Annotated in this window: 56 protein-coding genes and 2 pseudogenes (1 of these 58 running past the window's edge); 40 read left to right on the top strand and 18 right to left on the bottom strand. The window is 47.1% G+C overall.

Annotation, left to right across the window (positions count from 1 at the left end; translation table 11 throughout):
- From KI655_RS20750 to maiA, 5 genes are all read left to right on the top strand, one after another.
- Positions 1-125, top strand: the end of a protein-coding gene (locus tag KI655_RS20750) for a response regulator (protein WP_285408352.1). 2,254 nt of this gene lie to the left of the window's left edge; 125 of the gene's 2,379 nt are visible here — the last part of the coding sequence; the start codon falls outside the window, past its left edge; it ends in the stop codon at positions 123-125.
- A 387-nt stretch (positions 126-512) separates the two neighbouring features.
- On the top strand, positions 513-1,586 hold the full coding sequence (gene hppD / locus KI655_RS20745) for a 4-hydroxyphenylpyruvate dioxygenase (protein ID WP_285408351.1): 1,074 nt from the start codon (positions 513-515) through the stop codon (positions 1,584-1,586).
- The gene (locus KI655_RS20740; RefSeq protein ID WP_285408350.1) at positions 1,579-2,709 is read left to right on the top strand and encodes a homogentisate 1,2-dioxygenase; all 1,131 of its coding nucleotides are present in this window, start codon (positions 1,579-1,581) and stop codon (positions 2,707-2,709) included. Before hppD ends, KI655_RS20740 begins: the two co-directional genes overlap by 8 nt.
- A gap of 12 nt (positions 2,710-2,721) precedes the next feature.
- Positions 2,722-3,759, top strand: a complete 1,038-nt coding sequence (locus tag KI655_RS20735) for a fumarylacetoacetate hydrolase family protein (RefSeq protein ID WP_285408349.1) — start codon at positions 2,722-2,724, stop codon at positions 3,757-3,759.
- Between the two features lie 39 nt (positions 3,760-3,798).
- The gene (maiA, locus tag KI655_RS20730; protein WP_285408348.1) at positions 3,799-4,482 is read left to right on the top strand and encodes a maleylacetoacetate isomerase; all 684 of its coding nucleotides are present in this window, start codon (positions 3,799-3,801) and stop codon (positions 4,480-4,482) included.
- A 116-nt stretch (positions 4,483-4,598) separates the two neighbouring features.
- Here maiA and KI655_RS20725 read toward each other — a convergent pair whose 3' ends face one another.
- Positions 4,599-6,584, bottom strand: coding sequence for an acetoacetate--CoA ligase (locus KI655_RS20725; protein ID WP_285408347.1), 1,986 nt, complete (start codon positions 6,582-6,584; stop codon positions 4,599-4,601).
- Positions 6,585-6,783: 199 nt separating this feature from the next.
- Between KI655_RS20725 and phhA the strand changes: the two genes are divergently transcribed.
- The 4 genes from phhA (at position 6,784) to KI655_RS20705 (ending at position 9,132) form a co-directional block, all read left to right on the top strand.
- Positions 6,784-7,578: a phenylalanine 4-monooxygenase gene (phhA, locus tag KI655_RS20720; protein WP_285408346.1), complete on the top strand. Its 795-nt coding sequence runs from the start codon at positions 6,784-6,786 to the stop codon at positions 7,576-7,578.
- Complete coding sequence (locus KI655_RS20715) at positions 7,568-7,906, top strand: 4a-hydroxytetrahydrobiopterin dehydratase (protein WP_285408345.1); 339 nt, start codon at positions 7,568-7,570, stop codon at positions 7,904-7,906. The genes phhA and KI655_RS20715 overlap by 11 nt, the downstream gene beginning before the upstream one ends.
- A gap of 202 nt (positions 7,907-8,108) precedes the next feature.
- Positions 8,109-8,318: a DUF3283 family protein gene (locus KI655_RS20710; RefSeq protein WP_285408344.1), complete on the top strand. Its 210-nt coding sequence runs from the start codon at positions 8,109-8,111 to the stop codon at positions 8,316-8,318.
- 97 nt (positions 8,319-8,415) lie between these two features.
- Positions 8,416-9,132, top strand: a complete 717-nt coding sequence (locus KI655_RS20705; protein ID WP_032553717.1) for a YebC/PmpR family DNA-binding transcriptional regulator — start codon at positions 8,416-8,418, stop codon at positions 9,130-9,132.
- A 164-nt stretch (positions 9,133-9,296) separates the two neighbouring features.
- Here KI655_RS20705 and KI655_RS20700 read toward each other — a convergent pair whose 3' ends face one another.
- Entirely contained in the window at positions 9,297-9,554 is a 258-nt protein-coding gene (locus KI655_RS20700) for a DUF2798 domain-containing protein (protein ID WP_285408343.1), read from the bottom strand.
- Between the two features lie 82 nt (positions 9,555-9,636).
- On the opposite strand from KI655_RS20700, the gene KI655_RS20695 reads away from it, so the two are divergent.
- Both KI655_RS20695 and KI655_RS20690 read left to right on the top strand, forming a co-directional pair.
- On the top strand, positions 9,637-10,539 hold the full coding sequence (locus tag KI655_RS20695; RefSeq protein WP_285408342.1) for a LysR family transcriptional regulator: 903 nt from the start codon (positions 9,637-9,639) through the stop codon (positions 10,537-10,539).
- A 13-nt stretch (positions 10,540-10,552) separates the two neighbouring features.
- Positions 10,553-11,428 carry an NAD(P)-dependent oxidoreductase gene (locus tag KI655_RS20690; protein ID WP_285408341.1) on the top strand — a complete coding sequence of 292 codons (876 nt, stop codon included), beginning with the start codon at positions 10,553-10,555 and terminating at the stop codon, positions 11,426-11,428.
- 113 nt (positions 11,429-11,541) lie between these two features.
- Here the strand turns inward: KI655_RS20690 and KI655_RS20685 are convergent, their stop codons facing one another.
- Positions 11,542-12,423 carry a LysR family transcriptional regulator gene (locus KI655_RS20685; protein WP_285408339.1) on the bottom strand — a complete coding sequence of 294 codons (882 nt, stop codon included), beginning with the start codon at positions 12,421-12,423 and terminating at the stop codon, positions 11,542-11,544.
- Positions 12,424-12,539: 116 nt separating this feature from the next.
- On the opposite strand from KI655_RS20685, the gene KI655_RS20680 reads away from it, so the two are divergent.
- The 13 genes from KI655_RS20680 to rlmJ all read left to right on the top strand — a co-directional run bounded on the left by KI655_RS20680 (position 12,540) and on the right by rlmJ (position 28,094).
- Entirely contained in the window at positions 12,540-13,517 is a 978-nt protein-coding gene (locus tag KI655_RS20680; protein WP_285408338.1) for a DUF1254 domain-containing protein, read from the top strand.
- Positions 13,518-13,744: 227 nt separating this feature from the next.
- Positions 13,745-14,428, top strand: coding sequence for a hypothetical protein (locus KI655_RS20675; protein WP_285408361.1), 684 nt, complete (start codon positions 13,745-13,747; stop codon positions 14,426-14,428).
- Between the two features lie 28 nt (positions 14,429-14,456).
- Entirely contained in the window at positions 14,457-15,155 is a 699-nt protein-coding gene (locus tag KI655_RS20670) for an ABC transporter ATP-binding protein (protein ID WP_285408336.1), read from the top strand.
- A complete protein-coding gene (locus KI655_RS20665) occupies positions 15,143-16,417 on the top strand; it encodes an FtsX-like permease family protein (protein WP_285408334.1) in 1,275 nt (424 codons plus the stop codon). The genes KI655_RS20670 and KI655_RS20665 overlap by 13 nt, the downstream gene beginning before the upstream one ends.
- 73 nt (positions 16,418-16,490) lie before the next feature.
- The gene (locus KI655_RS20660) at positions 16,491-17,231 is read left to right on the top strand and encodes an outer membrane lipoprotein-sorting protein (protein ID WP_306416420.1); all 741 of its coding nucleotides are present in this window, start codon (positions 16,491-16,493) and stop codon (positions 17,229-17,231) included.
- Between the two features lie 10 nt (positions 17,232-17,241).
- Positions 17,242-18,609, top strand: coding sequence for a hypothetical protein (locus KI655_RS20655; RefSeq protein ID WP_285408333.1), 1,368 nt, complete (start codon positions 17,242-17,244; stop codon positions 18,607-18,609).
- On the top strand, positions 18,609-19,637 hold the full coding sequence (locus tag KI655_RS20650) for a sensor histidine kinase (RefSeq protein WP_285408331.1): 1,029 nt from the start codon (positions 18,609-18,611) through the stop codon (positions 19,635-19,637). Before KI655_RS20655 ends, KI655_RS20650 begins: the two co-directional genes overlap by 1 nt.
- 37 nt (positions 19,638-19,674) lie before the next feature.
- The gene (locus tag KI655_RS20645) at positions 19,675-20,481 is read left to right on the top strand and encodes a LytTR family DNA-binding domain-containing protein (protein WP_285408329.1); all 807 of its coding nucleotides are present in this window, start codon (positions 19,675-19,677) and stop codon (positions 20,479-20,481) included.
- Between the two features lie 182 nt (positions 20,482-20,663).
- A complete protein-coding gene (locus KI655_RS20640; RefSeq protein ID WP_285408328.1) occupies positions 20,664-23,432 on the top strand; it encodes a pitrilysin family protein in 2,769 nt (922 codons plus the stop codon).
- 214 nt (positions 23,433-23,646) lie between these two features.
- A complete protein-coding gene (locus KI655_RS20635) occupies positions 23,647-24,105 on the top strand; it encodes a hypothetical protein (protein ID WP_285408359.1) in 459 nt (152 codons plus the stop codon).
- Between the two features lie 162 nt (positions 24,106-24,267).
- Positions 24,268-26,067 carry a protein translocase subunit SecD gene (gene secD / locus KI655_RS20630; RefSeq protein ID WP_285408326.1) on the top strand — a complete coding sequence of 600 codons (1,800 nt, stop codon included), beginning with the start codon at positions 24,268-24,270 and terminating at the stop codon, positions 26,065-26,067.
- 2 nt (positions 26,068-26,069) lie between these two features.
- Positions 26,070-27,011: a protein translocase subunit SecF gene (gene secF, locus KI655_RS20625; protein ID WP_285408324.1), complete on the top strand. Its 942-nt coding sequence runs from the start codon at positions 26,070-26,072 to the stop codon at positions 27,009-27,011.
- Positions 27,012-27,224: 213 nt separating this feature from the next.
- Complete coding sequence (gene rlmJ, locus KI655_RS20620) at positions 27,225-28,094, top strand: 23S rRNA (adenine(2030)-N(6))-methyltransferase RlmJ (protein WP_285408323.1); 870 nt, start codon at positions 27,225-27,227, stop codon at positions 28,092-28,094.
- Positions 28,095-28,363: 269 nt separating this feature from the next.
- Here the strand turns inward: rlmJ and KI655_RS20615 are convergent, their stop codons facing one another.
- Together KI655_RS20615 and KI655_RS20610 are read right to left on the bottom strand one after the other, a co-directional pair.
- Positions 28,364-29,185, bottom strand: coding sequence for an HNH endonuclease signature motif containing protein (locus tag KI655_RS20615; protein WP_285408322.1), 822 nt, complete (start codon positions 29,183-29,185; stop codon positions 28,364-28,366).
- A 208-nt stretch (positions 29,186-29,393) separates the two neighbouring features.
- Positions 29,394-30,482, bottom strand: coding sequence for an alkene reductase (locus tag KI655_RS20610; RefSeq protein WP_285408321.1), 1,089 nt, complete (start codon positions 30,480-30,482; stop codon positions 29,394-29,396).
- Positions 30,483-30,594: 112 nt separating this feature from the next.
- On the opposite strand from KI655_RS20610, the gene KI655_RS20605 reads away from it, so the two are divergent.
- The 4 genes from KI655_RS20605 (at position 30,595) to KI655_RS20590 (ending at position 32,851) form a co-directional block, all read left to right on the top strand.
- A complete protein-coding gene (locus tag KI655_RS20605) occupies positions 30,595-31,527 on the top strand; it encodes a LysR family transcriptional regulator (protein WP_285408320.1) in 933 nt (310 codons plus the stop codon).
- A gap of 100 nt (positions 31,528-31,627) precedes the next feature.
- Positions 31,628-32,020, top strand: a complete 393-nt coding sequence (locus KI655_RS20600; RefSeq protein WP_285408319.1) for a GFA family protein — start codon at positions 31,628-31,630, stop codon at positions 32,018-32,020.
- Between the two features lie 10 nt (positions 32,021-32,030).
- Positions 32,031-32,498 carry an OsmC family protein gene (locus tag KI655_RS20595; RefSeq protein WP_285408317.1) on the top strand — a complete coding sequence of 156 codons (468 nt, stop codon included), beginning with the start codon at positions 32,031-32,033 and terminating at the stop codon, positions 32,496-32,498.
- 8 nt (positions 32,499-32,506) lie between these two features.
- Complete coding sequence (locus KI655_RS20590; RefSeq protein WP_285408315.1) at positions 32,507-32,851, top strand: ribosome recycling factor family protein; 345 nt, start codon at positions 32,507-32,509, stop codon at positions 32,849-32,851.
- Between the two features lie 32 nt (positions 32,852-32,883).
- Here KI655_RS20590 and KI655_RS20585 read toward each other — a convergent pair whose 3' ends face one another.
- The 6 genes from KI655_RS20585 to KI655_RS20560 all read right to left on the bottom strand — a co-directional run bounded on the left by KI655_RS20585 (position 32,884) and on the right by KI655_RS20560 (position 38,625).
- Positions 32,884-34,086 (bottom strand): Gfo/Idh/MocA family protein, encoded by a 1,203-nt coding sequence (locus KI655_RS20585; protein WP_285408314.1) that lies wholly within the window; start codon positions 34,084-34,086, stop codon positions 32,884-32,886.
- A gap of 9 nt (positions 34,087-34,095) precedes the next feature.
- Entirely contained in the window at positions 34,096-34,770 is a 675-nt protein-coding gene (locus KI655_RS20580; RefSeq protein ID WP_285408312.1) for a hypothetical protein, read from the bottom strand.
- A gap of 13 nt (positions 34,771-34,783) precedes the next feature.
- Positions 34,784-36,004 (bottom strand): Gfo/Idh/MocA family protein, encoded by a 1,221-nt coding sequence (locus KI655_RS20575; protein WP_285408310.1) that lies wholly within the window; start codon positions 36,002-36,004, stop codon positions 34,784-34,786.
- A gap of 15 nt (positions 36,005-36,019) precedes the next feature.
- Positions 36,020-37,045 carry a DctP family TRAP transporter solute-binding subunit gene (locus KI655_RS20570; RefSeq protein WP_285408309.1) on the bottom strand — a complete coding sequence of 342 codons (1,026 nt, stop codon included), beginning with the start codon at positions 37,043-37,045 and terminating at the stop codon, positions 36,020-36,022.
- A 283-nt stretch (positions 37,046-37,328) separates the two neighbouring features.
- The gene (aroQ, locus tag KI655_RS20565) at positions 37,329-37,772 is read right to left on the bottom strand and encodes a type II 3-dehydroquinate dehydratase (protein ID WP_285408308.1); all 444 of its coding nucleotides are present in this window, start codon (positions 37,770-37,772) and stop codon (positions 37,329-37,331) included.
- Between the two features lie 13 nt (positions 37,773-37,785).
- Positions 37,786-38,625, bottom strand: a complete 840-nt coding sequence (locus KI655_RS20560; RefSeq protein WP_285408307.1) for a shikimate dehydrogenase — start codon at positions 38,623-38,625, stop codon at positions 37,786-37,788.
- A gap of 283 nt (positions 38,626-38,908) precedes the next feature.
- On the opposite strand from KI655_RS20560, the gene KI655_RS20555 reads away from it, so the two are divergent.
- From KI655_RS20555 to KI655_RS20530, 6 genes and pseudogenes are all read left to right on the top strand, one after another.
- Positions 38,909-39,586 carry a 4-carboxy-4-hydroxy-2-oxoadipate aldolase/oxaloacetate decarboxylase gene (locus KI655_RS20555; RefSeq protein ID WP_285408306.1) on the top strand — a complete coding sequence of 226 codons (678 nt, stop codon included), beginning with the start codon at positions 38,909-38,911 and terminating at the stop codon, positions 39,584-39,586.
- On the top strand, positions 39,579-40,643 hold the full coding sequence (locus tag KI655_RS20550; RefSeq protein ID WP_285408305.1) for a 4-oxalomesaconate tautomerase: 1,065 nt from the start codon (positions 39,579-39,581) through the stop codon (positions 40,641-40,643). Before KI655_RS20555 ends, KI655_RS20550 begins: the two co-directional genes overlap by 8 nt.
- Positions 40,644-40,670: 27 nt before the next feature.
- Positions 40,671-41,549: an amidohydrolase family protein gene (locus KI655_RS20545; RefSeq protein WP_105058663.1), complete on the top strand. Its 879-nt coding sequence runs from the start codon at positions 40,671-40,673 to the stop codon at positions 41,547-41,549.
- 1 nt (position 41,550) lies between these two features.
- Positions 41,551-41,901: a protocatechuate 4,5-dioxygenase subunit alpha gene (locus KI655_RS20540; RefSeq protein WP_105058664.1), complete on the top strand. Its 351-nt coding sequence runs from the start codon at positions 41,551-41,553 to the stop codon at positions 41,899-41,901.
- A gap of 2 nt (positions 41,902-41,903) precedes the next feature.
- Positions 41,904-42,743 (top strand): class III extradiol dioxygenase family protein, encoded by an 840-nt coding sequence (locus KI655_RS20535; RefSeq protein WP_285408300.1) that lies wholly within the window; start codon positions 41,904-41,906, stop codon positions 42,741-42,743.
- A gap of 200 nt (positions 42,744-42,943) precedes the next feature.
- Positions 42,944-43,243 (top strand): annotated as a pseudogene (locus KI655_RS20530) (helix-turn-helix transcriptional regulator); the annotation flags it as partial.
- A 111-nt stretch (positions 43,244-43,354) separates the two neighbouring features.
- On the opposite strand, the gene KI655_RS20525 reads toward KI655_RS20530, so the two are convergent.
- The 5 genes from KI655_RS20525 to KI655_RS20505 all read right to left on the bottom strand — a co-directional run bounded on the left by KI655_RS20525 (position 43,355) and on the right by KI655_RS20505 (position 48,412).
- Positions 43,355-44,089, bottom strand: a complete 735-nt coding sequence (locus KI655_RS20525) for a PIG-L deacetylase family protein (protein WP_285408298.1) — start codon at positions 44,087-44,089, stop codon at positions 43,355-43,357.
- Between the two features lie 65 nt (positions 44,090-44,154).
- Positions 44,155-45,159, bottom strand: a complete 1,005-nt coding sequence (locus KI655_RS20520) for an aldo/keto reductase (protein ID WP_285408297.1) — start codon at positions 45,157-45,159, stop codon at positions 44,155-44,157.
- Between the two features lie 11 nt (positions 45,160-45,170).
- Entirely contained in the window at positions 45,171-46,124 is a 954-nt protein-coding gene (locus tag KI655_RS20515; RefSeq protein ID WP_128163205.1) for a Gfo/Idh/MocA family oxidoreductase, read from the bottom strand.
- 30 nt (positions 46,125-46,154) lie between these two features.
- Entirely contained in the window at positions 46,155-47,075 is a 921-nt protein-coding gene (locus KI655_RS20510; protein ID WP_285408294.1) for a DUF1932 domain-containing protein, read from the bottom strand.
- A 119-nt stretch (positions 47,076-47,194) separates the two neighbouring features.
- The gene (locus KI655_RS20505) at positions 47,195-48,412 is read right to left on the bottom strand and encodes a LysR family transcriptional regulator (protein ID WP_285408293.1); all 1,218 of its coding nucleotides are present in this window, start codon (positions 48,410-48,412) and stop codon (positions 47,195-47,197) included.
- A gap of 424 nt (positions 48,413-48,836) precedes the next feature.
- On the opposite strand from KI655_RS20505, the gene KI655_RS20500 reads away from it, so the two are divergent.
- The 6 genes from KI655_RS20500 (at position 48,837) to KI655_RS20475 (ending at position 55,565) form a co-directional block, all read left to right on the top strand.
- Positions 48,837-49,841: a DctP family TRAP transporter solute-binding subunit gene (locus KI655_RS20500; RefSeq protein WP_032553664.1), complete on the top strand. Its 1,005-nt coding sequence runs from the start codon at positions 48,837-48,839 to the stop codon at positions 49,839-49,841.
- Positions 49,842-49,904: 63 nt separating this feature from the next.
- Positions 49,905-50,402, top strand: coding sequence for a TRAP transporter small permease (locus tag KI655_RS20495; RefSeq protein ID WP_235201779.1), 498 nt, complete (start codon positions 49,905-49,907; stop codon positions 50,400-50,402).
- A 9-nt stretch (positions 50,403-50,411) separates the two neighbouring features.
- On the top strand, positions 50,412-51,677 hold the full coding sequence (locus tag KI655_RS20490; RefSeq protein ID WP_032553661.1) for a TRAP transporter large permease: 1,266 nt from the start codon (positions 50,412-50,414) through the stop codon (positions 51,675-51,677).
- 9 nt (positions 51,678-51,686) lie between these two features.
- The gene (locus KI655_RS20485) at positions 51,687-52,616 is read left to right on the top strand and encodes an AEC family transporter (protein ID WP_285408282.1); all 930 of its coding nucleotides are present in this window, start codon (positions 51,687-51,689) and stop codon (positions 52,614-52,616) included.
- 43 nt (positions 52,617-52,659) lie between these two features.
- Positions 52,660-53,730, top strand: coding sequence for a Gfo/Idh/MocA family protein (locus KI655_RS20480; protein WP_152470065.1), 1,071 nt, complete (start codon positions 52,660-52,662; stop codon positions 53,728-53,730).
- Between the two features lie 11 nt (positions 53,731-53,741).
- Positions 53,742-55,565 (top strand): bifunctional sugar phosphate isomerase/epimerase/4-hydroxyphenylpyruvate dioxygenase family protein, encoded by a 1,824-nt coding sequence (locus tag KI655_RS20475; protein ID WP_285408281.1) that lies wholly within the window; start codon positions 53,742-53,744, stop codon positions 55,563-55,565.
- Between the two features lie 96 nt (positions 55,566-55,661).
- Here the strand turns inward: KI655_RS20475 and ahpF are convergent, their stop codons facing one another.
- Positions 55,662-57,260: an alkyl hydroperoxide reductase subunit F gene (gene ahpF / locus KI655_RS20470; protein ID WP_285408280.1), complete on the bottom strand. Its 1,599-nt coding sequence runs from the start codon at positions 57,258-57,260 to the stop codon at positions 55,662-55,664.
- A 282-nt stretch (positions 57,261-57,542) separates the two neighbouring features.
- Positions 57,543-57,671: pseudogene (locus KI655_RS20465) on the bottom strand (peroxiredoxin); the annotation flags it as partial.

The following is a 57,671-nucleotide window of genomic DNA, read 5'->3' as shown; positions in this document are numbered from 1 at the left end:
GGATGGATGAGTTTATCGCTAAACCCGTTAACCAACATAAGCTGCTAGCGGCTGCTGAGAAGTTCTTGAGTCAGCCAAAGAAGGTTGAAGATAAGGGTGGGGTTGAGCAGCAGATGTCTAGTTAACCCTAGTATTGCGAGTTGCAGTTGGCATTTTCTGATAGCACTTTTTGAGACAAACTAGTCGATAAACGGGCCATACAAGTTCTCTTGTGTGGCCTGTTTTTTTGTGTGCCTTTTATTGATTGGTAGTGGTGAGCATGAGTTGAAGTAATTGCGCGATGTAATATTTCATTAACGTTTATCGCGCCGTGTAAACCTCGCTTTTTGCTCTCAATCACTGGATTGGCGTGACTTTATATCTACCTAGTTAGGGGTGTAACATCTTGTTTACAATTTAACCGTGATTAGCAGTATTTGCTGATTTTGCTGAGGATTTTCATTCTTTCTCGTTCTGTTCCAAGTTTAAGTTAAGCGCGTTCTACGTGCTTCAATTTTCACAAGGAGAGAAACATGGTGGACAGCTACAACCCATTGGGTACGGATGGTTTTGAATTCGTTGAGTACACAGCAGCCGATAATGAAGGAATTGAACAGCTGAAAGGGCTGTTTGTGTCACTGGGTTTTGCCGAGATTGCTAAGCACCGCTCTAAAGAGGCGTGGTTATACCGACAAGGGGACATCAGTTTTATCGTCAATGCGCAGCCTCACAGCCAAGCTGAAGAGTTTGCGAGAGTACATGGACCATCGGTATGTGGTATGGCATTTCGCGTGCATGATGCGAATGCGGCGTTGCAACAAGCATTGAACAATGGGGGAGAGGAGTACATTACAGATATCGGCCCTATGGAGCTGAGTATTCCTGCGATCTACGGTATTGGAGAGAGCCTTCTATACTTTGTCGACCGCTACGGTAAGCAGAGCATCTATGACGTTGATTTTCGTTTTTACGATGATGCCGACCAGAAATTAGCGGGGGCCGATGTTGGACTGTATGAGATTGACCATCTGACGCATAACGTTAAGCAGGGCAACATGGATCTGTGGTCGGGCTTTTATGAGCGTATCGGGAATTTCAAAGAGATCCGCTACTTCGATATTGAAGGTAAGCTGACAGGTCTTGTGAGCCGCGCGATGACAGCACCTTGTGGCAAGATCCGCATCCCAATCAATGAATCTTCCGATGATAAATCCCAGATTGAAGAATTCATTCGCGAATACAACGGTGAAGGGATTCAGCACATTGCTCTGAGCACCGACGATATATATCAAACCGTCTCTACCTTGCGAGCCCGTGGCATGGACTTTATGCCAACGCCAGATACCTACTACGAGAAAGTCGATGAGCGCGTTAAAGGTCACGGCGAAGACACCAATCAGCTGCGTGATCTGCGAATATTGATCGATGGCGCACCCACTAAAGACGGCATCTTGCTGCAAATCTTCACTCAAACCGTTATTGGTCCAGTGTTTTTTGAGATTATCCAGCGCAAAGGCAATGAAGGCTTTGGCGAAGGTAACTTCAAGGCACTGTTTGAATCGATTGAAGAAGACCAGATTCGTCGAGGAGTATTAGACGATGCATAAATGGATCTCGTTTCCTCATCGGGAGGGGGTGTGCTCCAAACAAGCGCATGCCGACTTTCCCGAAGAGGCCATCTATGAGCGAGAGGCGGGCCGAAGTGGTTTCTTCGGCCCTGCCGCGCACTTCCATCACCAACATGCACCAACGGGTTGGTCAGAGTGGGAGGGCGACTTACGCCCTCGCGCTTTCGATTTTACGCTGGTGGACAAAGCCAGCCAGATAACCCCTTGGGCAGTGCCTCATCTTTTACACAACGCAGACTGCAAAATCCGTGTTTGGCGAATGGATGAGAAGATGGATTTCTTGGTACGTAACTCCGATGGTGATGAGCTGCTGTTCATTCACCAAGGCAGCGCGGATCTCTATTGCGACTATGGTCATTTGCAAGTGAGTGAAGGGGATTACGTGATGATTCCACGCTCGACTAATTGGCGCTTGGAGCCAAGTGAGCCGATGTTCATTCTGATGATTGAGAACACCGACGCGGCTTACTCATTGCCAGAGAAGGGCATGGTCGGCAATCACGCTGTATTTGATCCGGCGGTTCTTGAAATCCCATCGATCAACGATCAATTCCGCGCTCAATATTCAGAAGATCAAACCCAAGTTCAGGTGAAACGCCACGACAAAGTCAGCGTGATCACTTATCCGTTCAATCCTTTGGATGCGATTGGCTGGCATGGTGATTTGGCCGTGGTGAAAGTGAACTGGCGCGATATCAGACCGCTGATGTCACATCGCTACCACTTGCCACCGTCTGCACACACCACCTTTGTTGGCGCAGGTTTTGTGGTGTGTACCTTTGTGCCGCGCCCGATTGAGAGCGATCCGGGTGCGCTGAAAGTGCCGTTTTATCACAACAACGATGACTACGACGAAGTGCTTTTCTATCACGCGGGAGACTTCTTTAGCCGTGACAATATTGAAGCGGGCATGGTGACTTTCCACCCTGCGGGCTTCACTCATGGGCCTCACCCGAAAGCCTTTAAGGCTGGGCAAGCGCATAAGAAAAAGTTCACTGATGAAGTCGCTGTGATGATCGATACTCGCCACGCGCTGCAGTTCTCTGACGAACTCGATAGCGTTGAGAACAAAGAGTATGTCTACAGTTGGCAAGAGAAGTAAGGGGCAACAAGGATGAAATTAGCAACCAAGAAAAATGGTACTCGTGATGGCCTATTGATGGTCGTGAGTAGAGACCTCAAACAGTGTGTGCCAGCGACTGAGATTTTCCACGCAATGCATCTGGCGCCAACCATGCAAGTAGCATTGGATAACTGGGACAGTGTTGCACCTCAGTTAGAGGAGCTATACAACTCGCTCAACACTGGCCATGTGACGGGCAGTGAAGTGTTTGCGCCTCAATATTGTGAATCGCCTCTGCCACGCGCTTATCAATGGGCGGATGGCAGCGCCTATGTAAACCACGTTGAACTGGTGCGTAAGGCGCGTGGTGCTGAAATGCCAGAAAGCTTCTGGGTTGACCCGCTTATGTATCAAGGTGGTTCAGATGCGTTTATCGGCCCTCGTGACAACATTGAATTTGCAAGTGACGAATGGGGTATCGATTTCGAGGGAGAAGTCGCGGTTGTCACCGGAGATGTGCCAATGGGAGCCAGCGCCAAGCAAGCGCATGATTCGATTCGTCTATTGATGTTAGTGAATGATGTGTCGCTGCGTGGTTTGATTCCTGCAGAGCTCGCCAAGGGCTTTGGTTTCTTCCAGTCTAAGCCCTCTTCAGCGTTCTCTCCGGTTGCGGTCACGCCTGATGAGTTGGGGGAACATTGGAAAGGGAGCAAGGTGCACCTGCCACTGACTTCAACCTACAACGACACACCTTTTGGTTGCCCAAATGCCGGTGTCGACATGACCTTCAATTTCGCGGAGCTGATTGTCCATGCTGCGAAGACTCGTCCACTGTCGGCTGGTGCGATCATTGGCTCTGGCACGGTATCGAACAAGCAAGGTACTGACCACGGCACCTCGATTGCGGAAGGCGGTGTGGGCTATTCCTGTATTGCTGAAGTACGCATGATAGAGACGATTCGTGATGGTAAGCCGTCGACTCAATTTATGTCGTTTGGTGATTCGATTCGTCTAGAGATGTTCGATGCTGCGGGTGACTCGATCTTTGGCGCGATTGACCAGAAAGTGAGTCAATACCGACAGTCATAAATAAGCTATCGAGAGGCACGATATGAACGAGGGCTCTTTATGAACAATAAGATCACACTCTATGGTTATTGGCGCTCTTCGGCAGCCTATCGAGTGCGTATTGGATTGAACCTCAAGCAGCTTAGCTATGAGTCGAAATCGGTGCATTTGGTCCGTAATGGCGGCGAGCAGCATGATCCGCAATATCGTGAGCTCAATGCCAGTGAACTAGTGCCAGTGCTGGTGGATGGTGACTTTAAACTCAATCAGTCGCTGACGATCTTGCAATACTTGGACGAAAGCTATTTGTGTGAGAGCAGCCCAGACACCCTGTTGATTCCTGATCAAACACCGCTGCGCTATCAAGCGTTGGCGATGGCTCAGGATATTGCGATGGAAATTCACCCTCTGAACAATCTGCGTGTGCTGCAGTATTTGGAGCGAGAATTGTCGTGCGAGCAAGAGGCGAAAATGGAATGGCTTCACTATTGGATGAGCCAAGGTTTCCATGCTCTCGAAGAGAAGCTGGTAAAGCACAGAAAAGCACATGGCGATTCAGTGTATAGCCTCATGGATTCACCCTGTATTGTCGATATCTGCTTGGTGCCACAGGTATATAACGCACAGCGTTTTAGCGTTGATATGTCACCTTACCCGCTGATTAACTCGATTGTCGAGGCGTGTAACCAGTTGCCTGCGTTCATTGATGCTATGCCAGAGAATCAGGCGGATGCTAACGTATAATTCAGGTTAAGATCTAACGGTTGCTAAGATCAAAAAGCCCTCCACGAATGAATATCGTAGAGGGCTTTTCGTTGGAAGTTACCCTCTTCTAATTGAGAGCTTGTGAGATAAGAGTGCTACAGCGAAATCACACGCTTGATCTCATGGAGCACATCTGCATTGGCTATCGCACCGATGTTCTCAACGGATTTGCCATTTACCACCTGTTTCACCGCCAACTCCACCAGTTTTCCTGAGCGTGTTTTTGGCACGTCGCTGATAGCAAAAATTTGGCTTGGCACATGCCTTGGTGAGCAAGATGACTTGAGCTTATCCTTGATGGCTGCCAGTAACGTCTCATTTAGAACCGCACCTTGCTGCAACTGAACGAACAGCCAAATCTGCTCATTGCGGTCGACATCTTTACCGACTGCGATGGAATCAATGATGCCGTCAATGGTGTTTACTTGCTGGTAGATCTCGGCAGTACCAATCCGCACGCCGCCGGGGTTGAGTGTAGTGTCACCTCGCCCGTAGAACAGATAACCGCCATGCACGCTCTGCGCGACTTCATCACCGTGATGCCATACATTTTCGAACCTATCCCAATAAGTGCTGTGATAGCGCTCTCCGGTGTCATTCCAGAAACCCACAGGGAAATTTGGGAGGGAATTTGTACACACCAGTTCACCACGTTCGTGATTGACCTTGTGACCTGACGAATTGAACACCTTGATGTCGACGCCAAGCCCTGCCTGCTGACACTCTCCGCGATACACTGGCGAGATCGGGTTCCCTAACACAAAACAGCCACAGATATCGGTGCCGCCAGAAATAGACGCCAAATGTAGATCTTGTTTGATGTGTTTATAAACGTAATCAAACTGCTCTGGGTAAAGCACAGAGCCTGTTGAGCACAATGTTCTTAAATGGGAAAGAGAATGGCTGTCGATAGGCGAGAGGTCGGCCTTCTCAATCGCCTCTAGATACTTGGCTGAGGTACCAAACAGCGACACATCGGTGCGTTGTGCCAAGTCCCACAGTACATCAGTTTGCGGGTAAACAGGGCTACCATCAAAGATCACCAAACAAGCGCCGCTGGCAAGCGCAGAGACGTGCCAGTTCCACATCATCCAACCACAGGTGGTGTAGTAGAAAACGCGATCGTTCTGCTTAACATCGCTATGCAGTTGATGCTCTTTTAGGTGATTGATGATGGTGCCACCAACAGAATGCACTATGCACTTTGGCTTGCCTGTGGTTCCAGAAGAGTAGAGCACAAACAGCGGATCATTGAAGCCGATACGCACAAATCGAACTGGCTGTGGCTGGTAATGATTGATGATGTTGTGCCAGCTTTGCAGCGACACATCATGCTCAAAATCATTCTTTTTTAAATAGCCGATCTGACACACCTGTTTTAGCTCACTGAGGTGCTCAATGATGGCGCTGTTCTTGTTCGTCATATCGAATGTTTTGCCGTTGAAGGTGTAGCCATCGCAGGTGAATAGCACTTTGGGTTTCACTTGCCCAAATCGTTCGATCACACTCTCGACACCAAAATCAGGCGAGGTTGATGTCCAAATTGCTCCCAAGCTGGTGGCCGCTAACATGGCTATCACGGTTTGCGGCAGGTACGGAGTATACGCAGCAACCACATCACCTTGCCCCACACCGCTATCGACAAGCCATTGTTGAATGCTAGAGACAGTTTCACACAGGGCTTTCCATGTATAACTCTGCTGCTCGCCACGCTCATTCTCAAACCAGATTGCACGCTCTTCAGGCATGGTTTGCGCCAAGCGCAGTAAGTTCTCGGCGTAGTTAATCTGAGCTTTCGGGAACCACACCTCATCGCGATTCGATTTAGGCTGCTGCCAGCGGCTCTCACCTTGCGTTTTTATCTCGTCCCCTTGTGTCCCGACCACGCCACAAAACTGCCACACGTTTTGCCAAAAAAGTTCCGGCTGATCCACAGACCATTGATGGAGTTCGGCGTAGTTTTTTATGGCGGTATCTCGGTTTAATTGAGACAGATTAAGGCTGTCGATAAATCGGGTTAGGTTGGCACCGGCGATGCGTTGCTCTCCTGGCTGCCAAACGGACTTATTGCTATCTTGCATTCCTTTACCTTTAACAAAAAGTTAACGATTTCAGTCTGGTATTTAGGTTTTACAAAGTCAAAAGATCAGCAAAATAAAGGGTTGAAGGAATTGTGTAAAAAAAATGTTACACGAATGGCGATTCTGAAAAGTCACGCAAATTGGCGCTTATGAGGAGGAGAGATAGGCTTAAAATGAGACATGCAAAAGGAGGTGTGTAATGACTCAATATCATTCTAAGCCCGTGAGCCAAGAGGGATGGGTTGAGTGGAGCCTCGAAGAAGACGCAATTTGGCACGACTTAGTGAAAAGGCAACTGGACGTCATTAGTGACCGTGCCTGTGATGCGTATTTGCACGGATTGACTCTGCTTGATTTGCCATTAGACAGAGTTCCTCAACTCCCCGAGATAAACAGAGTCCTCATGGAAACAACGGGTTGGCAGGTTGAACCGGTTCCAGCGCTGATCGATTTTGATCGCTTCTTTGATCTGCTCGCCAACAAACGATTTCCAGTGGCGACTTTTTTAAGAACGCGAGACGAGTTCGACTATCTACAAGAGCCTGATTTTTTCCATGAAATTTTTGGACATTGTGCAATGCTGACTAATGCGGATTTTGCGGCATTTACAGAGCACTATGGAAAGTTAGGCCAAGCGGCAACATCGAAACAACGCGCCTATCTTGCCCGTCTATATTGGTTTACGGTTGAGTTCGGTTTAGTGCAAGAGGGGCAGAAACTGAAAATTTATGGCGGCGGTATTCTTTCTTCGCCAGCGGAGACCCTTTACGCATTGGAAGGAGATCTTGCCGTTCGTGAGCGTTTCTATCTCCAGACGGTGCTCAGAACGCCTTATCGCATCGACATCATGCAGCCCAAATATTTCGTGCTCGATGAGTTGTCTGAACTCTTCAAAATCAGTCAGGAAAATCTGTTACAACAAGCTGATCTCGCAATGGAAGCGGGATTACTTCCCCCACTTTTTGAACCCAAGGAAACCACACATGTTGAATGAATTAAAATGCGAAGCTTGTACCAGTGATGCGGTGGCATTGACACCTGAGCAACAACAAACCTTGTTGTTAGAACTGTCAGACTGGGAAATCATCGTGAGAGACGATATCCCTCAATTGGAAAAAACGTACCGTTTCAAGAATTTCAAAATGGCGTGGGCATTCAGCAATCAAGTCGCAGAATTGGCGGAAGAGGAGTTTCATCACCCCTCGATATTATTGGAGTGGGGCAAAGTAACCGTGACATGGTGGAGTCACTCCATTAAGGGGCTCCATAACAACGATTTTATCTGTGCGGCCAAATGCGATGAGTTCAGACCGGATGTCTAACAACGATATTGTTGACGAGTTGCGTCAAGCATTTAGGGGATTTGTGATTTATTTGTGATGAGAGTGCCATCATCGCTTAAATAGGCAAGCTAGGGGCTCTGTGTGAGCCTCTTTCTTACTGAATTATTCTTATAATATTGGTTTTACTAGAGCCCTATATGCTATATTTCTCGGCCAAGTTTACTACAGACTGAGGCTGAAAATGTCTATCAACCTTTCACTCCTTCCACCCGGTGAGAAAAATAAGATCGAGCTGGATAAGCAGGCTTCATTCCTCGTATGGCAATTGAAGCAGGCAAAATGTGGCCCTGAAGCCATTGTTGAAGAAGCAATGAAGCTCACCGACCCGCAAGAGAAAGCTTGGTTTGATCAGTCTGTAGAGAAATACAAACAGGTAATGGGTGTCGCATAATTGCAGACCACGCTTACCCCAGCAATGCCGCAGAATTGAAATGATGCGGTTTTTTGCTAGAATTTGCCCCGTTAATTGAATCAGAGAGAAGATCCCGATGGGAAGAAGTTTTGAAGTGCGTAAAGCCTCTATGGCGAAAACAGCAGGCGCAAAAATTAAAGTTTATTCCAAGTACGGTAAAGAAATTTACATGTGTGCGAAGAATGGCGGTTCAGATCCAGATATGAACCTATCGCTTAAGCACCTGATTGCTAAAGCGAAAAAAGACCAAGTACCTGCACACGTTATCGACAAAGCGATCGATAAAGCAAACGGCGGTGGTGGTGAAGACTACGTACCAGCTCGTTATGAAGGTTTCGGCCCTGGCGGCACAAGCGTAATCGTTGACTGTCTAACAGATAACGGTAACCGTACTTTCCAAGACGTTCGCCAATGTTTCGTTAAGACTGGTGCGAAAATCGGTGTTGAAGGTTCTGTTTCTCACATGTTCGCTCACCAAGCGGTATTCCAATTCAAAGGCGAAGATGACGAGATCATCCTAGAAACGCTAATGATGGAAGACGTAGACGTAACTGACGTTGAGCTAGAAGACGGCGTAATCACTGTATTCGCTCCAACAACAGAGTTCTTCAAGACTAAGACTGCACTAACAGCTGCTTTCCCAGATCTAACACTAGACGTTGAAGAGATCACGTTCGTACCTCAAACTCACACGCCTGTAGCGGGTGATGATGCAGTGAAATTCCAGAAGTTCCTAGATCTTCTAGATGACTGTGATGACGTACAACAGGTTTACCACAACGCTGAGCTGTAATTTTTACAGTTACAACAGTTAATAAAAAACCGAGCCCAGTGCTCGGTTTTTTTATGCCTGCTATTTACCTTGATCATTGTTCCGCCGGAACGATGAAAAAATCGCTGCTTTTGGACTTTAATCATGACAAAAACCCATTCATCACAAAATCTTCTATCGCCGCTCTAGTCATCGCAAAGCTCCATTTGAGATTGTTGCGAGCCTCTTGGTTTGCATATCCATTCTGCTAACTTTTTTACTTGCGGTAACAGCGTCAGGCTTAAGGTCAATGCACATGGCCACGCAACCAAAAAGCTGTTGAACCAAACTGGTGGCCAATCGTGGCTGAAGCCCATCTTGGTGCCTGAAATTATCCCCGACATCAGCAGTGCCATGATCAATGATGAAAGTACTGCAGTGACATAGTGAAGTTTCTTATTCATCTCTGCTCCTAATGATTTTTCCTGTTCGTTGAGTTAATGTTACTCATATCCACTAATGAGAAAAATAGGCATATAAAGAACCATGAATTCCATATATGGAAACATTGATGATCTGTTTTTATTTTGTGCTGTGGTGGAGAAGGGCTCTTTGCTATCAGCTTCACGTTCGCTACAACTTCCTGTTTCGACTATGTCTCGCCGTTTGTCCGCGCTAGAAGAGCGCCTTGGTATTCGCCTGCTTGAGAAAAAAGGACGTGAGTTGGTGGCGACGAAAGACGGCGAAGCCGCATTCCAGTCGCTCAGTAGTGGTATGGAATCGCTGCAGGCGGGCTTTTTGGATTTGGTCAAAGGCAAAGATGTTATTCAAGGCAAAATTAAGCTGACTGTCCCGCACAACTTTTATGGCAGCTTTCTGAGTAACACTATCGAGAGCTTTCTGATTCAGTACCCTAAGGTACAGCTCGATCTGGTGTTAAGTCAGCAGCATTTAGTCCCAGAAACCGATCGGGATCTGTTGGTGACGTTTAACATCTCAAACCTTGAAGGGATGATTGCGCGCCCTCTGTTTAAGGCTAAACATGGTTTCTTTACTAGTGATAAATACTTGCAACGAAGAGGCGCAATTACCACACCAGAGCAGTTAGCACAGCAGGACTGGGTTAGTGTCGATCATGTAACAGATATCCCACTTTATAAAGACGATAAGTTAGATCAGAACATTACCATTCAACCTAAGTTTGTGGTCAATGATATTCACCGAGTCGCTGAAGCGGTGGAAAACGGTTTAGGTGTGGCTTCACTGCCTTTTCGTCATATCTCACCCAATATGGATCTCATTCAGCTGCTACCTGAGTATCACCGAGGTGACCGTCAGGCGTATTTAGTGTACAAAGAGAGAAAATATCAGCCTAAGGCGTTGACGCTACTGATTGATGCATTGATTGAGAGCATTCGATCTTTCCATCACGACGAGGCCGTCTTATAAAAAGGAGCAACAAATGAAAGTAAGTTTTATCGGACTGGGTGTTATGGGTTTCCCAATGGCAGGCCACCTAGTTAAAGCCGGTTTCGAGGTGACGGTATTTAACCGTACTCACAGCAAAGCACTAGATTGGGCTGATAAATACCAAGGCAAAGCCGCTGAGAGTGTATCGGAGTGTGTGGCTGAGGCGGATGTTGTTCTTGTGTGTGTCGGCAACGATGATGACGTACGCAGTATGACGACCAGCGAAACAGGCGCACTGGCGGCAATGAAGCCAAATGCGATTCTTGTCGACCATACTACGACGTCTGCACTGCTATCGGAAGAGCTTGAAGTAGCTGCTAGCAAAGTTGGCGTTCGCTTTATGGATGCGCCAGTTTCAGGCGGTCAAGCGGGCGCAGAAAATGGCGTGCTAACCATCATGTGTGGTGGTGAGCAAGAGCTATTCAACGACCTTCAACCTGTGTTCGAGGCTTACGGTAAGTCGTCAGTTCTTATGGGTAAAGTAGGCCAAGGTCAACGTGCGAAAATGGTTAACCAGATCTGTATCGCAGGTGTATTGAACGGCTTGTCTGAGGGCTTGGTGCTGGCTGAGAAATCAGGTTTGGATATTCAGACTCTGGTTGATTGCCTTAAAAACGGCGCTGCTGGCTCATGGCAGATGGAGAACCGCGCGGTGACGATGTCGGAAAACAAATTTGATTTCGGCTTCGCAATCGATTGGATGATCAAAGACTTAGGTTTCTGCTTAGATGAAGCGGAGCGCCAAGGCGTGAAACTCCCTTTGACGGAAAAGACCAACAACGCGTACAAAGCACTGTCAGCACAAGGCGAAGGCCGCATGGATACCTCGGTATTAATGAAAGCCGTGGTTGAAGAATCGAAGAAATAGAAAATTCGTTTAGATAACTAAAAATAGCCGCTGATTAGCGGCTATTTTTGTTTGCATGAAGCGATAACGAGCCTTTTAACTCGTTTAGGGGCGCTAACTATCTAGATTAAAGCCTATCGAGATTGAAGCATAACTCTCTTAACCACGTCATGAACCGCAAGATTAAGAGGACTTTGACGATCAACAAGACGCATGCAGGAGACAAGGTTTAAATCAATCCTAAGCTCTTTGGGTGGCTCTATTGTATTAAGCGAAGCGTCCTTCCAACTGTCGCTTAACACGCAGGTGTGCTCTCCTTGCTCGAGAATTTGCCTCGCAACGGAAAAATTGTCCACTGTGATACTGATATTGGGGTTAATACCACGGCTTCTCAACATTTCTAAATATCGGTAGCGGTCTTCATTCCAACCTTGACTTCGAATCTTGATAAAAGGCAACTGCAACGCCTCTTCCCATGTTAGTGGCCCCAATGATTTTGACACGGCGACCACCAGTTGGTCGGCCATGATGCGTTTCTGGAAGATATTGGTACTGCGGTCTTCGTTTAGAAAGTGCACACCCAAGGTGATATCACCCTCTTCTAATTTTTGCTCTGTATCTGATGTCCAAGTCTTGAGCTCTATTTGTGCTTTGGGGAATGTTTTCGAAAGTTCCTTAAATAAACTAAGACCTGAAAATTCGAGTGTGGAAGCGAAGAAAGCGAGGGTGATTGGCCCTTCATAGGTAGCAGGATCGAATGTTACTGGTGAGGTAGCGGAGTGCATTAAGGATAAGGCTTGCTCAATCTTGGGCAAAATAGATTTGCTGTAGTGCGTTGGCCTCAACCCTTCCGTGGTGCGCTCGAAAAGTGGTTGTCCCAATTGCTCTCTTAGCTTGGTCATTTGCTTGCTGACAGCGCTCTCGGAGATCCCCAACTTTATCCCAGCCCTTTTTAGGCTATTCGACTGACACAGCAATACAAAGGTACGAAGTAAGTTCAAATCTATACTTTCCACTTTGGCAAGTCCTATTTTCCACGCTTTCCATTTTGGAAGTATAAAGTGATCACTGTCGGCGGAGCAAACAATACTCTTCCAAATGACATTCACTTTGAAATATAAAGGTCGCTACTATGAAAACACTATTTCCCCTTACTGCTGTCGCTTTATTCTCAACCAGCGTTATTGCAGCGCCAACTATTGTCACGGAAGATAATTTTGCTCAGGCATACACGAATATGCGCCTCGGCGCTGTGGTAGAAAAAGCGGGTGGTATCAACACATTTTTTGAGATGCCAGTACCGAGCAGTGTTCCTGAAGAGCAGTTCGTTGTACGAATGAATCGAGACACTTTCTATTCTGTTTCTGTCATCGATATGTCGAATGATGATGTCTACGTGACAGTTCCAGAAACCGACCAATATGTGTCACTACAAATTGTTGATGAAAACCACGAAACACAATCAATGATCTACGGTTCAGGTCGTCATAAAATCAGCGCAAAAACCGACCATGCATTTGTTATTGTTCGTGCTCTTGAAGATGATGCGCGTCGTAACCTGAAGATAGAGACCAGCAGCGATAAGCCGTTTGTTTTAAAAGAGTGGGATATGGCGTCTTTTAAGGCCATGGATAGAGCTGGCAACATCGATTTCAGTGACGGCTATGATCAATCAAAAGCATTTGGTAACAAAGAAAGTGGTCAAACTGATTACATGAATTATGTGGGTGCAGCTGGTGGTTGGGGCGGCGCGATGGTCGAAGATAACATCTATCAAACCAGTCAGTACTTCGATGCGAATGCATGTTACGAGACGACTTTCAAAGACCCGAAGGCAGGGGCATTCTGGTCAGCGACGGTTTACAATGCTGATGGGCGTATGTTTAACGATAAGGCTAACATTTCGAGTGAAATGGAACCCGTGATGAACAGCGATGGCACTTATACTCTCCGTTTTGGATGTGACGGTCAACCAAACAATATCCCAACGATGGAAGGTAACAGTACGGGCAAATTTAATGTGCTTATGCGTCATTACAACCCTAGCGAGCCAGTCAGCAAAGGCGAGAAGGGTTACAACCCGGTGACGATGATTAAGAAAGTAGGCTAATTTAAGTCGTCGAATCTAAGAAGTAGATTTCGCCTAAACTCAACATTAAGCCCAATAGCCGCTGACCAGCGGCTATTTCTATAGTCACAATAGCTGCGCCTATCGTTAGCCACTCACGCACGGTTTTGACCATTCACGCCTCAGATTGACCGTTTGTCGCATTCACAAAATCCTTTTCATCACTCGGTTTAACCTTTCATCATCAAAACAGGAAAGGGAATACCATGATGAAAGCAAGTCACACTCCATTCAATGCACTGCAGTCGATTAAAACGTCTCTCTTTGTCTCGACACTCGCTTTTGGTTTAGCGGTAAGTGTGCCAGTATTGGCAAATCCAACGCCGCAAGCACTCTCTATGTACAACCAAGCAGCTCAAGGCGATGAAGATATGGTTGAAGCGGCGCATGATGCCCTTCAATCGATTCTCGACAAGGAAGGTGCAACACCGCTGACTTTAGTCTATTTGGGCAGCACTGAAACTCTTCAAGGGCGCGATGCCTTTCTGCCTTGGAATAAGATGAAGTATGTCGAGAAAGGACTCGCAACCATCGATAAGTCTTTAACTCTACTAAATAGCATCGAACAACCTGTGGCTGAGCAGGCGAGAGTACAAGGCTTGCCAGAAGCCTACTTGACCCGTGCAATGGCCGCGACCACTTACACCTCACTCCCAGATATATTTAACCACTTTGATCGTGGCTATGACCTCTATTTAGACCTGCTATCTGAAGACGAATTTGCACATCAGAACTTCGCCGCGACCGCGTGGATCTATCGCTACGCGATCACAGCTTCGATTCGAGCAGAAGACCTCGTACAAGCACAATCATGGCTAGCGGTTATGGAAGAGAAAGACAGCAGCAACATTGAAACCATGACGGCGAAGGCACTCGTCAGTCAGGCTCAATAATGTCCGCTCGAACAAGGGAGAGAACAAGATGATAGTGTTCGAAGCCATCAACAAGCGATACAAAACGGGTGAGCAGGTCGTGCATGCCCTGAATGGAGTATCAGGGCAGATTGAGCAAGGTGAGATGGTGGCGTTATGCGGCCCGTCAGGCTCAGGTAAAAGTACCCTACTCAATATCCTAGGCATGCTCGATCGTGACTACCAGGGGATGATTTCAATAGAGGGGCAGCCCTATCCTGAACAAGCGATTGAGTCTGCACGTTTCCGCCGCCACGGTTTGGGATTTGTGTTTCAAAAATTTAACTTAGTACCCGTTATGACGGCACTGGAAAACGTTGCTTACCCTTTGATGCTCAATGGTTTGAGTATCGAACAGCAACATAAACAAGCCAAGCAGATGTTGGTGCGTGTTGGCTTGGAACAATACATTCACCACCGACCAGATAACCTCTCAGGTGGCCAACAACAACGTGTCGCGATTGCTCGAGCCTTGGTTCATAAACCTAAGTTGGTGATCGCCGATGAGCCGACAGCGAGCTTAGACAGCCACACCGCTAATAACGTGATCGATATTATGCGCGAGCTTGGCCACGAGTTTGGCACCACCTTTATTGTTGCCACCCATGATCCAAGAATGGCTAACCGTTGTGATCGAGTGATTGAGTTAGTGGACGGCAATTTGGTCTCTTCAGTGTCAAACAAGGAGGCAATCTCATGGGCAAGTTAATGCAGTTTGGCTTTTTGCAGTCGCTTCGCTTGGCGTGGCTGAATTTGCTGCGCAATGGTCGTCGTAGCTTATTGTCGGTTTTGATCGTGGCGATTGCGGTGTTTGCGCTGACTTCGGCGGGTGGTTATGGGCTCTATACTTATGAGTCTTTGCGAGAGTCGACCGCGCGAGATACAGGGCATTTAACACTCAGCACTCCGGGCTATTTTGAGCAGGACGAAGATACGCCGCTGAGCAATGGTTTAGATAACGCAGATGAACTGACAAAGTTGATTATCGGCGACAGCGATGTGCGTGGTGTTCAGCCACGTGTCTACTTCAGTGGCCTTGTCTCCAATGGTTCGAAGTCGACCATCTTTATGGGCACTGGCGTGAATGAGCGCGAGTTCGATATGAAGGGGCCATTCTTGGATGTTCGACAAGGGCAAACACTCACCAGTATTGATTCACCAAGGTACGATGACACAGAGCCGCAAGTGATGTTGGGGAAAGACCTAGCGCGCAATCTCAAGGTGAGCATTGGTGACTGGGTGACTCTACTCGCGACCACCAGTGATGGCGCATTGAATGCCTTTGATTTTAAGGTGCAGGGTATCTACTCGACCGGTGTTCCTGAACTCGATAAACGTCAGCTTTACGTCCATATCAGCCAAGCACAAGAGCTGCTTGCATCAGACAGAGTCAGCACGCTCTCTGTATTTCTCTTTGAAACTGAAAAAACATCAGCCGTCCAGCAACGTATTCAGACCGCATTGGATAAGGGGAGCGATCAAGGTCGCGATATTGAGATCACCCCTTGGCAGGATCGCGCGTTTTTCTACACCAAAGTTAAGGATCTTTACGATCGGATCTTCGGCATCATGGGCGCGGTGATGGCTCTGGTGGTATTTGTGTCGCTGTTCAACACCATGACCATGTCGGTCACAGAGCGTACTCGAGAAATGGGGACGCTATCGGCATTAGGTAGCTACCCGTCTGAAATCATTGCCGGATTCTTGAAAGAGGCTGGTTTGTTGGCAGTCGTTGGTGGCTTGCTTGGCGCCTTTGCAAGTGCAGCTATGACGGTTCTCTTGTTGATTGTGGATGTACAAATGCCACCGCCTCCAGGTCGTACTGATGGCTATCCGTTAAATATCTACTTCTCATTTGAGCTGGTGGGCTACGCCATGCTCGGTGTAACCACTATATGCCTTATTGCCGCTTACTTTGCTGCACGCAAAGGCGTAAACAAACCCATCACGGAGGCGCTGACTTATGTTTAATTATCGAAATACTGTTATTAATCGCTGCTCAAATCAGTCTCTTTTCGTTCGCAGAGGAATGGCGTTTTTGTTGATGTTGTCATTGGTTTTCAGTGGCGCGAGTTGGGCGGTCGATGCCGAGCAAGTAACTGAGATGATTGCCAAAGCCGATCGCTACCGACTCAACAGCCAGCAAGCGTCTAAGGTGGTGTCTGTGGTGCATCTGTTTGAGAATGACCAATTGGATAAGACCCGTCAGTACAACGTCTATACGCGTCCGAACCGAGAATCATTGGTGATATTTAAATCGGCAGTCGAAGCAGGACAAAAAATGCTGATGATTGAGGATAACTACTGGTTGCTCATGCCTAAGTCGCGCCGACCGATCCGAATCACACCAATGCAGAAACTCTTGGGTGAAGCCTCGGTGGGTGACATCTCAACACTGACTTGGAGCGAGGATTACCAAGGAGAGTGGGTGCAGCAAGAGAGTGTTGAGTTAGACAATGGTGAGCAGGTGGTGACACATAAATTAAAACTCACCGCCAAAACCAAAGGAGCCAGTTATCAGTCGATTGACTTGTGGTTAACCACCGACCGCGCGTTCCCAATCAAGGCTGACCTCTACTTGAGATCAGGGAAACTGGCGAAACAGGCGTGGTTTGATGAGGGAGAGCGTAATGGGCTGCCAAGTGTAGTGGCGATGAGTCTGCTTGATAAGATTCAACCAAGTAAGCGTACCCTGATTGAGTACCAAGAGATCACAGAGCAAGCCCTCGCTGACAAGTATTACAACCCTGCGTATCTGTCTCGCAACAGCGTGTCTGGGCTATAGGTGGGTGGTGATGAACACTTTGGCTTGTTTGAAAACGAGAGATAGGAGCCTCAAACGCTGGTGTGCGCGAGCTGTCGTAATAAGCACCGCTGCTGCTTCTGTAGTGAGCGCGAGCGTATTGGCAGATGATAGCCAACTGAGCCTAGCTTGGGACTGGCAGGTCAGCGCTGAAACGGTGCAATCACGGGAAACGCCATGGTTGAATGAGCCTGAATATCATCGCCAGTCGGTCAATGCATTACTCGATCTTGAAGTGAACTACGCGCATTGGCTAGGGCTGTTCTCGATTAAGGGCGATGATCTCTATCATGCGCAAAGCCGACATCAGGTACCCGACAGTCACAGCGATACGCAGTTGATCGTACGTGAGCTGTTTTGGCAGCACAGTGTCGAGTTCTCATCATCCATCACCGGAGAGCACTATCTGGATATTACCCTAGGCAAAATGCGTCTCGATTGGGGGGTCGGTTACGGCTACCGCCCATTGGATGTGATTAAACCTTACCGACAAAACCCCGTAGGGATTGTTGCCGAAGAAGGGGCCGGCGTGGCTTCGTTATCTCTATTTGATAGTAGTGGTGAATGGACTCTGCTCTACAGCGACTCTTCATGGGGCTCGCAAGAAGTAAACCAGCTAGAAGAGGCAAGTGAGCAGCAAGGTATAGGGATTAAACGCTACAACATGGTCGGTGACCACGAGTATCAATGGCTCGCCTACTACGATGATGTCAGACATGGATTGTTTGGCGCGAGTTTGGTGTCCGTGCTTAACCTAGCGTGGGAGTTTCATGGTTCGATGGTTTATCAACGCCACAGCCTTGGTTATAGCTTGCCTGATGATCCATATCAGCCAGTTCAGTTAGAGGAACAAGGTGATGCCTTCCAAGCTCTGGCAGGGCTGACATGGGCTAACGATACCGGGCACAACATTGTGCTTGAATATTGGTATGACAGCCGAGCATGGAGTAATTCTGAGTGGCAAACGGCGTTAGACCGAGCTCAAGATCTATCGCAAATGCCTGCAGCTCAACCTCTAGCAAGTGCTTATGCGCAGGGGTATCAGCATGCAAACATCGTTGAACACAATCTGATGTTTCATTGGTCATTGGACTCAAGTGGTTGGCGTCACCTGTTTGCTGATGGCATTTCAACATGGGCGTGGCTGGACGATGTTACGCCGACACTGGATGTGATGGTCGCGCCTCAAGATGGTGGCGTCATCGCTACTCAATGGATCAACTATCAAGCATTGGATAACGGTGATGCATCGGTTGAAGTGGAACTTGCTGCACGCTTTTTGGGCGGAAACAAGGAATCTGCTTACGCTAATTTGCCGGATAGTCATATGATTCTATTAAATATTAAAGGACGATTTTAATGAGTGAATCTGGATGTAAACAGTACTCTTGGTTTAAGAGTTGGTTAGTGACCACCCTGTTTTGTATCGTGATTAGCGTGACAACCCAAAGCATTTGGGGAGGGCCACTATTCACCAACGCCATGATCAGTTTTGGCTTTGGTTATAGCGCGGTATTTTCTTCTTTTGTCCTCATTAAGTTGTTTCCCGATACGTCACGCTTATTAGAGATCGCCATCTCAATGGTATTTGCTCTGACAGTCGGAACACTCAACGCGCACTATTGGCTAAATGGCTTTTTTGGTGAGGGGATATCCGAGCTTAAGTCGGTGATCTTTCTCGGTGTCATTTTCTGTTCGGTCAGTTACTACTATTTCTACACCAGAGAGCAAAAGCTGCGTGCAGACAATGAATTAGAAGTGGCTAAACGTCGCCAAGCCGACCAAGAGAAAGTGGTGGTACTCAGTCAGTTAAAGCAGCTGCAGAGCCAAATTGAGCCGCATTTCTTGTTCAACACGTTGGCAACGGTTAGTGCTTTGATTGAGACTGATAGTGATAAGGCAAAACTGATGCTGGATAAGCTTACTGAGCTTTTGCGAGTCACATTGCGTAATAGTCGAAGTGAGCAATCAACCATTGCCCAAGAGAGTGATCTGTTGGATGCGTATCTGAATATTCAGAAAATTCGTTTGGGTGAGCGCCTGACTTTCAACATAGATAAGAGCCAAGTCAATTCAACACAAGTGATCCCGCCATTTTTGATTCAGCCCTTGGTTGAGAATGCCCTCACTCATGGGATAGAACCTAAGGCTGCCGGTGGTGAGCTTATGATCCGATTCAGTGTCGAACAAGAGTGGTTGACGATCGACGTAGTTGATAATGGCTTAGGGTTGTCTAGCTCGTCCAATAGCGGAGGCCATGGTGTGGGGTTGAATAATATCCGCCAGCGCATCGCGATGTTATTTGATGAACAGGCGAGCTTATCCATCAAAGAACAAGCTGCGGGTGGTGTGGTGGCTCAATTAAGACTACCGCTCTCAGGCCAATAGAAATGGCGATTTACAGTGTGAATTTTAAGGAAGAATAATGGCGAATATGGCAAACAATAACGGCTTTACTGCCATCATAGCGGACGATGAGCCTTTGCTTCGCCATCACTTAGATAAGAGCTTGGCTGACGTTTGGCCAGAGCTCGACATCCTTGGTCGGGCACAAAATGGTACCGAGGCGAAACAGATGATTGAGGCGCACCAACCGGATGTGGTGTTCCTTGATATTCGAATGCCTGAGCTTGATGGTATGGCGCTCGCAAAACAGTTGCAGAAGCTGCCTGACGCGCCCCTCGTGGTCTTTATCACGGCTTACGATGAGTATGCCGTGCAAGCCTTTGAGCGCAACGCCGCAGACTATTTGCTTAAACCTATCAATGAAGACCGTTTATTAGCGTGTTGTGAAAAGCTAAAACAGCGCTTATTGGCACGTCAGCCCGAGCCCCCTGTTGATATGGGTTCTCTGATGCAACACATTCAACAACTTTCCCAAACCGTCGCCACACCACAATACCTTACTTGGCTTAAGGCACATTCGGGCGATGATATTCATCTTATCGCAGTAGATGAGGTGCTCTACTTCAAAGCAGAGGATAAATACGTCTCGCTGTTTAAGGTCGGAGAGGCAGACAATGTTGAAGAGTTCATTCTACGTACGTCTCTCAAAGAGCTGCTTGGTCAGTTAGAGCCAGATACATTCTGGCAGATACACCGATCGGTGGTGGTGCGTGTTGCAGCAATCGATAAGGTCAGTAAGAGCTTTTCAGGACAGATGTCCGCCTATGTATCAGGGGTAAAGTTACCGGTAAGTCGTTCATCACAAAGCCTTTTTAAAGGCATGTAAAGATAAAGAGCCAAGTGCTGGATTTACAACTTCTACTAATAGTTCTCAATATTGAAAGGCTAACGCACTGAAATTTATAAAATAAAGATCGCGATCACAAAGATATTCATGTGATTTAGTATTAAGCAGGAATTATTCACCCGATCTGTATATTGTCACGCAGTGGCATATAAGAGGTTGTTATGAAAAATTATTGTTTAGTGGTTGCGTTGGGCGCGACCTTAATGGGTTGTAGCTCGATACCCAACCAGAGCCCCATTCAATCCGATCCATCTTGGGCGACAGGTCAGCTTGATAATGGGCTGACCTACCATGTCTATCGTGACCGTGAAGCGCCTGTGTCGGTTAGGCTAGTGGTCCACGCGGGTTCTTTCCAAGAAACAGATCAGCAGAAAGGCTACGCACACTTCGTTGAGCATATGGCGTTTAACGGCAGTGAGAATTTTTCGCAAAATGATGTGATCCGCCTATTTGAAGACGCTGGCGTCAGTTTTGGTGCCGATTTAAATGCTTACACCTCTTACCAAGAGACGGTTTACCTACTCGACTTACCCGACAATAGCCAATTGACTCAAGCTCTAACTTGGATGCGTGATATTGGTGACGGCCTAGAGATCGCCAGCTCTGAAGTGGAAAAAGAGAAGGGTGTGATTCTTGGTGAATTTCGCTACGCACAGCTTGAAGATAAGCAGCTCGCCGATAATTTTTATGACTACTTTATCCAAGGTGGTCAGTATCAATCTAAGGATGCACTCGGCACCAAAGATTCGGTAATGGCCGCTGATCAACAAGGGCTGAGAGGCTTTTATCAAACCTGGTATCAACCTCAGTTGGTTGAGGTCGTGGTGGCCGGTGATATCAATAAAGAAGAGGCGGTTGCACTAATCGACGAGACGTTTGCAGACTGGGAGCGTGGCCAAACCGTTAGGCCTGAAAAGCAGAGAATCACCTCCTTTAATGAAGACGATTTTGTTGAGTATGTGAAAGGTGGCGAATCACCGAGTATCACCTTGATGTTTAATCGTGGTCTTGAAGTAGTAGAGACTCATGAGCAGCAGCATCAACGTTGGTTAGATGGCCTCTCTCAACGCATTATAGAGCAGCGTCTCAACTCAGTATTTAATGAGGCCGCACTGCCTACTCAGTGGATTATTTCTGAAAGATATTCGATGGAGTATCAGCGCTACTCGTTAACCAGCGTGGCGTTTCCTGTTGGGTCTCGTGAAGTTTCCCAACAACAACTTATCTCTACACTGGCGTCGCTGCGTGATTACGGTGTCTCTGAGAATGAGATCGCAAGTGAAGTACAGTATTACGTAGATTGGCTGCAAAATGTTGAGCGCGAATGGGACAACATGAATGGGCTTGATTTTGCGAACTACAAGGTGGGCAACTTGGTGGTTGAGAGCACAATGCAATCGCCTCGTGATGAGAAAGCAAGCCTAGAGGTGTTCGTTGAACAGCTTAACCTCGACACGATCAACACCAATATTCGTGACTTGCTCTCTAGCGACTACTTCTTAGTATTAGGCGTTGATAGAAGCGAAGATAAAGATGCGATCGAGCAGACGACGACAAACTTAAAGGCGGCGTATGCTGCGCCAGGTGTGCAAACCATTCAATCTACCAGTGATCAAAGTTTTGCTGTGCCGATTACACAAGGTGAAGTGGTGCTGGTTGAGCAGATGTATGCTGATCCTTACATTCAAAAGTGGACGCTGAGTAACGGCGTTGATATGTGGTACCTACGCGATACTTATGCTAATGATGAAGTCGGGATGTACTACACCAGCTTAGGTGGAAAAATGGCGTTGGACCCGAGTTTGTACCCTGCAGCGGAGGTGGCGATTGCAACCATAGCACGAAGCGGCGTGGGTAATTTCAATGGGTCTGAGCTGGAAGCGCACCTCGATCGTGAGAGTATTGAGCTTTACTCGTTTATTGACTCAACGCGTCATGGCATTGAATTCAAGTTCTATCAAGATGAAATTAAAGAGGCCTTTGGCGCACTTAACGCAATTGCGACCTCTCCCAATGTCTCGCCTAAGCAATTAGAAGCGGTGAAACAAGAGTTTAATCAGGGCAGAACGGCTTATCTTGACGGTTCTATGGGGCAGTTCGAACAAGCGATGAACCACAATACTTTTCAAGAAAATAGTAGTCACTATTTGATTGATGGAAGTGCTGTAGCGCAGGTCTCAGTCGAACAAGTGCGCCGCGTTCACCAAGCTCTGTTTGACCAAGATCGCCATACACAGTTGGTGATTGTTGGTGACATTGACCCAAGCATCTTGAAACCGTTAGTTAGTCAGTATGTGGCTTCTATTCCGCTGAAAGAGTCTGAGATTCCAGAGTTTTCTGTGGCTTATCGATTGAACAATCAAAAGCGTGTCGATCTCTCTGTGAATACTGAGCAGAGCTCAGAATACATCTTGCGCGTGGTTTCAGAGCTCCCTCCTTCATCTCAGGGTGACAGCGCCAAAGAGGTGTTTATGTCGGACTTGATGCAGCGCATCCTGACCACTCGCTTAGATGCGTATGTTCGTGAAGAGCTGAGCTTGGATTATTCACCTTACGCTTACGCGGTTTCACAAGATGGTGAGCGCAGCAGTGACTGGTTTATTGGGGCAAACATTACACCGACTAACGCTGAAAAAGTTGAGGCTGCCATCGATAAGGTGATGGCTGACCTGCTCAATGGCATCACCGAAGAAGAGGTGAGGGCGGTCGGTAAACAGTTGGAGAATGACTTTGCGCCACTCGATGCCAACCCTGTAGATCAGGCGTGGTTTGTCTCTCGTTATATTATTCATGATTTTGGTGTCGAGGCACTGTTTGATGTGAAGGGCATGGTAAATTCCATCTCCAGTAAAGATATGAACGAGCACGCTCAGCGCCTATTCGGTGAAAACAGTCGTTACTATAAGAACATTCTACGCCCAGCACAGTAGAGACCTGCTGGCGTTTCGCCATAAAGGATGTGTCACCAAAGCCAAGCCAATCGCGCTTGGCTTTTTTATTGGTTTGAGATTGTCAGCGTTGTGTCAAATATGAATAAGGCAGCTTTTAAATCAATTGTATCTTTCATTGCTGTTATATATTGTCGACGTTTCTATCATTTGAGATTGTTTTGAGTTGTTGAAGTTAGGCGCGCGTTTAGTGTTGATGTTGTTTGTACTGAGCTTTGGCTTAGTGAACAGTCACGGCTATTCGTTACCAGTCAAGCCATTTCAAACGGCAACGTCAACCAGCCAATTGTGTCAGCAACTAGCTGAATCTCATCAAAAAATATCTTCAGCAACGCTGCAAGCGTGTGAGCAAACCAAGCTCATTCCTCCTATGGAAGACAGCTCGCACTATCACGATTCCGAGTCTAGTCTACAAGCCAGCACGTTTCGTCGAATACTCAGCAATGAGCAGGATGGCTCGGCCGATATAGAGCCGGTTTATCACCTGCTGATTGACTTCTCTCCCCCTTCATTGCTTGCGTCTTTGTTGCTTAGCGATCCCCTTATGGATGTAAAACAGCACTGGACCAGCGTGATCGCCTCGCCCCCATCTAGGCTTGCCGGATGGAAAGAGGGCAATATTCAATATTCACACTTCCGAGAACTTCTTAGCTAATCGTTTGACCCTGATTGGTCGTATCGATGGTCCCTTACGTCCATTGATCTCGCCAATCCCCAAAACAATTCGCGAATGTGCTCTGCTGCCGTTCAATCAGTTTGCTCTGGTTGCGGTTAGCCATCGATCTCGTTCGCAAGATATTAGCCAAAATAAGAGATCTTGACTGTGAATAAACGCATTCCAAGAAAACAAATCAACCACTACGCAAAGTGGAAATACGTGGTGCTTATCACCACCATCATCATCATGATTCTGAGCGCTTTACCTTCTTGGTTTGGTGAAGATGCTTCGGTTCAAATCAACAACCGTTCTGAGCAGACAATCGACGCCACTCAGGTAACTCAATACCTCGCCAGTGAAGGCATCCAAGCCAAGTCGGCCTATCAAAAAGACAACCGCTTAGTGGTGATTCTAGAAGATGCCGAGCAGCAAGCGAAAGCCAAAGAAGTGCTTAATGAACGCCTTCTAGACAACGCGACGGTAGCGCTAGCAATGGAGCCAGCAGCACCAAAATGGTTGACTGACATGGGCTTTGCACCGATTCAGCTTGGCCTTGACCTACGTGGTGGTGTGCAGTTCTTACTCGAAGTAGACATGGAGCCGGTCTACAACGCGCAAGCTCAAGCGGTAGTCGACGATATTACCAGCCAAGTGCGCTACGCTCGCGGCAAAGTGGTCAACAACCAAGTGGAATTCAACTTCCGTACTGATGCCGATTTTGAAAAAGCGCAAAAGCTGATTCGTGAAGAGTTTCCGCAATGGTTGCGTGACAGCTCAGACAAAAAGCTGACTCTGACTCAATCTGAAGACGAACAAAGAACGCTACGCAACCTAACGGTTCAACAGAACCTGCAAATCATGCGCAGCCGTATTGAAGAACTGGGCATTACAGAAGCTTCCATTCAGCGCCAAGGCGAAAGTCGTATTCGTATCGAATTGCCGGGTGTCCAAGACCCTGCAGCTGCGAAAGACGTAATTGGTGCGACGGCTTCACTGGCGTTCTACTCTGTCTACGATAACCCAACACGTACCACTCAAACGCTAAAAGACACTGACGGCAATCGTGTTGTTGTCGCTCGCAAAGCCGTACTTAGTGGCGAACACATTATCGATGCACGCAGCGGCATTGGTGAGATGGGTAGCGCAGAAGTCAACATCACGCTGGATTCAGCCGGCGGTAAGAAAATGTCTGAGTTCTCTCGTCACAACATCGGTAAGCCAATGGCGACTGTGTACAGCGAATACAGCCGCGACCGAGCCGGTAACAGCGAACAGACCAGCGAAGTAATCAGCGTAGCGAATATCCAATCTCAATTGGGCAGCCGCTTTAGAATCACAGGTGCAGGCACCATGGCTGAAGCGCAAGAGCTGGCTCTGTTGCTTCGTGCTGGGTCATTGACTGCGCCTGTGACCATCATTGAAGAGCGTACCATTGGCCCATCTTTGGGTGCAGAAAACGTGACTAATGGTTTCGCTGCTCTAGCTCTTGGCCTTGGTCTTACTCTTACGTTTATGGCGTTATGGTACCGCCGTCTTGGTTGGGTTGCGAACGGTGCACTTATCTTAAACATGGTGACGCTGTTTGGTTTGATTGCGCTGCTACCGGGCGCGGTATTAACGCTGCCGGGTATTGCTGGCTTGGTATTAACCGTTGGTATGGCGGTAGACACCAACGTACTTATCTTCGAACGTATTCGAGACAAAATGAAAGAAGGACGCAGCTTTGCTAGCTCCATCGATCGTGGTTTCGATAGCGCATTCTCGTCAATCTTCGATGCTAACTTCACCACCATGATTGTTGCTATCGCCCTTTACACCATTGGTAACGGACCAATTCAAGGGTTTGCTTTGACTCTGGGCTTAGGTCTTCTAACCAGTATGTTTACGGGCATTTTTGCTTCACGAGCGATCATCAATTTGGTTTGGGGGCGTGACCAACGCCACGATGTAAGGATTTAAGCATGAGTACTTCAACGAAAATGACTATTTCAGACCGCTATCTTTCAGACAGCAACATGACTCGTCTTCGCAAGGTGATGTCGGTGATCTCTATTGTCCTGTTCATGAGCTCTGTGATGCTGGTGGCAGTGAAAGGGTTTAACTGGGGCTTGGACTTTACAGGTGGTGTGGTTGCTGAAGTTCAACTTTCTGACCAAGTGACCAAAGAGGCATTAAAAACAAAACTTGATACGGCTTTCCAACAAGATGTTCAAGTGGTTGGCATGGCCGAGCAAGACCGCTGGACCATTCGTTACAGCCAATTGACGGATGCACCACAAACTAGCCTAGTTGATGCCTTGGCATCGGTCAGCGATCAAGTGCAGGTGCTTAACAGCAGTGTGGTTGGCCCGCAAGTCGGTCAAGACATGGTTGACCAAGGTGGCTTGGCAGTATTGGTGTGTTTCATCATGATCATGCTCTACCTAAGCGTACGCTTTGAGTGGCGCCTAGCACTGGGCGCTCTGGCTGCAATCATCTACGACGTAACGATTATCCTAGGCTTGTTCGCTTTTACTCAGTTTGAGTTCAACCTAACGGTATTGGCGGCCGTGTTAGCGATTCTCGGTTACTCACTCAATGACTCGATCATCATTGCCGACCGTGTTCGTGAGATGCTGCGTGGTAATCCAAACGGTGAAACCGATAACCTGCTCAACGAATCGGTAAAAGCGACCTTCTCGCGTACTATGGTGACCTCAGGTACTACTTTGTTGACGGTATCTGCACTTTGGTTGCTTGGTGGTGCTGCACTGCAAGGCTTTGCGATTGCGTTGGTTGTCGGGATTCTCAGCGGTACTTGGTCTTCAATCTCGGTCGGTATCACGCTACCTAAGTTGCTTGGATTACTGCCTTGCCACTACCAAATCAAAGTTGTCGATGAGTTGGAAGACAGTCGCCCTTAGACGACTCCCATACTTGATCATGGCTGAGCTTCATTATTGAAAGTTCAACACAATAAATGGCCCCAAGACTGATTTCAGTTTTGGGGCCTTATTTTTAGTGTGGTCAATAAGTTAGAGAAAGTGACTCTATTTCAAAAATCTGCATATTGACGCAGCACCTCTATCCAATATGACTTATGTTTATAAGATGTTAGTTGGAAATGAGGCAAAGCAATGGAATATCGACACCAATGTCATGTGGGCGATCATGGGGATGCACTCAAGCACCCAGTATTGAGTGAGTTTGTTAAAATGCTCATGCAGCAACACTCAACTTTGACCGTGATTGACACGCACTCAGGGACCGCGCGATACGACCTCACTACAGCGCCGAGTAATCATGCTGGTGAGTTTGCCGAAGGGGTTGGGTATCTATGGCGCAATAAGGGGTATCTCCCACATGCCTTCTCATCGTTTATTTCGATCTTAGAGTATTACAATCCTAATCAACTGATCACTGACTATCCGGGTTCCGCCGCGATTGCGTATCAACATGGTCGCAGCCAAGACAGCTTCTATTTTTCGGATATTCAGCAATCTGAGGCGGATTTACTGCGCGCCAACATTGAAGAGATTCAGCAGCAGCGTGGCGTTTCAAGCGCGTTGCATGTGAGTGCCGGAGATGGACTCAAAGCACTTCCTGATGTGGTCGCAAAGAGCGACAGACATCAATTGGTGGTCATCGATCCTCCCTATGAGAGTGACGAAGAGTACCTCGCGGTGATAGATGCATTGGCTAAGGCTTATAAGCAATCTGACAAAGTGTCAGCACTTATTTGGTACCCACTCTATACCGAAGATAAGAGCTCGCTGATCCTCAGCCACTGTTTCGATGCGATGCAAGCGGAAGAGTTGCCAAACCCAATTAAGGCTGAACTGAGATTACGAGATCCAAAAGGAGATGACCGCCTTATCGGTAGCGGATTGTTGCTGTTTAACCCGCCACAAGGGCTTGCAGGCAAGGTCGCCGATATCTTGGAATTTCTGCACCGAGATCTGGCCACCCATGGCGAAGGGTATTGGCAAATGCGTGGCTTAGCATAACGAAGTTGGCATAGTTAAGCGAACAGCGTGTTAACAAGTCATTGTAAAGGATAGGGTTTTTAATTGACCTGACCCTAACTTATAAATGTTGATTAATTCTCGTCAATCATTTAAAACTGAGACTAACAAGCGGAGAGTCGCCCAAATTCAGCTTTGAATTGCGACACACTTAAACAAATAATCTCCATTTTAATCTATGCGGTTTACCCCCTAAACAGCATTAGGCTCGCACTAGTCACGCGAGCCTTTCTTTTGCCTGAAGAAAATTCTTATAGCAAGTTCTCTTCAATCTTCAGTGCTTTCTCGATGAGCTGTGAGTTGAATTCAGTGGCGTTTATAGAGTAGTGCGCTTTTCGGTGGCAATTAGGGCAGAGAGCAATCACGTTTTCAGGACAATCAGCACCACCATCCGCTAATCGTGTCAGGTGATGTACTTCTAGGTAGGGACCAGATTTTGCCTCAAAGGGCGATGCTATTTCACAGCCTTCACAATTTCCATCTGCTCGTTTCTTTGCATAAAGCTTGATAGCGTCACTACGATACTTCACGTGCGTGAGTTGCTCTTTAGGGCTAGCTTTAAGTGGCGTTGAAGCTAAAGCGATGTCTCGCAACTGCTTCAGTGATTTACTTTTAGTTGGCTTGGTAAGGTATGACATTTTTGGAGTTTGAATTGTATCTCCAATACTTTGCGGGACTATATCTAAATGGAAAATTATTGCGTCGCGCAGTTGGTCGTTCTTGTCGGGGCGTTGCTCGATGTGATGACAGATGTAGTTACAAACACCGACGAATCTAACAAGACCAGTTGAGACAGATTCAAATAAGAGAATCTCTTTGAGGTTGTTTTGGTGCTCAAAGATGGCCAAGTTACCTTTAACCATTTTCATGTCACCTTCTTGCCCTTCTCCTGTATATCGGAAAGTGCCGTCTGCACTAAAACCATCAGAGTAGCCAAACTCTTCGCCCGCATCGCTAGTGAAGATAAATACATACGGGTGAGCAGCCGGCGTAGCTATACCACCATATTGCTGACCTTTGTAGCGGCCGTGTATATCTGTGCGTCGATTGTAAACCTGTCCTACGTTGAACAATGGAGAGTCCTCGTTTATTCGTTTAAATTCTAAATATTATTGATATTTTTGTGATTTAAATTTCATATAAAGTTCAAATATAACAGTGGTTTAAATTAAAATATGCAAGTGGATTCTTGGGTATGAAAAGGTATCGGATCGGTCACGTTTCTAAAGAGGCAAGCCTGCTGGGCTCATGCAGGCTTGGTGTTTGTTTAATGCTTTATCATTACAAAGCTGGATAATCGATGTAGCCTTTTTCGTTGCCGCCGAATAGGGTCGTGCCATCGAGTTGTGCTAGCTCATTACCGTTTTGCAGGCGTGATACGAGATCTGGATTTGCTACAAATGGGCGACCAAATGCGACGAGATCGGCGTAGCCTTTGCTTAATACTTCTTCGGCGCGCTGTGGCGTGTAGCCGCCTGCGACGATAATGGTGTTAGAGAATAATTCTCTTAGCTCGACTCGGAAGCTTTCAGGGATAACCGGTGCATCATCCCAGTCGGCTTCTGACAAGTGGAGATAAGCGATATCACGAGCTTGCAGTGCTTTTGCAGCCTCTAAAATCGTTGGCACGATGTCTGGGCAGTTCATGTCTTTGAAGGTGATGAAAGGCGCCAAGCGTACGCCCACTTTGTCTGCACCAATTGCATTAACGACGGCATCCACTACTTCAATTAAAAAGCGAAGTCGCTTCTCGCGGCTGCCACCGTAGTTGTCGGTGCGCTTGTTTGAGTTGGTTCTTAGGAATTGATCAATGAGGTAACCATTACCACCGTGGATCTCGACACCATTAAACCCTGCCGCGATGGCTTTCTTTGCTGCGTTCGCAAAATCTTGAACCACGCGATCGATGTCAGCTTGGGTCATCTCTCTTGGCTGGATGCAATCCACCATATTGCCGTTGCCATTCTCATCTGCAATCCAAACCTGAGTTTCTGTCGGAGCCAAAGCTGACGGTGCAATCGGCAGCTCGCCCTTTTGAAAGGTAGGGTGAGACACGCGGCCGACATGCCAGAGCTGACAAAATATTGCTGCGCCTTGTGCTTTAGCCGCGGTGGTTACTGACTTCCAACCTTCGATTTGTGCATCGGTGTAAACACCGGGAGTGAATGAGTAACCTTGAGAGTCATCAGAGATCTGCGTCGCTTCAGTGATGATAAGCCCAGCGCTAGCACGTTGTCGGTAATAGGTCGCCATCATGTCGTTTGGTACATTGCCCGGTTGACTGGTACGAGCGCGAGTCATAGGTGCCATAACGACACGGTTTTGTAGGTCTAACTCTTTTAATTGCGTCTTGTTGAATAATTTAGTCATGTTGAGAATTCCTATTTTCTGTTGATAGGGACTATTTTATTTATTCGACTGAATTTGATAATTGGCTAAAATATGAATTCATTATTCGGTTTTAGTGAATTGTTGGGGCAGGGTGGATAAGTTTTCAGACATGGCGATGTTCGTTAGCATCGTGAAGCATCAAGGTTTAGCGGCGGCAGGGCGTGAGCTAGGCTTATCACCAGCGACCATGACGGCAAGGTTGCAAGCACTCGAAGAGCGGTATGGCGTGAAGCTGTTGAATCGAAGTACTCGACATGTGTCTTTGACCGACTCTGGCGAGCTATATCACAAGGCGTGCTTGGAGATATTGGATAACGTTAGCGAAGCCGAAAACTTGATTCAAAATGGCGTCAAAGAGGTTAAAGGCCCTTTAAAGATCGCCGCACCGAAAGACATCGGCAAGCAGTACATTCTTCCTATTCTCTCTGAGTTCTGTCAGCAATACCCCGACGTGATCCCTTACCTGTATTTGAACGATAACCTGTCTAATATTGCAGAGTCGGGCATGGATGTGGTGATTCGCTACGGAGAGTTAGTCGACAGCAGTTTGATATCAAGGCGCTTATCCCCGAGCCGACGTGTGCTGTGTGCCTCTCCTGAATACCTTGCCAAGCATGGAACGCCGTTAACGCCTCAAGACTTAACAGACCATGACTGCTTGGCAATGCTGCGTAGTAATGAAGAACTCAAGACTTGGCACTTTCAAGATCACGATATGAAGAAGTCGATTACCGTTGTGCCAAAGCGATTCTCAGACGATGGCGAAGTGATTCGCTACTGGGCATTAAAAGGCGAGGGTATTGCGCTTAAATCAGTGTTGGATGTGCAAGATGACATCAATAACCAACGCCTTGTCACTCTGCTCAACGGCTATATGAAAAACTTCAATACCTCGACCTCTGTGTCGAGTGCTGACTTGAATGTGGTGTACATCAGCAAGAAGTATCAACCTAAGCGAATTCGACTGTTTTTGGATTTCCTAATCGATAATTTTGGTCGTTTGACCGATAAATCAATTAATTAACTCGATATGACAAAACTCTCGAACTGAAAACGGGACTGCGGACAGAACTGACTGAACTGGTTATGATGTGAGCAATACATGGATGTTACTGGAGAGAACAATGAAAATAGTTGGCAATACGGTGATCAAACCATTTCATAAAGCGACCTGTCACTGCGGTGCGGTGGAGTTAGAGCTCAGCCTGCCTAACGGAATCGAAAAGCCACGCCGTTGTGATTGCTCTATCTGTCGTCGCAAAGGGGCGATTGTTGGCTCTGTTGCCTTGGATGGCATCAAGATCATTAAGGGCGCAGAATATCTGAAGTTATATCAATTCAATACCAACACCGCGAAGCACTACTTCTGCTCGAACTGCGGTATCTATACCCACCATCAACGTCGCTCTAGCCCAAATGAGTATGGATTCAACATTGGTTGTTTAGAAGGGGTGAACCCTTTTGATATTGGTGATGTAGTGACCAACGACGGTGTGAACCATCCTGCGGATCGCTAAGGAGAAAAGTATGTCTGATTATGCTGCCCTGATTCGCTGGCAGAAAGGCGACGATGAGGTATTTAGCGATAACCAATACAGTCGCGGGCATACGTGGGAGTTTGATGGTGGCGTTATTGTACCTGCGTCATCATCGCCTCATGTGGTGCCACTACCACTCTCTGTTGAAGAAAATGTTGATCCTGAAGAAGCCTTTATTGCGGCGATTGCCAGTTGTCATATGCTGACGTTTTTGGGGATTGCAGCTAAGCGTAAGTACGTGATCGAGTCTTACGTTGATGATGCGATAGGTGTTCTTGAAGAGGATAAAGCGGGGCGTGCTTGGGTGAGTCATGTTACGCTTAGACCCCAAATTCAATTTATTGGTGATAAGCGCCCAACGGATAAACAGCTCGAAAAGCTGCACCATCTGGCGCACAGTAACTGCTTCATTGCCAATTCTGTAAAAACCGAGATCACGGTAGAGATAGACTCGTAATCCACACTATGTTTTCAGTTGTACTAAATAGTTTTGTCCACCGCGTGCCAGATAAGGCGCAGGTGATTGCCTTGGCAGCCGAGAGTGGCTGTCAGTTAAAACGCATTCGACGCTCTCGGAATTGGATGCTGACGGGTGAAGAAGCGCAGCTACATAAATTAAGGGAGCAACTTAGCGATGCTCCCTTACTTTGGGTGGTAACTGCGATTGACAAGGTATTACCTAAGCCAACGGTTTGCTTACAACAACTGCTTCAAAACACGCCTTCGATGACCGTCGCTCAACTAGTCAGTGAATCTGGCTGTTCACTCGCAGAAGCGCGCATCGCTATTGATGAGTTTGAAGGGCTGTAAGCTCTCGATTTCCAGCCCATACTGTCTTTTTGTCACTGATTGAGTGTACAGTTAACCCAAGCCCCATTTTGATTGTGCGATTCTACCGTTGCGTCAGAGAAGCGAACGCCTTTGGCTCCGGCTTCAACGTGCGGAAACTGAAGCCAATCTGCAGGCGTATCTAAACCATCTTTATGCGCAGCGACAGCAAGCGCAAATTCAGTGTAAAGGTTTGCCCAGGCTTCTAATGCACCTTCAGAGAAACCACGAGCCAGACGGGTTAAACGCTCTACTTCTGGGAAAAGCTCGCCGCCCTGACCGCGTGTTAGTACTTTATCTGCATCGCCAAACTTACTGTATTTGAGGCGCTCTGGGTATTCCATATCCCACTCTAATCCACCTTGATCACCAAACACACGTAGCCTCAGGCCGCCGCGATTACCTGAAGCAAGGCGTGTTGCCATTAAGGTACCCGGAATTGCACCATCGTATTTGGTCATCATAATGACGGTATCTTCGAGCTGTTTTGGGGCACCACAGACGTGCATTTGCGCCAAAATATCGGTCATTTCGAGTCCTGTTACGAAGTTAGCGAGATTCTGGGCATGAGTGCCGATGTCACCAGTACAGCTTGTTGAACCACTCTTTTTCGGGTCTAGGCGCCACTTAACATGTTCTGCCTGAGAGATATCTTCGTTCATCATCCAGTCTTGCATGAACTCAACATGCACTTGATTGATTTTGCCGATGTAACCCTTTTCGACCATTGCCTTTGCTTGACGAATCATCGGGAATGCCGTGTTGACGAAGGATACGCCAAATACCAAACCTGTTTGTTGTGTTAAGCGCATAAGATCCATTGCCTGATCAATCTCGTTGGTCAGCGGCTTATCGCACAATACGTGGATCCCAACCTCTAAGAATGCTTTGGCAGCATCGTAGTGCAGGTGGTTTGGGGTGGTTATCATTACAGCATCAATCCCATCTTCACGTTGAGACTCTTTCTCGGCCATCTCAGAAAAAGAGCTGTAACAACGATCTTCATCGAGGTACCACTGTTGCCCTTTCTGTTTGGCTTTAACTGGGTCGGATGAGAGTGCTCCTGCACAAATCTCCCAGTAATCGCTCAAACGAGCAGCCGAAGATTGAGTTACTGATATTCGACCGCCACCCACGATACCGAGGCGAAGTCGTCGAGATAGTTTTGGAAATGGGCCTGCAAAAGTTAAATCGCTCGGTAGCAATTTAGACGTCATGGTGTTCTCCTATGCGCTGATCGCGTCTTGTTGTGATTGCTGTTCTTTCGTCGGTTCAAGTTCCATCTCTATTGCCATGAATACGCCAGGAGTGATGGTTTCGTACTGATGCCAAGGATATTGACCTTCTTGGTTGTACATCGGCTTGTGGCTTGCTCCCGGTGCGAGAGTATCCTCTAAATAGAGGGTTGAGATATCTTTCTCAAAGCATTGTTGCATCTTGCCGAAGCCGACGATTTGAGTATGAATCTCGCGTAGGTGATTGAAGCCGACGTGCGTCTGATGCAAGCCGACTGTCAGTGGGACGCTGCCTGCGTGATACATCGAGAAAGCGAAGTTGCCAACTTTCTCTTTAGGCGACATCCAAAACTGAATGCCCTTCAAACGTTCTTCTTTGCGCACATCGTAGGCAAGAGGCCAAGTTTGCTGGATGTCTGAAAGCAGAGCTTGTTCATCCGCGTAGGCGTCAAATCCTTCAATCAAAATGACACGTTCGATATTGGTTAATGTAATGTTCTGTACAATTTTTGACTCATAAAAGTCCAGTGCTTGGGTGTTCACTGTAAACGGTGAGTCGGCAAGGTTGAGCAAAATTGCTGCATTATCAATAGCATGGGTGGCCTCATTCTCGACCAGTGTTGCTTTGAAGAAGGGTTTAGCAAAACTCATTTCTCTTATTGGCATGATTAAGATCCTTTTATTCTGTCGTGGCGTGTTGCTGTTTGTTTTGAACGCTAGTGGTTACGGCAACACTTTCTGAGTATGGAAAGTCGCTCGGTAGCGCAGCAGGCACATCACAACGAGTCTCGATATTCTTGAAGGCACGGCTGTCACTTGATTGAATTATGCTCTCCATCACTTCACAGACATGAAGGGCCAGCTCACCACTTGCGCGAGGTGCTCGTTGGTTGATAGCTGCATAAGCTAGGTCGACCAAGCCGAGTCCTCGAGAATCTTGATCGTGGTTATGGAGGTTTTCTGCAACTCGCCAGTTTTCAAGCCCTTGTACTCGTGGTCGATAGCTCCAGCGAGCATCTTGACGTGTTTTGTAAAGCACTTGTCCGCCAAAAATATTGGTCCCATCTGTCGGATCTGGGTCAGCAATGCAGATGGTACCTTCAGTGCCATAAATTTCTAAGCGAGGTAGCTGTGAATCCCAAATATCAAAGCTGGTCATCATGGCGCCAGATAAACCACTCTCGAAATCGAGCAAACTGGTGATGTGAGTATCAACTTCAACATCAATAAACTCACCAGCTCTAGGCTGTGACTCAATCTCACGCTGCGGGAAAGAGCGTTGAGCGAGACCTGCCACCTGCTTGATTGGACCAAGTAGCGCTATCATTGCCGTCAAATAGTATGGGCCAAGGTCGAAAAGTGGGCCGCCGCCTGGCTTGTAGTAGAAGTCAGGGTTAGGGTGGTGGCGCTCTACGCCATGAGTTCCTACAAATGCGTTTACCCCAATTGGTCGGCCAATCAGCCCCTCGTCAAGCAAACGCTTACAAGTCTGTACTCGGCTGCCAAGGAAGGTGTCAGGTGCATTGCCGACCAATACATTATTGCGCTTTGCTTCCTCAAGAATGAGTTGCCCTTCAGCTAAATCGGTAACGAATGGTTTTTCAGAGTAAACATGTTTTCCTGCACGAACCGCTGCTAGTGAAATCTCGCCGTGCACAGCGGGAATAGTCAGGTTGAGCACAGCATCAATGTTAGGGTCTTGAATGATTTCCTCTGGAGTACATACCTTCGCAATATCGTATTGTTGCGCTTTTGCTCGTGACTCTTCGATATTTAGGCTTGCACACGCAACAATATCGATAATATCGAAACGTTTGCTGGTTTTTAGGTAGATATCACTAATTACACCACAGCCGATTAGGCCAATACGCAGTGGGCGAACTTGTTTATTTGTCGTCATGATTCTGGCCTCGTGTTATTGGTTGGCTGTCGCAGATTCAACAGATTGTTGCGCTGAGTTCATCCACTGCTTGTCGATTTTGGTCGAGAGCCAAGAGATCATTTTTGGTTGTGATGCTTGGCGGAAGGCGTCTAGCTCTTCTGCTGTTAGCGTGGTGACTTGCATACCGTTCTTAGTTAAGGTCTCTAGACCCTGCGCAGAGTTAATCTGTTGAATGGCGCGGCCCACTGTCCCTGCAACTTTAGATGCTCGAGTGATGATGGCTTTGTCGCTGTCACTTAACCCTTGGAATAGGTCATCATTGATTACGAGGAAGTCGGCACTGTAAACATGGCCATCAAGTGTGATGTGATCTTGTAGCTCGTAGAGTTTCTTTTCGACAATGACGCTGACGGGATTCTCTTGACCATCAATCACGCCTGTTGTTAAGGCTGCTGGGAGCTCAGGAGCTGATATTGGCGTCGCATTTGCGTTCAGAATCTTCATGAACTCAATGAAAGACTGGTTTGGCATTACGCGAATTTTCATGCCAGCTAGGTCAGTCGGCTTCTTGATGACTTTCTTTGAGTTAGTGAAGTGACGAAAGCCAGTTTCGCCATAAGCTAGGGTTCGCAGGCCTGTCTGTTTTAAACAATGTTCAGCGAGCTTTTCGCCAAATTCACCGTCGAGCACTTCCCAAGCGACAGGTGAGGATGGGAATAGATAAGGAACTTCAAGTACAGCGGCTTCCGGACACACTTTAGAAAAAGATCCTGAAACGATCGTCATCCCTAGCATACCTTCCTGTACCGATTGCAGTAGTTCGGTTTCACCGCCTAGTTGCCCTGATGGGAATATTTTCACACTGATGTCACCACCAGATTCTGCCTCGACAAGATTTTTAAAGACCTGCGTTGCGGCCCCTTTTTTTGAGACTTGCCAGTTTTGCGAATCAACGTGGCCGATGCTGATTTCAGTTTTCGCTGCTAGAGCAGTATGAGAGAAGCTAAGTGTTGCAAGCAAAGACGCTGCGGTTGCTAGTGCTGTTTTGCGAAATTCCATTATTGAGTTCCTTATTATTTTGACAGCATTTCTATTTGTAGGGTTGTTAACGTTTGGTTAACAAAATCAATGTTGGGTAATTAAGCTGAAAATCGGAAATTCAAAAAAAGAGTCGGATATTCGGTTTGTGATTAGGCGTACTGCGTGAGGCCAGAAAAAACGGGGCACAAGGTGAGGAGAAGTGTGATAACCGGACTGGGAGTGGCTAATTTAGGTAGGGTATTCAGTTTTGTTGAAGTATTAAAAAAAGGGGCTCTTGAGCCCCTTGGAAATCTAGTTGGTATTACTTATCTAACAAAAAATCCAAAGCTAATTTGTAGCCTTTGGTACCCATACCAATGATGGTGCCTGCAGCAACAGGTGAGATGTACGAGTGATGACGGAAAGCTTCGCGTGCATGCACGTTAGAGATGTGTACTTCAACCACTGGTACCTCAACCCCTTTGATCGCATCGTGAAGAGCAATCGATGTATGCGTGTAAGCACCCGGGTTAAACACAACGCCAGCGCATTCACCTTGAGTAAACTCACGGCCCGCTTTGTGGATGGCATCAATTAGGCTGCCTTCGGTATTGCTTTGAAAACACTCAGAGTCATAACCGTACTCCGCTGCGACTTTACGGCAGTTTTCTTCTACGTCAGCCAGTGTTTCGTAGCCGTATTGTGCAGGCTCACGTGTGCCAAGTAGGTTCAGGTTAGGTCCGTTGAGTATTAAGATTTTTTTCATTGAGTCATTGTCCTTAACGTAAATTCGCAAGCTGTGTTTGCTTAAAAGTATTGAGTTGTTGAGTTGAAACTTGGGCACCAGTGAACAGGGTGAACGCGTCATGTGCTTGATGGAAAAAGAGTTCAAAGCCACTCAACGTATTGATCGATTTCTGCTGTGCGGCTTTTAGAAACTCTGTCTCCCGCGGTGTGTATACGGCATCAAAACACCAAGCCTGATCCTTCAACCAAGAGGCTTCAATTGGGCAACCGGGTGTTTGATAGTGACCGATGGGCGTGCAATTGAGGACACCTTCTGCTTTCTGTACCGCTGTTTCTAGCGTCGTTTCATTCAAACATACGGTATCTATATTCTCAGCCGCAAGCAGCTTCGCTAGGCTATTCATTTTTGTTAGATCCCGGTCATATATTGCGATCTCTGTCGCACCGAGATCGGCAAGTGAAAAGCAGATTGCTTTGCCGACACCACCACAACCAAGCACTACTACTTTGCCCGGCTTGCGCTGACCAAATTGGTTAAATGCAGCGATAAAGCCACTGTAGTCTGTGTTGTAAGCGATGACCTGTTGGTCACGTTTAACCAGCGTGTTAGCCGCACCAACTCGCTTGGCACAAGGCGCGAGCTGATCGGCGATCGATAGTATTTGTTCTTTGTAGGGGTAGGTAACGTTAGCTGAATCAATCTCGTTGTCGAACAAGTCAGTAGTGTGCTGGTGGAGTGCTTCTACGCTGTTTGTAGTCAGCTCTTCGAGTTGATAGTGCAGTTCAATATTAAGCTTTTTAGCAAGGGTATTGTGAAAATCTGGCGATTGAGAACGTTGGATGTTCTGCCCTATGAGTCGACATTGAATCATGATTCACTCCTTATCGTTATTTGTCACAACGCTAGCAAAACCCTCTTTCTCGCGATAATTGTTTTTTCCTAACACCCATTCAATTTTTGAAGAATACTGATAGCACAGGGCGCAGCACGCACGTGGTAACAGGCGCGATTGCACTCCCTATCTCAAAATCTTATACCTTACGAAATAATTGAAATATCACCTTTGTCAGCACCTCTTTATAGTGAATACATCAGCGAGCAGTAACCACCTTTGAAGGGATTCACCTGCCGAGATCTATTAAGAGGGAACACAAATGCAGAACAACGTCGTAGTACAAAATATCCAGCGCGCAGACAAAGAGCTTATTGAAGGCCTGCGTCAATGTGGTGTAGCTACTATTCATGAAGCTCAGGGCCGTAAAGGCTTATTGGCTCATTACATGCGCCCAATTTTCCAAGGCGATGCGGTTGCAGGTTCTGCGTTGACCATCTCAGGTGCAGCGGGTGATAACTGGATGATGCACGTAGCGATCGAGCAAGCAAAGTCGGGTGATTTCTTAGTATTCGCACCGACTTCCCCTTCTAATCACGGCTTCTTTGGCGACTTGCTAGCGACATCGGCGCAAGCGCGTGGTGTGGTCGGTCTCATCATCGAAGGTGGCGTACGTGATACTCGTGACCTGCGTGAAATGAACTTCCCAGTATGGTCTAAGGCGATCTTCAGTGAAGGTACCATCAAGGAGACACTAGGCTCGGTAAACGTGCCAATGAACTGTGCCGGCGCTCTGGTTTATCCAGGTGATGTGATGGTTGCGGATGAAGACGGCGTTGTGGTTGTGCGTCGCGAGGAGGCGGAAGAGGTTCTGCATGAATCATTAGCACGTATTGAACGTGAAGAAGCAAAGCGTGTTCGATTAGCGAACGGCGAGTTGGGTCTGGACATCTATCAAATGCGCGGCCGTCTAGAAGAGAAAGGGCTGAAATATGTCTAGTCATCCCTTCAGTGCACCTTGCATGTGGATGCGCTCTGGTACATCAAAGGGAGCCTATTTCCTGCGCAAGGATTTACCAGAGAGCGAGCAAGCATGTGAGCAGTTTTTACTGTCGATGATGGGCACCCCCGACCCAAGACAGATCGACGGAATTGGCGGCGCAGACCCGCTTGCCTCCAAGGTTGCGATAGTGGAATCGTCAAAACGTGAAGGCGTCGACGTTGACTACCTATTTCAACAGGTATTTGTTGACCAAAAGCTTATTAGTGGCAAGCAAAACTGTGGCAATATTTTAGCGGGTGTTGCACCGTTTGCGATTGAACGTGGGCTAGTAGAAGCACAAGAGGGTCAAACCTCGGTTCGCATCTTCATGGAGAACACACAGCAGGTAGCAACGGTTACCGTGCAAACCCCAAACAAGCAAGTGACCTATGCTGGTGACTGCCATATTGATGGAGTCCCTAATACAGCGGCTCCGCTAGCGGTCTGCTTCGAAGATACGGCTGGCTCTACCTGCGGTGCTTTATTGCCAACGGGGAATGAAATCGACGTGATTGATGGCGTGAGCGTAACCCTGATTGATAACGGTATGCCTGTCGTGGTGCTAAGAGCGCAAGATTTTGGCCTTACTGGTGACGAGTCTCGCGAGCAATTGGACGACAACGCAGAACTTAAGCAACGTCTGGAGTCGATACGCCTGCAAGCTGGTCCAATGATGAATCTCGGCGATGTTCGTGAGCTAAGCGTGCCGAAAATGACACTGGTGAGCGCACCTCAATATGGTGGTGGTATTTCAACGCGTACTTTTATCCCTCATCGCTGCCATGCGTCGATCGGTGTGTTGGGCGCAGTGAGTGTCGCGAGTGCCTGCATCTTGAATGACGCGCCAGCAAAGCAACTTGCTGAAGTCGAAATAGAAAAACAAATACATATCGATGTTGAACACCCAATCGGAAAGATGAGCGTGGTGCTAGACGTTGAACAAAATCAAGTGAAGTCCGCCGCGATCCTTCGCACAGCAAGAAAGCTGTTCGATGGCACCGTATTTGGACTGTAAGCCTGCTGAAAATAACAAGGAAGAAACATGGACGCTGATTACCTACCGTTCCACCCAAATCCAAGCAAGCCGAAGTTTGTGGTGCCAGAAGGCGCAGTGGATAGCCACTGTCACGTTTTTGGTCCTGCGGCTAAATTCCCTTACTCTCCGGCGCGTAAGTACACCCCGTGCGACGCGTCAAAAGAGCAGCTTTTTGCCCTGCGTGATCACTTAGGCTTTAGCCGTAATGTGATTGTTCAGGCTTCTTGCCACAGTACCGATAATCGCGCGCTTGTTGATGCGCTAGAGACCGCTGGTGAGTTAGCTCGTGGCATTGCATTCGTTGACGAAACTGTCACAGACGAAGAGCTACAAGCGATGGACAAAGCTGGCGTTCGTGGTGTTCGCTTTAACTTTGTGAAGCGCTTGGTTGATACGGTACCAACTGAAAAGCTTAAAGCGATTGCTGAAAAAATCCGCCCATTGGGCTGGCATGTTGTGGTCTACTTTGAAGCGCAAGATATCGATGATGTAACGCCGTTTTTAGAAGAGCTCAACATGACGGTAGTGATTGACCACATGGGTCGTCCTGACGTGACAAAAGGTGTTGATAGCCAAGAGTTTGGTAAGTTTATTTCGCTGATGGAGCGTAACCCAGATATCTGGTGCAAAGTGAGCTGCCCAGAGCGTTTGACTCAAACGCCGCCTGACTACTCTGATGTAGTGCCGTTTGCTAAAACCTTGGTTGATCTGTTTCCAAACCGCGTACTTTGGGGCACCGACTGGCCACACCCAAATATGAAGTCTCATACTCCAGATGATGGCCACCTAGTGGATGTGATCCCACAAATCGCTACTACTGTTGAGCAGCAGCAAGCACTACTTGTTACTAACCCTATGAAACTTTACTGGCCGGAGAGCGTGTAACATGACTTACCTAAATAATAAGCCGATCCCCGGCACAACCATGTTTGATGGCGCGATGGCGCGTAAAGGCTATGGCTTGAACAAGATGTGTCATTCACTTAACGAACAAGCGGGGCGTGATGCATTTTCAGCCGATGAAATGGCTTACTGTGACAAGTATGGACTGACGGAAGCTCAAAAGACCGCGATCAAAGAGCGTGACGTTCTAGGGTTGATCGCAGAAGGTGGCAGTATCTATTACCTGGCCAAATTCGTCGGTATGTTGGGACTTAACATGCAAGACATTGGTGCGATGCAAACGGGTATGACAGTTGAAGAATTTAAACAGATGTTAGTAGAGGCAGGGAAATAGTTATGGCAAAGATCGTTGGCGGAATTACCACTTCCCACATTCCTTCAATTGGTAAAGCAATTGAGAACAATCTACAACAAACTGAATATTGGAAGCCTCTGTTTGATGCGTATCCACCGATTCACCACTGGCTAGATGAAGTTCAACCTGATGTTGCGGTCGTTTTTTATAACGATCACGGCCTAGAGTTCTTCCTCGATAAGAAACCGACTTTCGCGATTGGTGCAGCACAAACTTATAAGAATGCCGATGAAGGCTGGGGTATTCCGACTATTCCAGAAATCAACGGTGACCCAGAGTTGTCATGGCATATCTGTAACGAACTGGTAGAGAACGAGTTCGATATTACCATCTGCCAAGAGATGAAAGTTGACCACGGTCTAACTGTACCAATGCAGCTGATGTGGCCAAACTTCAGCTACGGTCACATGAAGGTGATTCCGGTATGTATCAACGTAGAGCAGCACCCAATGCCATCACCTAAACGTTGTTACGACTTAGGTAAAGCGATTGGTAAAGCAGTAGAAAGCTACGATAAAGACTTGAAGGTTGTTGTGCTTGGCACTGGTGGTCTTTCTCATCAGTTGGACGGTGAGCGTGCTGGCTTTATCAATAAAGAGTTCGACCTTTACTGCATGAAGAAGCTGATCGACAACCCAGAAGAGCTGACTAAGCTTTCGATCTACGACCTAGTAGAGCAGGGCGGTGCGCAAGGTGCGGAATTCATTATGTGGCTTGGTATGCGTGGTGCATTGACGGGCGAGCTTAATGTGCTGAAAAGCAGCTATCACGCCCCCGTGTCGAATACCGGTGCTGGCACCATGTTGATAGAAAACCGTTAGATCAATTTCAGATTTAAGCTTTCTAAAGCCCCAGAGTGTCATGCTCTGGGGCTTTTTTTTGCCTTGACTACAAAGATCCCAAACTATTTTCGGTTCTGATACAGCACTACAAGGCCCCCTTTAATCCTCTGCTTTGGTCTCAATCCCAAACGATAAGTCATGAGACTCTGCGTTTTTCGGTGCTTAGTTTATATCAGTAGCTGAGTCACTACTTAGATTACCTACCCAGTGATAAGCATACTCTGGACGAAGTCGCGCAACAATTTGCTATGAGTCGTGCGACCATGATTCGTAAATTAAAACGAGAAGGCACTCAATTTCGTGAGGTGCTTACCGAAGTTCGCTTGGCTCATGCCTTGTATTTGATACAGAGTGGCTACAGCAATGTTGCTCAGTTGGCCTTGGCGTGTGGCTATCAATCTGAGGGGCGATTTAGCCAGCGTTTTAAGGACAAATTTGGCCTAACGCCTACGGATTATTTCAGAACGATAACGGCTTAGGTTAGGCGTTTGCTGTGCTCAGCGAAGAGTAGATGATTACCGATAATAAAAAGCCCCGCAGCGTTGCGGGGCTTTGCCTCGTTTATCGGTCGAGATAATTATTTAAAGGCTTTACAGCGAATCAACACACTGTGGGAAGATAGCTTGGAAGCCTTCAGCGTGTTGGCAGCTTCTGCCGCCCGCTTGGCCACCTGAGTTACGTCTAAAGTGGTTGCCACGGTTTTCTGCTAGGTTCTCGTAGAAGGTCCATAGGTGTTCTTGACCTTGCATGCATTCAATAGCTGCTTTCTTGCTTTCCCACACTTCAGAGATGTCTAGGAAGGTATTTGGTTTCCATTCCATTTGCTCACTTTGGTGCGGTTCGAATAGGTAAACCTGAGGTGCGCCTAGTACTTTCTCACCTGGGTTATGACCCCAAGCTTGTGCGATCATGCGGCACTGAAGAGTGATCTCAGTTGCGTACATGTGGTCTGTATTGTACGGGTCCCATTTAGAGTGCGTCATGATGAACTCTGGTTGAATCTCACGGATCAGGTCGACGATCTGGTACTTACCTCCTTTGTCGATTTCCAGTGGGTAATCACCGAAGTCAAAGAAACGAATGTCGCTTACGCCAAGCGCTGCCGCTGCTGCTGTCGCTTCTTCATGACGAATACGTTTTACGTCTTCAAGTGTCATGCCCTCTTGCTTCCATAACTTTGCAGACTCGCCACGCTCACCGTATGAAAGACATGCAATGGTCACTTCGTAGCCCAGCTTTTGGTGAAGGGCGATGGCACCACCACAACGCCATACAAAGTCTGCTGAATGGGCACTGATTACTAAAGCTGTTTTCTTTGTTGTCATGTTATTAATCCTTTATTTACTCTTGAGCTCGTCTGATGAGCGTGTCTTCTATGTTCTTTATTCGGTTAAAATTGTTCGGTATCGATTTCGGCTTGAGTAGGCGCGTTGTAGCGACCGCCAACAAATGCCTTTTGCGGAACCGTGCGCTCAATTAGCTCTAGAAGGGCGTTCGAAACCGTGTAGTGCTGCGCGTTCAAGTTGTCTTCTAGATGTTTAAAGTTAGTGGTGCCTGGAAGTGCAATCGAGTGAGGCGCTTTAGCCAGCGTCCATGCTAAGGCAAATTGAGCCAGAGTTGGTGCAGGTAGTGATACATTCTCTTCAGCAAAAATCGGCAGTAGAGAAGCGAATTTATTCACGGCCGATAAGTTAGATTCAAAGTTTTCTGCATTAAATCTCGGCATCGCATTACGGATATCGCCATCGACAAATTGATTGCTTTGCAGCTCGCCACTCAGGATGCCGCGCCCTACAGGGCTGAAAGACACAAAGGTACTTCCCAACTCTTGGCATTTATCAATTACTGCGATCTCTGCGTTGCGTGACCACAATGAATACTCCGACTGAACCGCTGCTATTGGGTGGATTTGGTGCGCCTTTTCCAACGTGGTTGCCGATACTTCAGATAAGCCGAGGTGTTTGATTTTGCCTTCATCAACCAGTCTCGAAAGTTCACCAATACTCTCTTCAATTGGTACTGATTTATCCCAGCGGTGCAGGTAGTAGAGGTCAATCACATCGGTATTGAGACGTTGCAGCGCCTCTTCGCAGGTTTGACGAATGGTTTGTGGGCGACCATCAATTGCGCGTTTACCATTCGGGCCTTTAAACATGCCGCACTTGCTGGCGAGGAAGAATTCATCACGGCGATGACCTACCGCTTTAGCGAGTAGTTTCTCGTTGTTACCAAACCCATAAAGAGCTGCGGTATCCAGCATGTTGTAGCCAAGATCCAGCGCCTTATTAAGTAACTTGATGCTGTGCTCTTCACTTGGAGGTGTGCCGTATGCGTGAGAAACGTTCATACATCCAAGAGCGACTGGCGCAAGTGAGTGCTCACCTATAGTAATCATCGCCGGGCTCCTTACTCTTGCTCTAGCAGTTGTTCTAATGCGTGCAGTGTCTCCATTGCTGGTAGGCAGCTTGCGACACTTGAGTTTGGCTCACGGCCTGTACGAATCGCATCGAAGAACTCACGGTCGATCAGCTCGATGCCGTTGTTTGAAACCGCGACACCTTCCAGTGAAATCGGGTTCTCTTTGCCATCGAATAGATCATCGTAGCGAGCGATGTAGGTGCCTTCGTCACAGATGTAGCGGAAGAAGGTGCCAAATGGACCGTCGTTATTGAATGAGAGTGATAGCGTGCATAGCGCGCCAGATGGCGTTTTCATACCAATGCTCATGTCCATTGCGATGTTGAGCTCTGGGTGAATAGGGCCTTGCAGCGCTTGAATCTTTGATGCCTTCTCACCAGTTTGATATTGGAAAAGATCAACAGTGTGACAAGCGTGATGCCATAGTAGGTGATCAGTCCAAGTGCGCGGTTCACCTTTGGCGTTGGTGTTGGTGCGACGGAAGAAGTAGGTTTGAACATCCATTTGTTGAATGTTTAGCTCGCCCGCTGCGATCTTGTTGTGGATCCACTGGTGGCTTGGATTAAATCGGCGAGTGTGACCAGCCATAGCGACAACGCCAGTTTTCTTTTGAGTCTCAACCACTTTGTAGCTGTCTTCAATGTTGTCTGCCATTGGGATTTCAACCAGAACATGCTTGCCAGCTTCCATACATGCGATAGCTTGCTCAGCATGCATTTGAGTTGGCGTTGCTAGAATCACAGCATCGACGTTGTCAGATTTCAGTGCTTCTTCAAGTGAAGAGAAACCTTGAGCTGTTTGATTGTAATCTGTGATGAGTTGATCAAGCTTGTCCGCTTCAGGGGCAACCATTGCTGTAACGGTAACGTCGTCGATATTACGTAGTGCCTCTAAATGTTTTTGGCCGAATGCACCCGTAGCGCCTACTACACACACTTTCATAATCATTCCTTTTGTATTCAAGCGATTAAACTATTGGATATTTTGTAATTTCGTTGCGGTCGATTCAGTATCCGCGACCTGCAGTTGTTCTATGATCTGGTCAGACAGTTGAGCGAGAGGTTGCTCTGACGCTTCGATGTTGAGTTCACCGAGCGATTGATGCCAGTTCATTGCACCCTCGACCATCGAGTGACTCATGCCTAACTCGTTTAATGTCGTAGCGACCTCTTTTAATTCTGCGTGGCGTCTCTGACCGTGGTTGAGCATACGTTCCATGTGGTAACGACTTAGGTGACTCAGCTCTAACCCTGGGTAGGTGTGACTTAATGACTTGAGTACGTGATGTTCAACACCTGATTTACGAGCTGCCAGAACGCACTCTGTGGTTAGCGCCTCTAAGCCTTTGACCATGACTGAGCGCATCATTTTTATGCTTGATGCATCACCAACGTTTTCTGAGATAACCTCAACGTCGAAACCCAGCAGACCTAGGTATTCCGCGACCTTGTCGGCTTTTTGTCCGGATAGGTAGAGCGGAATATTAGGCTGTGATGTCAATACTGGCGCCATGATGGCAATGTCGATGTACTCAGCGCCTTGCGCTTTAACCAGTTTTGCCAGTCTTTGTTTGGCTTGTGGTGAACAAGAGTTGCAGTCGAGTACAATCTGTTTTTCCGTCAGAGAGCCTACGATCTGCTGCAGTGCTTGTTCAGCTTGGTCAGCGGTGACTAAGGAAAAAATAAGTTGCGCACCGTGAATGGCTTCTTCAGGGCGAAATGTCCCTTGTACACCTTGGTCAATATATTCGAGGAGTTTATTTTCTCGGGTGAATACATTGTTTGTTTTTATATCAAAGGCGTTAATTATTTCTGGCGCTTTATTGTTCCAGCTTGAAATAAATGTTTTTGCTGCTTCGCCAAAACCAATAAATGCAATCCTACTGATTTTCACCATAACCACCTTTTTGTTCGTTAATTATCTTTGGCTATGGTCAAACACTATCATTTGGTATTGGGTGCGGATAATCAAATTAATTCAAAGGGTATTCAATTTTGAAAAAAATAGGGTTATTAAAGAGACATCTTTACCCCGTTTGTTCGCAATAATTTTAAAAAGTGAGTTTGTACAGAAGTGGCAAACCAGTTTTTACGTACCGTTAAACCAATGGGTCTGGATTGTTCTTCGCCTTCATAGGGAAGAGCAACTAAATGCCCCTCATCGAGATCGCGTCTGATTTGATGTTGAGAAAGAAGGGTTAATCGATCACTGCCCAGTAATAGCTCTTTGACTAGCATCTGAGAGCTTGCCTCAATCAAACGACTCGGTACTTCAAGGGAGGCCTTGGTAAACATATCTTCGAACATCTTGCGGGCAGGTGTTGCACTGGAGGAGACAACCCAGCTCGATTCTTGAAGTTCTTTCATACTGACTTTCTCTTTAGTCGCTAAAGGATGATCAGCTCGCGATAAAATGGTGTTCTTCGATTCAAATAGCGTTTCTTGGCGAATATCGGTACTAGGAACGGGAAAGCGCAGAGCGCCAATTAGAATATCAATTTCGCCATATTTTAGGTGGTTGAGCAGGTCTTTATATGGGCCATCAATCACGTGTATTTGGCAGTCAGGATAGGCGTTAGAAAATTCATTAATGGTACTTGGAAGCAAGCAGGTTCTCGCGAGAGGTAAACAGCCAACTGTGATCACTGAACTGTGTCGATTACTGAGTAGGTTTACTTCATCAAGTCCTTGTTTTATCTCAACAAAAGCGAGTTTGCTCGCCTTGTCTAATGCCGCTCCTGCCTTAGAGAGGGCAATGCCAGTACTGGTCTTTTCAAACAGCGTAAACCCGAGTATTTCTTCAAGATCTTTTGATGCTCGGTAGACCGATGATTGAGACACTTCAAGTAACCGGCTCGCCTCGGTAAAGCTTTGTCCGTTGGCGACAGCAACGAGCGCTTTTAGTTGAGTGGTGGTGATATTAAACAGATAACGCTGCACACTATTTTTGCGTTGCTTCGTGGCAATCTTGAGCGCATTTGAGATGCCTTGGCTGATGTTTTCTAGCGCACGGTCAATTCGGAAAGCGAAGGCTTCGCCCTGTTTTGTTGGTGTCATACCATCACTGGTACGTTCAAACAGCTCACTATTCATACTCTTTTCAAGCTTGGATATAGCCTGTGTAATGGCGGGTTGAGAGAGGAAAACCGTGTCAGATGCTTTGCTGATACTTCCGGTGTGAACGACTTCTGAGATCGCCCTAAGGTGGCGCAAATTGGGGATATTAAACATACGGTTTCCTTACCACTGATTGCTAGTTACGGTACGAAATATGAAATAAATCACAGTTTGAGTTTTTAGAGTTACAACTCTATTTATGAGCTAGCTCGAAATAGCTGATGCCCTTATCAATGGACATATTAGTAACGGAATTCAAACGCTCTATGAAGTAGCGAATGATATATTGTTTCTAAAGTGTGACTTCATTCTCCAAATTTAACCAATTTGTAAAATATGGGATTTAACCATTTATTGATGGTGATTATGTTTATATTTTGGTTTTAAGTTTATGATTTTATGTGTTTATTTTTTATGGATTGCGACCTTTTGATAACGAGGGTTATCTAATTTTTGAATAATGCTTTCAGTAAGTGAATTTTGATTTGTTAATTCCTAGTGTTAGTTTTATCGGCAATGAAACAGGAGGTTCCATAGAATGAAAACTATAAAGACACTATCACTGGCTGTATCACTGGCATTTGCTGCAAACACATCAGCTGCGGATATCGATATCACAATAGGTCATGTCGACTCTCAGGATTGGACGATCTCTAAGAAAGGGGCCGCGACACAGGTATTTAAAAATATCGTAGAAGCGGAATCTGGTGGTCGTATTGCGGTTAACATCTACCCATCAGGTCAACTTGGTGGTGAAACAGAACTGCTTCAGTCAACGCAAGAGGGAATGCTGACCATGACGATGGTGTCTGGCGCTTACTCTAAATTGTGTAAAGAAGCCAATGTTCTTGAAATTCCTTACCTTTTCCCTTCAGCACCTGTTGCTTGGGAAGTGTTGGATGGCGAGTTTGGCCAACAACTTAATGAGCAATGTTTAAAACAGACAGGTCTGCGTAACCTGGCTTACGGTGAGACAGGCTTCCGTCACTTCACTAACTCTAAACGTGAAATCAAATCTCCTGATGACCTAAAAGGTCTGAAAATTCGTGTAATGACAACCCCGCTTTATGTTGAGTTGCTGAAATCTTTAGGCGCTGAGCCAACGCCTATTGCATTCCCGGAAGTACCAGCTGCTTTAACAACCGGTGTTATTGATGGTCAAGAAAACCCAGTGAGCGTTATTAGCGCGAATAAGTTCTACGAGCTGCAAGAGTACATCACACTGGATGGCCACGTTTATGGCACCGATTTCTTATTAATGAATGACGATTTTTACCAAGGTTTATCCGACGCAGACCGCGCGATCATCGACCGTGCAGCGCAAGTTGCAGGTACAGTTGGCCGAGCTGTTCAGCAGGTTAACTCTGCAGAAGGTCTAGAAACTCTAGGTAAGAAAGGCATGAAGATCACGTCATTGACAGCAGAGCAGCAGAAGCAATTCCGCGACAAAACTCAGCCTGCGGTAATCAAATGGCTTGAAGGTACCGTAGATTCGAAATGGATCGATGGCGCACTTCAAGCGGTTGAGACTGCAACGAAGTAACTCTGATGTTCGCAGCATTGATGGTCTCAATGCTGCGCTTTCCCAAGGAGATAGGGAACTATGATGGAACAATATAAAAAACTATTGGCATTCTGCGCAGGTTCGTCTCTGTTTGTACTGTTTGCAGTTATGCTAGTCACGACCATCTCGCGCTATTTTTTCAATACCTCAATTCTATGGGGTGAAGAGCTGTGTAAGTACTCAATGATCTACGGTGTGATGTTTGGTACCTCTCTCTGTTACCTAGAAGGGCTGCACATTAAATTTGCGGTTCTAGATTCAGTCAAGTCGGCCATTTTCCAAAAGGTATTGGCGATTGTGGTTGATATCGCAGTGCTAGTATCGGCGGGCATCATGACTTACTCAGGCTACTTATTTGTCATGAAACGCGGTGGTATCGAATCACCAGGTATTGGCTTGAGTATGTACTACTTCCAGTCTGCGTTAGTTGTTGGTGGTATCTGTCTGTTTGTAGCCGCTCTATTACGTCTCGCACAACACGTCACGCTATCTCGACGCGCCAATGCGCCAGTCTCTTCTCTCACTCAAGGCGATGTATAAGGATCTACTATGCCATCAATAGCTTTAATGGGCGGTATGCTCGTATTTGGTGTTCCGCTAGTGTTTGCCATTATTTTGGCTATGTCGTTCTACGTAACGAGCACTCCAATCTCAATCAGCCTTGTTGCACAACGAATTTTTAGCGGATTAGACTCATACTCTATTCTGGCTGTTCCACTGTTTGTTCTGGCTGGTGAGCTGATGAACAAGAGTGGTATTACGAATCGTATTATCGATTTTGCTAACGCCTTGGTTGGACACTTCCGTGGTGGCTTAGCACAAGTAAACATCTGGTCTTCGGTGATGTTTGCCGGGATCTCAGGTTCAGCGGTAGCAGATACTTCTGCACTGGGCCGAGTGTTTATCCCTCAGATGGAAAAAGAGGGCTACAGCAAAGAGTTTTCATCGGCACTGACGGCTGCCTCTTCAGTGATTGGTCCTATGATCCCACCGAGCATTCCGGTGATCATCTACGCGCTTATCGCTAGTGGTGTCTCGGTTCCTGCTCTGTTCTTAGCGGGTATTGTTCCGGGTGTCTTGTCAGCAATTGCCCTATCAGTGTTTGTTTTCTTCTATGCGACTAAGCATAAGATTGTGAATACCGGTGTGCGCACCAGCCGTCGCAAAGCTTTGGTTAAAGCCTTTGTACCGTTAACGATGCCAATCTTTATCCTGGGCTCAATTCTAATGGGTATCGTGACGCCTACGGAAGCGGCTGCTTTTGCTGCATTCTATGCGCTGTCGGTAGGCATGTTCATGTACAAATCGATCAAAGTCAGTGACTTACCTGAAGTGTTTATGCGTTCAATGCGAGACTCTTCTATCGTATTGATTCTGATTGCTGTTGTCTCTGTAGCAAACTGGCTGCTGACATTCTCGCGTGTACCTCAATACATCAGTCAACAGGTGCTTAGCACTATCTCAGACCCGATTATGTTCCTAATCATGGTGAACTTGATCCTACTGGCAGTCGGCCTGTTCCTTGAAGGCATTGCAGCCATGCTGATTTTGATTCCAATCTTCCATCCGATTGCGATGAGCTTTGGTATCGACCCTGTTCACTTTGGCATTGTGGTTATTTTCAACCTAATGATTGGTTTGATTACACCACCAATGGGTATCTGTCTGTTTGTCTCCAATACCATTTCCAAGGTCGGGATTGCCGCGATATCTAAGCAAGTTATTCCTCTATTCCTACTGGAAGTCGTGGTGCTGTTCTTCATTACTTTCGTACCACAAAGCGTGCTCTTCCTACCGAAGTTATTCGGCTACTAGAGAAAAACAATGTTTGTATTTGAAGTGTTGCTGCCACTGATTTTTATCGTGGCAGTAGGGTTCCTCTCGACCAAAAAAGGCTTTTTTAGCCAACAATTCGTCGCTGAGGTGAGCAAGTTCGTGCTGTATGTATCGCTGCCAGCAGTGATCATCAGCAGCTTGAGTAGTATTGAGTTAGGGCAAGTCATCCACGTCAACTTCATGTTGGTGTACGCCATTGCTGGCTTGAGTGCGATGAGCGTGGCGATATTGGTGAGCAAGGGCCTGCTCAAGTCCACATGGACGGAAAGCTTCATTAATGGTTTAGGCAGCGGTATGCCAAACAGTGCGTTCGTTGGCTTTCCTGTGGTGCTATCGCTGTACGACGGTCAGTTCATTGAAGCATTTTTAATGTGTGTGCTGATTGAGAATCTGGTGTTTATCCCGCTGAGTTTGATTTCACTGGAGTTTGCTCAAGGTCGTTCGTCAAGCATCAGTGAGCAGCTAAAGATTGTTGCGGGTCGTATTAGTCGCAACCCGATTATCTTAGCGATCAGCTTTGCCTTAGTCGTGAATATCACGGGGATTCGCTTGCCAGAATTCGTGACTGAAGGGGTATCCATTTTTGCGAAAACATCGGTCGCATTGGCGCTATTTGCTATTGGTGGAGCACTGGGGCAGTCACTGAAATTTGAGCAGTTCAGACGAATCGCTTTTGTGACATCGATGAAGCTGGTGTTCTTCCCATTGGTGGTTGTTGCACTGCTGATGACGCTGCCCGTTGAAGGTGACCTCAAGTATGTCTTACTGATCTTTGCTGCGTCTCCTATGTTGTCCATCTACCCGATTTTAGGTGGGCTCTATCAACAACAACGCTTCTGTTTAAACACTCTAATTATAACGACGGTGGCCTCCGGACTCTCGCTGTCCGTCGTAATTGCTATCACAACATCATCATAAAAATAGACGCCTTTAGAGCGTGAATGAAAAATAAGGTCATAACATGGAACAAGTTAAAATTGCTGTCGCTGGGGCAGGTCTGATCGGAAAAACACACATCAAACTGGTTTCTGAAAACGCGCAATGTCAGTTGGCGTCGATTGTTGATCCTTCTCCGGGTGCTAAAGAGGTTGCGGAAGAGTATGGCGTTAAGGTCTACGCCAGCCTAGAAGAGCTGTTTGCACAAGATAAGCCGGACGGTGTGATCTTGGCGACACCAAATCGCCTGCATGCTATTCAAGCGCACGAGTGTATCAACGCTGGCGTGCCTGCCATTGTCGAGAAGCCTGTTACCGATTCGATCGAAGATGCCATTGAGCTTCTTAAACACGCAAATCGTGAAGAAGCGAAAATGCTGGTTGGCCACCACCGTGCTTACAGCCCATTGCTTGAGACTGCTAAGTCGATCATCGACAGCGGCGAACTGGGTAAGACGGTATCTATCATGGGCAGCGCGATGTTCTACAAACCCGATTACTACTACAACGAAGGCGAGTGGCGCAAAGTTAAAGGCGGCGGTCCGATCCTAATTAACATGATTCATGAGATTGGCAATCTGCGTCATTTGGTTGGTGACATTGTTGGTGTCCAAGCTCTGAATTCAAGCGCGACCCGCGAGTTCGAAGTGGAAGATACCACCGCAATCTCACTGCGATTTGCCAATGGCACACTGGGTTCATTCATGTTGTCTGATGCCTCGGCAAGCCCGCGCAGCTGGGAACAAACCTCGCAAGAAAACAAGACCTACGCGACTTACGAAACAGAAGATTGTTACCACGTGGCAGGTACCAACGGTTCGCTATCGATCCCGACAATGCAGATTAAGTCGTTTAAAGAGGGTGTGACGCCTTCTTGGTGGAATGCGATGGAAGAGCGCCAAGAGCCAGTAACGCGTGAAGATCCACTTAAGCGTCAACTTGAGCATTTTTGCGCCCTAATTCGTGGCGAAGAACAGACACCAAAAGTCAGCATTTACGATGGCTTGCAAAATCTGTTGGTGATCGACGCCATTATCAAAGCGACAGAAACGGAGCAATACGTTCCGGTTCAAGACGTTACTGCACTGGTTAATTAAGGGAGTTTAGAATGAAGTATTCAATCGCGACCGTTTGTCTATCTGGCACTCTTGAACAGAAGATGCATGCAGCGGCAAAAGCCGGTTTTCATGCCATCGAAATTTTTGAAAATGATTTAACTCAGTACCGTGGTTCTGCTGCCGATGTGAAACGCATCGCTGACAGCATGGGGCTTGAGATCTTGGTTCTGCAACCTTTCCGAGACATGGAAGGGATGCCAAATGGCTTGCGCGAAAAGAAATACAAGATGATGGAGCGCAAGATGGATCTAGCACACCAACTGGGCACAAAACGCCTAATGATGTGCAGTAACGTGAATCCGCTTTCGACCAATAATCTTGACCGCTGCGCTGAAGATTTGCATGCCTTGGCAGAATTGGCCAAGCGTGAAGATATGGAACTGGGTTACGAAGCGCTGGCATGGGGTCGCCATATTGCTGACTACGATGACGCTTGGAACTTGGTGAAGATGGTCGACCATCCGAATCTTGGCGTGGTATTAGACACTTTCCACATGTTTGCGCGTGGCAATACGTTAGATACGCTGCGTGAAGATATTCCAGTGGAAAAGATTGCTCTAGTGCAGGTCGCCGATGCGCCGAAAATGCAGATGGATATTTTGCAATACAGCCGTCACTACCGATGCTTCCCGGGTCAAGGTGATTTCCCTGTAATCGACTTTGTGAAAACACTTAAAGATAAAGGCTACGATGATTACCTCTCTCATGAAGTGTTTAACGATGAGTTCCGCGCCTCTTCTCCAAGAGAAAAAGCGGTGGATGGCGTACGTTCACTGAAATGGCTAGAAGACCAGACCAACAACCTGTTTGAAATGCCGAGCGTGTCTGATTTGAGCTTCATTGAATTTGCGGTGAAAGAGCGTGAAGACAATCCATTTACCGATGTGATTGAGTCATTGGGCTTTAGCAAAACACACAGCCATAAGAGTAAGAATGTCGACCTATACCAAATGGGTGATATTAACTTCGTCTTTAACTACGAGAAAAACAGCAACGCTCAGGCTTACTTAGAAGGGCATGGTGAATCTGTGTGCGCGCTAGGCGTATTGACTAAAGATTCAGATCGTTTGGTTGAACTGGCAAAGCGCTACAACAGCCCAGCAATTTTCCAAGCTCGCCAAGAGAATGAGCTGGATATCCCAACGCTTAAGAGTTCTAGCAACTTGATGATTCATCTTTTGGATGAGAACCAAGCAGACAAGTTCTACGACGTCGATTTTAAGCCGGTAGAGCAGCAACCAGCAGTGAACGATAACTTGATTCGCGTTGACCACATTGGTCAGGTGGTGTCGCCAGAGACCTTGCTGTCGAACATGTTCTTCTATAAATCGATCTTTGGTTTTGTTCCTGAAGAGAGCTTCGATCTTCCAGACATCAACGGCCTGATCACCAGTCGCACGATTAAGAGTCCGAACGAGAACATTAAGATCGCACTCAACAGCACCAGCGCTAAGCGCACTTCGGCTCAACGATTCTTAAACGACTCTAATGGTGCGAGCATCAACCAGATTGCGATCGAGTGTAGAGACATCTTCAAAGCAGCGGCTAACCTATCGCCTATCTACCAATTGAAGATCCCGAATAACTACTACCTAGACATTCAGGCACAGTTTGATTTGGAAGATGAGTCGATTGAACAGCTCCAGCAAAACAACATTCTTTACACCGAAGATGATACGGGTGCGTTTTTCCACTTCTACACCAAGGAAGTGAATGGCTTGTTTTTTGAAGTGGTGCAGCGAGTGGGTGAGTATAAAAAATACGGTGAAACCAACGCCTTTATTCGCTTGGCTTCTCAGTCTTATCAGGATTAAAGAGAAGTTTTATAAACTTATTTTATTAATCACAAAAAAGCCACCACTGAGTTCAGTGGTGGCTTTCTATTTTGTTAGGCTTGCAGCGTTATTTGATTACGCTACTTCTGCCACTTTTTTAGCGACTGGCGCTGGGTTGCGGATTAAGTGGTCGAATGCACCTAGGCTTGCTTTTGCACCTTCACCCATCGCGATGATGATCTGCTTGTAAGGTACGGTTGTTACGTCACCTGCTGCAAATACACCCTTCATAGACGTTGCGCCGTGTGCGTCAATCTCGATTTCGCCACGTGGTGATAGCTCAACCTTAGTGCCTTTCAACCATTCGCTGTTCGGCATCAGACCGATTTGAACAAAGATACCCGCTAGGTCGATACGCTTGATCTCATCAGTGTTGCGGTCTTTGTACTCAAGACCTGTTACTCGGTTGCCATCGCCAAGCACTTGTGTTGTTTGTGCCATCTTGATGATTTCGATGTTTGGCGTTGCGTTCGCTTTGTCGATAAGCACTTGGTCAGCACGCAGTGTGTCTGCAAATTCAAGAACCGTTACGTGTTCAACAATACCCGCTAGGTCGATTGCTGCTTCAATACCCGAGTTACCACCACCGATTACAGCTGTTTTCTTGCCTTTGAACAGTGGACCGTCACAGTGTGGGCAGTACGCTACGCCTTTGTTGCGATACTCTTGCTCACCCGGTACGTTCATTTCACGCCAGCGTGCACCTGTACTTGTGATAACCGTGCGAGCTCGCAGTGTTGCTCCGCTCTCTAGCTCAACGTGGATGTAACCGTCTTCTGTGTCTTCCGCGTCGATGATGTTAGCCGCGCGTTGCTCGGTCATCACTTCAACACCGTACTCTTTTACGTGCTCTTCAAGGCTAGCCACTAGTTTAGGGCCTGTTGTCGCTTTCACTGAGATGAAGTTCTCAATCGCCATTGTGTCCATTACTTGGCCGCCAAAGCGGTCTGCAACCACACCTGTGCGAATGCCTTTACGTGCTGCGTAGATTGCTGCAGAAGAGCCAGCAGGGCCACCACCAACAACAAGAACATCGAATGGTGCTTGTTTGCTTAGGCTCGCCGCTTTTTTCTCAGCTGCACCAGAATCTACTTTGTTTAAGATCTCTGCCAGAGACATACGGCCCTGGCCGAACAGTTCACCGTTGATGAATACGCTTGGTACCGCCATGATGTCGCGTGATTTCACTTCGTCTTGGAAGGCTGCGCCATCAATCATGGTTGTTTTGATTAGCGGGTTGATTGCCGACATCATGTTGAACGCTTGCACAACCTCAGGACAGTTTTGGCAAGAAAGCGAAATGAAGATTTCAACATTCAGTGGCTCACCTAGGTTTTTAATCTGCTCAATCACGTCGTCTTCAAGCTTGATTGGGTGACCGCCACTGTGTAGCAGTGCCAATACCAATGAAGTGAACTCATGACCCATAGGTAGGCCAGCGAAACCGATGCTTGTGCCTTTCTCTGTGTTAAGCACCTGCATGATTGGCTTGCGGTCACTTGCGCTATCGTCACGGATAACCACAACTTTGTCAGAGAGTTCTGAGATGTCGTTCGCCAGCTTCTCTAGTTTGCTTGCTGTTTCGCTTTCATCCAGGCTAAGAACGAGCTTAACGTCATTTTTTAGGAATTCTAAGTATGTTTGCAGTTGCTGCTTCATTGCTTGGTCTAACATGATATGCCTACTTTTCTTTTCTGTTCGGGGGCGCTCTCTTGCGCTGATGGAGTTATATTGCCTTGACCATCACAATTGGTAAATTCGGACGTTTCTATTAGTTTGGTAGGTAAAACCTATCAATAATCGGTAAAACTTATCGCACAGATAAATTCCATTTAACTATCTGAATAAAAACAAAAAAACCACATCGTATGGATGTGGTTTTGAGTATTAAAGCGGCGCGCCAAAGCCCTTTAGGAGGCAGGCTAAGGCACGCCTGTAGAACGGGTTAGCAGATGCTTAGATCTTACCTACTAGGTCTAGAGATGGTGCTAGTGTCTCTTCGCCTTCTTTCCATTTAGCTGGGCAAACTTCACCTGGGTTGTTTGCAACGTACTGAGCCGCTTTCACTTTGCGTAGTAGGTCTTC

This window comes from Vibrio sp. D404a, assembly GCF_030248535.1.
In the GTDB taxonomy this organism is placed as follows: Bacteria; Pseudomonadota; Gammaproteobacteria; order Enterobacterales; family Vibrionaceae; genus Vibrio.
This window is presented reverse-complemented; position numbering and strand designations above follow the sequence as displayed.

Coding starts and splice junctions, on each gene's coding strand:
- KI655_RS20560 (WP_285408307.1), bottom strand. CDS start 38,625: ATGATTCAATGTCGACTCATAGGGCAGAACATCCAACGTTCTCAATCG.
- KI655_RS20535 (WP_285408300.1), top strand. CDS start 41,904: ATGGCAAAGATCGTTGGCGGAATTACCACTTCCCACATTCCTTCAATT.
- KI655_RS20690 (WP_285408341.1), top strand. CDS start 10,553: ATGAAAGTAAGTTTTATCGGACTGGGTGTTATGGGTTTCCCAATGGCA.
- KI655_RS20590 (WP_285408315.1), top strand. CDS start 32,507: ATGTTTTCAGTTGTACTAAATAGTTTTGTCCACCGCGTGCCAGATAAG.
- maiA (WP_285408348.1), top strand. CDS start 3,799: ATGAACAATAAGATCACACTCTATGGTTATTGGCGCTCTTCGGCAGCC.
- KI655_RS20710 (WP_285408344.1), top strand. CDS start 8,109: ATGTCTATCAACCTTTCACTCCTTCCACCCGGTGAGAAAAATAAGATC.
- KI655_RS20600 (WP_285408319.1), top strand. CDS start 31,628: ATGAAAATAGTTGGCAATACGGTGATCAAACCATTTCATAAAGCGACC.
- KI655_RS20725 (WP_285408347.1), bottom strand. CDS start 6,584: ATGCAAGATAGCAATAAGTCCGTTTGGCAGCCAGGAGAGCAACGCATC.
- phhA (WP_285408346.1), top strand. CDS start 6,784: ATGACTCAATATCATTCTAAGCCCGTGAGCCAAGAGGGATGGGTTGAG.
- KI655_RS20580 (WP_285408312.1), bottom strand. CDS start 34,770: ATGCCAATAAGAGAAATGAGTTTTGCTAAACCCTTCTTCAAAGCAACA.
- KI655_RS20635 (WP_285408359.1), top strand. CDS start 23,647: ATGTTGTTTGTACTGAGCTTTGGCTTAGTGAACAGTCACGGCTATTCG.
- hppD (WP_285408351.1), top strand. CDS start 513: ATGGTGGACAGCTACAACCCATTGGGTACGGATGGTTTTGAATTCGTT.
- KI655_RS20550 (WP_285408305.1), top strand. CDS start 39,579: ATGTCTAGTCATCCCTTCAGTGCACCTTGCATGTGGATGCGCTCTGGT.
- KI655_RS20670 (WP_285408336.1), top strand. CDS start 14,457: ATGATAGTGTTCGAAGCCATCAACAAGCGATACAAAACGGGTGAGCAG.
- KI655_RS20735 (WP_285408349.1), top strand. CDS start 2,722: ATGAAATTAGCAACCAAGAAAAATGGTACTCGTGATGGCCTATTGATG.
- KI655_RS20575 (WP_285408310.1), bottom strand. CDS start 36,004: ATGACGACAAATAAACAAGTTCGCCCACTGCGTATTGGCCTAATCGGC.
- ahpF (WP_285408280.1), bottom strand. CDS start 57,260: ATGTTAGACCAAGCAATGAAGCAGCAACTGCAAACATACTTAGAATTC.
- KI655_RS20545 (WP_105058663.1), top strand. CDS start 40,671: ATGGACGCTGATTACCTACCGTTCCACCCAAATCCAAGCAAGCCGAAG.
- KI655_RS20650 (WP_285408331.1), top strand. CDS start 18,609: ATGAGTGAATCTGGATGTAAACAGTACTCTTGGTTTAAGAGTTGGTTA.
- KI655_RS20475 (WP_285408281.1), top strand. CDS start 53,742: ATGAAGTATTCAATCGCGACCGTTTGTCTATCTGGCACTCTTGAACAG.
- secF (WP_285408324.1), top strand. CDS start 26,070: ATGAGTACTTCAACGAAAATGACTATTTCAGACCGCTATCTTTCAGAC.
- KI655_RS20740 (WP_285408350.1), top strand. CDS start 1,579: ATGCATAAATGGATCTCGTTTCCTCATCGGGAGGGGGTGTGCTCCAAA.
- KI655_RS20505 (WP_285408293.1), bottom strand. CDS start 48,412: ATGTTTAATATCCCCAATTTGCGCCACCTTAGGGCGATCTCAGAAGTC.
- KI655_RS20675 (WP_285408361.1), top strand. CDS start 13,745: ATGAAAGCAAGTCACACTCCATTCAATGCACTGCAGTCGATTAAAACG.
- KI655_RS20655 (WP_285408333.1), top strand. CDS start 17,242: ATGAACACTTTGGCTTGTTTGAAAACGAGAGATAGGAGCCTCAAACGC.
- KI655_RS20515 (WP_128163205.1), bottom strand. CDS start 46,124: ATGAAAGTGTGTGTAGTAGGCGCTACGGGTGCATTCGGCCAAAAACAT.
- KI655_RS20660 (WP_306416420.1), top strand. CDS start 16,491: ATGTTGTCATTGGTTTTCAGTGGCGCGAGTTGGGCGGTCGATGCCGAG.
- KI655_RS20610 (WP_285408321.1), bottom strand. CDS start 30,482: ATGACTAAATTATTCAACAAGACGCAATTAAAAGAGTTAGACCTACAA.
- KI655_RS20665 (WP_285408334.1), top strand. CDS start 15,143: ATGGGCAAGTTAATGCAGTTTGGCTTTTTGCAGTCGCTTCGCTTGGCG.
- KI655_RS20645 (WP_285408329.1), top strand. CDS start 19,675: ATGGCGAATATGGCAAACAATAACGGCTTTACTGCCATCATAGCGGAC.
- KI655_RS20640 (WP_285408328.1), top strand. CDS start 20,664: ATGAAAAATTATTGTTTAGTGGTTGCGTTGGGCGCGACCTTAATGGGT.
- KI655_RS20570 (WP_285408309.1), bottom strand. CDS start 37,045: ATGGAATTTCGCAAAACAGCACTAGCAACCGCAGCGTCTTTGCTTGCA.
- rlmJ (WP_285408323.1), top strand. CDS start 27,225: ATGGAATATCGACACCAATGTCATGTGGGCGATCATGGGGATGCACTC.
- KI655_RS20540 (WP_105058664.1), top strand. CDS start 41,551: ATGACTTACCTAAATAATAAGCCGATCCCCGGCACAACCATGTTTGAT.
- KI655_RS20700 (WP_285408343.1), bottom strand. CDS start 9,554: ATGAATAAGAAACTTCACTATGTCACTGCAGTACTTTCATCATTGATC.
- KI655_RS20695 (WP_285408342.1), top strand. CDS start 9,637: ATGAATTCCATATATGGAAACATTGATGATCTGTTTTTATTTTGTGCT.
- KI655_RS20525 (WP_285408298.1), bottom strand. CDS start 44,089: ATGACAACAAAGAAAACAGCTTTAGTAATCAGTGCCCATTCAGCAGAC.
- KI655_RS20705 (WP_032553717.1), top strand. CDS start 8,416: ATGGGAAGAAGTTTTGAAGTGCGTAAAGCCTCTATGGCGAAAACAGCA.
- KI655_RS20680 (WP_285408338.1), top strand. CDS start 12,540: ATGAAAACACTATTTCCCCTTACTGCTGTCGCTTTATTCTCAACCAGC.
- KI655_RS20485 (WP_285408282.1), top strand. CDS start 51,687: ATGTTTGTATTTGAAGTGTTGCTGCCACTGATTTTTATCGTGGCAGTA.
- KI655_RS20490 (WP_032553661.1), top strand. CDS start 50,412: ATGCCATCAATAGCTTTAATGGGCGGTATGCTCGTATTTGGTGTTCCG.
- KI655_RS20585 (WP_285408314.1), bottom strand. CDS start 34,086: ATGACGTCTAAATTGCTACCGAGCGATTTAACTTTTGCAGGCCCATTT.
- KI655_RS20520 (WP_285408297.1), bottom strand. CDS start 45,159: ATGATTACTATAGGTGAGCACTCACTTGCGCCAGTCGCTCTTGGATGT.
- KI655_RS20715 (WP_285408345.1), top strand. CDS start 7,568: ATGTTGAATGAATTAAAATGCGAAGCTTGTACCAGTGATGCGGTGGCA.
- aroQ (WP_285408308.1), bottom strand. CDS start 37,772: ATGAAAAAAATCTTAATACTCAACGGACCTAACCTGAACCTACTTGGC.
- KI655_RS20495 (WP_235201779.1), top strand. CDS start 49,905: ATGGAACAATATAAAAAACTATTGGCATTCTGCGCAGGTTCGTCTCTG.
- KI655_RS20595 (WP_285408317.1), top strand. CDS start 32,031: ATGTCTGATTATGCTGCCCTGATTCGCTGGCAGAAAGGCGACGATGAG.
- KI655_RS20500 (WP_032553664.1), top strand. CDS start 48,837: ATGAAAACTATAAAGACACTATCACTGGCTGTATCACTGGCATTTGCT.
- KI655_RS20555 (WP_285408306.1), top strand. CDS start 38,909: ATGCAGAACAACGTCGTAGTACAAAATATCCAGCGCGCAGACAAAGAG.
- KI655_RS20480 (WP_152470065.1), top strand. CDS start 52,660: ATGGAACAAGTTAAAATTGCTGTCGCTGGGGCAGGTCTGATCGGAAAA.